This window comes from Actinophytocola sp. (assembly GCF_050699915.1).
Taxonomy (GTDB): domain Bacteria; phylum Actinomycetota; class Actinomycetes; order Mycobacteriales; family Pseudonocardiaceae; genus Actinophytocola.
On sequence record NZ_JBOHGA010000004.1, the window covers coordinates 1 to 56,774 of the forward strand.

General features: G+C 70.9%; 53 protein-coding genes (1 of these 53 running past the window's edge). 24 read left to right on the forward strand and 29 right to left on the reverse strand.

From position 1 onward, the window contains the following. Positions 1-103: 103 nt before the first annotated feature. Entirely contained in the window at positions 104-577 is a 474-nt protein-coding gene (locus ACRDSK_RS01350; RefSeq protein WP_431437990.1) for an SRPBCC family protein, read from the reverse strand. 33 nt (positions 578-610) lie between these two features. Here ACRDSK_RS01350 and ACRDSK_RS01355 point away from each other — a divergent pair, with 33 nt between their 5' ends. Beyond that, a complete protein-coding gene (locus tag ACRDSK_RS01355) occupies positions 611-1,489 on the forward strand; it encodes an oxidoreductase (RefSeq protein WP_431437991.1) in 879 nt (292 codons plus the stop codon). A gap of 133 nt (positions 1,490-1,622) precedes the next feature. Here ACRDSK_RS01355 and uvrA read toward each other — a convergent pair whose 3' ends face one another. Then, entirely contained in the window at positions 1,623-4,478 is a 2,856-nt protein-coding gene (gene uvrA, locus ACRDSK_RS01360; RefSeq protein ID WP_431437992.1) for an excinuclease ABC subunit UvrA, read from the reverse strand. Between the two features lie 214 nt (positions 4,479-4,692). On the opposite strand from uvrA, the gene ACRDSK_RS01365 reads away from it, so the two are divergent. Further along, positions 4,693-5,493: a maleylpyruvate isomerase family mycothiol-dependent enzyme gene (locus tag ACRDSK_RS01365; protein ID WP_431437994.1), complete on the forward strand. Its 801-nt coding sequence runs from the start codon at positions 4,693-4,695 to the stop codon at positions 5,491-5,493. Here the strand turns inward: ACRDSK_RS01365 and ACRDSK_RS01370 are convergent. Continuing rightward, positions 5,476-6,027, reverse strand: coding sequence for a DUF1349 domain-containing protein (locus ACRDSK_RS01370; RefSeq protein ID WP_431437995.1), 552 nt, complete (start codon positions 6,025-6,027; stop codon positions 5,476-5,478). The two genes, ACRDSK_RS01365 and ACRDSK_RS01370, sit on opposite strands and share 18 nt — an antisense overlap. A gap of 46 nt (positions 6,028-6,073) precedes the next feature. On the opposite strand from ACRDSK_RS01370, the gene ACRDSK_RS01375 reads away from it, so the two are divergent. Together ACRDSK_RS01375 and ACRDSK_RS01380 are read left to right on the forward strand one after the other, a co-directional pair. Further along, positions 6,074-6,751 carry an MBL fold metallo-hydrolase gene (locus tag ACRDSK_RS01375; protein ID WP_431437996.1) on the forward strand — a complete coding sequence of 226 codons (678 nt, stop codon included), beginning with the start codon at positions 6,074-6,076 and terminating at the stop codon, positions 6,749-6,751. Further along, on the forward strand, positions 6,730-7,530 hold the full coding sequence (locus ACRDSK_RS01380; RefSeq protein WP_431437997.1) for a class I SAM-dependent methyltransferase: 801 nt from the start codon (positions 6,730-6,732) through the stop codon (positions 7,528-7,530). Before ACRDSK_RS01375 ends, ACRDSK_RS01380 begins: the two co-directional genes overlap by 22 nt. Here the strand turns inward: ACRDSK_RS01380 and ACRDSK_RS01385 are convergent. Together ACRDSK_RS01385 and ACRDSK_RS01390 are read right to left on the reverse strand one after the other, a co-directional pair. Next, entirely contained in the window at positions 7,517-8,068 is a 552-nt protein-coding gene (locus tag ACRDSK_RS01385) for a DoxX family protein (protein ID WP_431437998.1), read from the reverse strand. The two genes, ACRDSK_RS01380 and ACRDSK_RS01385, sit on opposite strands and share 14 nt — an antisense overlap. A 70-nt stretch (positions 8,069-8,138) precedes the next feature. Next, positions 8,139-8,828, reverse strand: a complete 690-nt coding sequence (locus tag ACRDSK_RS01390) for a DUF429 domain-containing protein (protein WP_431437999.1) — start codon at positions 8,826-8,828, stop codon at positions 8,139-8,141. A gap of 169 nt (positions 8,829-8,997) precedes the next feature. On the opposite strand from ACRDSK_RS01390, the gene ACRDSK_RS01395 reads away from it, so the two are divergent. Beyond that, positions 8,998-9,372: an FKBP-type peptidyl-prolyl cis-trans isomerase gene (locus tag ACRDSK_RS01395; protein ID WP_431438000.1), complete on the forward strand. Its 375-nt coding sequence runs from the start codon at positions 8,998-9,000 to the stop codon at positions 9,370-9,372. Here the strand turns inward: ACRDSK_RS01395 and ACRDSK_RS01400 are convergent. Further along, positions 9,369-10,091: an alpha/beta fold hydrolase gene (locus ACRDSK_RS01400; protein WP_431438052.1), complete on the reverse strand. Its 723-nt coding sequence runs from the start codon at positions 10,089-10,091 to the stop codon at positions 9,369-9,371. The two genes, ACRDSK_RS01395 and ACRDSK_RS01400, sit on opposite strands and share 4 nt — an antisense overlap. 43 nt (positions 10,092-10,134) lie before the next feature. Here ACRDSK_RS01400 and ACRDSK_RS01405 point away from each other — a divergent pair, with 43 nt between their 5' ends. Beyond that, on the forward strand, positions 10,135-11,442 hold the full coding sequence (locus tag ACRDSK_RS01405) for a cytochrome P450 (RefSeq protein ID WP_431438001.1): 1,308 nt from the start codon (positions 10,135-10,137) through the stop codon (positions 11,440-11,442). Positions 11,443-11,496: 54 nt separating this feature from the next. Here the strand turns inward: ACRDSK_RS01405 and ACRDSK_RS01410 are convergent, their stop codons facing one another. Both ACRDSK_RS01410 and ACRDSK_RS01415 read right to left on the reverse strand, forming a co-directional pair. Beyond that, the gene (locus ACRDSK_RS01410; protein ID WP_431438002.1) at positions 11,497-12,039 is read right to left on the reverse strand and encodes a hypothetical protein; all 543 of its coding nucleotides are present in this window, start codon (positions 12,037-12,039) and stop codon (positions 11,497-11,499) included. Positions 12,040-12,212: 173 nt separating this feature from the next. After that, positions 12,213-13,670, reverse strand: a complete 1,458-nt coding sequence (locus ACRDSK_RS01415) for an MFS transporter (RefSeq protein ID WP_431438003.1) — start codon at positions 13,668-13,670, stop codon at positions 12,213-12,215. Between the two features lie 111 nt (positions 13,671-13,781). Between ACRDSK_RS01415 and ACRDSK_RS01420 the strand changes: the two genes are divergently transcribed. Next, positions 13,782-15,020, forward strand: coding sequence for a nitric oxide synthase oxygenase (locus ACRDSK_RS01420; protein ID WP_431438053.1), 1,239 nt, complete (start codon positions 13,782-13,784; stop codon positions 15,018-15,020). Here ACRDSK_RS01420 and ACRDSK_RS01425 read toward each other — a convergent pair. Beyond that, the gene (locus tag ACRDSK_RS01425; RefSeq protein ID WP_431438004.1) at positions 14,993-17,038 is read right to left on the reverse strand and encodes a beta-propeller domain-containing protein; all 2,046 of its coding nucleotides are present in this window, start codon (positions 17,036-17,038) and stop codon (positions 14,993-14,995) included. The two genes, ACRDSK_RS01420 and ACRDSK_RS01425, sit on opposite strands and share 28 nt — an antisense overlap. 59 nt (positions 17,039-17,097) lie before the next feature. Here ACRDSK_RS01425 and ACRDSK_RS01430 point away from each other — a divergent pair, with 59 nt between their 5' ends. Beyond that, the gene (locus ACRDSK_RS01430; protein ID WP_431438005.1) at positions 17,098-17,733 is read left to right on the forward strand and encodes a uridine kinase; all 636 of its coding nucleotides are present in this window, start codon (positions 17,098-17,100) and stop codon (positions 17,731-17,733) included. On the opposite strand, the gene ACRDSK_RS01435 is transcribed toward ACRDSK_RS01430, so the two are convergent. Genes ACRDSK_RS01435 through ACRDSK_RS01445 form a run of 3 tightly spaced genes read right to left on the reverse strand, consistent with a single transcriptional unit; the run spans position 17,730 to position 20,924 of the window. Beyond that, positions 17,730-18,002 carry a DUF4342 domain-containing protein gene (locus ACRDSK_RS01435; RefSeq protein WP_431438006.1) on the reverse strand — a complete coding sequence of 91 codons (273 nt, stop codon included), beginning with the start codon at positions 18,000-18,002 and terminating at the stop codon, positions 17,730-17,732. The two genes, ACRDSK_RS01430 and ACRDSK_RS01435, sit on opposite strands and share 4 nt — an antisense overlap. A gap of 20 nt (positions 18,003-18,022) precedes the next feature. Further along, a complete protein-coding gene (locus tag ACRDSK_RS01440; protein WP_431438007.1) occupies positions 18,023-19,519 on the reverse strand; it encodes an FGGY-family carbohydrate kinase in 1,497 nt (498 codons plus the stop codon). Beyond that, positions 19,512-20,924 (reverse strand): L-fucose/L-arabinose isomerase family protein, encoded by a 1,413-nt coding sequence (locus ACRDSK_RS01445; protein ID WP_431438008.1) that lies wholly within the window; start codon positions 20,922-20,924, stop codon positions 19,512-19,514. Before ACRDSK_RS01445 ends, ACRDSK_RS01440 begins: the two co-directional genes overlap by 8 nt. A gap of 128 nt (positions 20,925-21,052) precedes the next feature. Here ACRDSK_RS01445 and ACRDSK_RS01450 point away from each other — a divergent pair, with 128 nt between their 5' ends. Further along, the gene (locus tag ACRDSK_RS01450; RefSeq protein WP_431438009.1) at positions 21,053-22,048 is read left to right on the forward strand and encodes a LacI family DNA-binding transcriptional regulator; all 996 of its coding nucleotides are present in this window, start codon (positions 21,053-21,055) and stop codon (positions 22,046-22,048) included. Between the two features lie 72 nt (positions 22,049-22,120). Here the strand turns inward: ACRDSK_RS01450 and ACRDSK_RS01455 are convergent, their stop codons facing one another. The 3 genes from ACRDSK_RS01455 to ACRDSK_RS01465 form a co-directional block, all read right to left on the reverse strand. Beyond that, a complete protein-coding gene (locus tag ACRDSK_RS01455) occupies positions 22,121-23,128 on the reverse strand; it encodes a substrate-binding domain-containing protein (protein ID WP_431438010.1) in 1,008 nt (335 codons plus the stop codon). Positions 23,129-23,151: 23 nt separating this feature from the next. Further along, a complete protein-coding gene (locus ACRDSK_RS01460; RefSeq protein WP_431438054.1) occupies positions 23,152-24,123 on the reverse strand; it encodes an ABC transporter permease in 972 nt (323 codons plus the stop codon). A 136-nt stretch (positions 24,124-24,259) separates the two neighbouring features. Then, entirely contained in the window at positions 24,260-25,825 is a 1,566-nt protein-coding gene (locus ACRDSK_RS01465; protein WP_431438011.1) for a sugar ABC transporter ATP-binding protein, read from the reverse strand. A 131-nt stretch (positions 25,826-25,956) separates the two neighbouring features. Here ACRDSK_RS01465 and ACRDSK_RS01470 point away from each other — a divergent pair, with 131 nt between their 5' ends. The 3 genes from ACRDSK_RS01470 (at position 25,957) to ACRDSK_RS01480 (ending at position 27,632) form a co-directional block, all read left to right on the forward strand. After that, the gene (locus ACRDSK_RS01470) at positions 25,957-26,541 is read left to right on the forward strand and encodes a DNA-binding protein (protein WP_431438012.1); all 585 of its coding nucleotides are present in this window, start codon (positions 25,957-25,959) and stop codon (positions 26,539-26,541) included. Positions 26,542-26,637: 96 nt separating this feature from the next. After that, positions 26,638-27,288 (forward strand): RES family NAD+ phosphorylase, encoded by a 651-nt coding sequence (locus tag ACRDSK_RS01475; protein WP_431438013.1) that lies wholly within the window; start codon positions 26,638-26,640, stop codon positions 27,286-27,288. A gap of 140 nt (positions 27,289-27,428) precedes the next feature. Continuing rightward, complete coding sequence (locus tag ACRDSK_RS01480) at positions 27,429-27,632, forward strand: hypothetical protein (protein WP_431438014.1); 204 nt, start codon at positions 27,429-27,431, stop codon at positions 27,630-27,632. On the opposite strand, the gene ACRDSK_RS01485 is transcribed toward ACRDSK_RS01480, so the two are convergent. Continuing rightward, positions 27,608-28,657 carry a TerC family protein gene (locus ACRDSK_RS01485; protein WP_431438015.1) on the reverse strand — a complete coding sequence of 350 codons (1,050 nt, stop codon included), beginning with the start codon at positions 28,655-28,657 and terminating at the stop codon, positions 27,608-27,610. The genes ACRDSK_RS01480 and ACRDSK_RS01485 overlap by 25 nt on opposite strands. 287 nt (positions 28,658-28,944) lie before the next feature. Between ACRDSK_RS01485 and ACRDSK_RS01490 the strand changes: the two genes are divergently transcribed. The 4 genes from ACRDSK_RS01490 (at position 28,945) to ACRDSK_RS01505 (ending at position 34,865) form a co-directional block, all read left to right on the forward strand. After that, on the forward strand, positions 28,945-31,806 hold the full coding sequence (locus ACRDSK_RS01490; protein ID WP_431438016.1) for an alpha/beta fold hydrolase: 2,862 nt from the start codon (positions 28,945-28,947) through the stop codon (positions 31,804-31,806). Then, positions 31,803-32,765, forward strand: coding sequence for an ABC transporter permease (locus ACRDSK_RS01495; protein ID WP_431438017.1), 963 nt, complete (start codon positions 31,803-31,805; stop codon positions 32,763-32,765). Before ACRDSK_RS01490 ends, ACRDSK_RS01495 begins: the two co-directional genes overlap by 4 nt. A 171-nt stretch (positions 32,766-32,936) precedes the next feature. Next, entirely contained in the window at positions 32,937-33,803 is an 867-nt protein-coding gene (locus ACRDSK_RS01500; protein WP_431438018.1) for a helix-turn-helix domain-containing protein, read from the forward strand. A gap of 27 nt (positions 33,804-33,830) precedes the next feature. Then, positions 33,831-34,865 (forward strand): hypothetical protein, encoded by a 1,035-nt coding sequence (locus ACRDSK_RS01505; RefSeq protein ID WP_431438019.1) that lies wholly within the window; start codon positions 33,831-33,833, stop codon positions 34,863-34,865. Positions 34,866-34,868: 3 nt separating this feature from the next. Here the strand turns inward: ACRDSK_RS01505 and ACRDSK_RS01510 are convergent, their stop codons facing one another. Next, complete coding sequence (locus tag ACRDSK_RS01510; protein WP_431438020.1) at positions 34,869-35,096, reverse strand: DUF397 domain-containing protein; 228 nt, start codon at positions 35,094-35,096, stop codon at positions 34,869-34,871. 724 nt (positions 35,097-35,820) lie between these two features. Here ACRDSK_RS01510 and ACRDSK_RS01515 point away from each other — a divergent pair. Beyond that, on the forward strand, positions 35,821-36,207 hold the full coding sequence (locus ACRDSK_RS01515; RefSeq protein ID WP_431438021.1) for a VOC family protein: 387 nt from the start codon (positions 35,821-35,823) through the stop codon (positions 36,205-36,207). A 1-nt stretch (position 36,208) separates the two neighbouring features. On the opposite strand, the gene ACRDSK_RS01520 is transcribed toward ACRDSK_RS01515, so the two are convergent. The 3 genes from ACRDSK_RS01520 to ACRDSK_RS01530 form a co-directional block, all read right to left on the reverse strand. After that, a complete protein-coding gene (locus tag ACRDSK_RS01520) occupies positions 36,209-38,161 on the reverse strand; it encodes a VWA domain-containing protein (RefSeq protein WP_431438022.1) in 1,953 nt (650 codons plus the stop codon). Continuing rightward, positions 38,158-39,558, reverse strand: a complete 1,401-nt coding sequence (locus ACRDSK_RS01525; RefSeq protein WP_431438055.1) for a sigma 54-interacting transcriptional regulator — start codon at positions 39,556-39,558, stop codon at positions 38,158-38,160. Before ACRDSK_RS01525 ends, ACRDSK_RS01520 begins: the two co-directional genes overlap by 4 nt. 141 nt (positions 39,559-39,699) lie before the next feature. Continuing rightward, positions 39,700-40,926 carry a low temperature requirement protein A gene (locus tag ACRDSK_RS01530; RefSeq protein ID WP_431438023.1) on the reverse strand — a complete coding sequence of 409 codons (1,227 nt, stop codon included), beginning with the start codon at positions 40,924-40,926 and terminating at the stop codon, positions 39,700-39,702. 42 nt (positions 40,927-40,968) lie between these two features. On the opposite strand from ACRDSK_RS01530, the gene ACRDSK_RS01535 reads away from it, so the two are divergent. From ACRDSK_RS01535 to ACRDSK_RS01545, 3 genes are read left to right on the forward strand one after another with little or no spacing between them, the layout of a single operon-like run. Then, a complete protein-coding gene (locus ACRDSK_RS01535; protein ID WP_431438024.1) occupies positions 40,969-41,469 on the forward strand; it encodes a YcxB family protein in 501 nt (166 codons plus the stop codon). A gap of 49 nt (positions 41,470-41,518) precedes the next feature. After that, positions 41,519-42,319, forward strand: coding sequence for a hypothetical protein (locus tag ACRDSK_RS01540; RefSeq protein WP_431438025.1), 801 nt, complete (start codon positions 41,519-41,521; stop codon positions 42,317-42,319). 10 nt (positions 42,320-42,329) lie between these two features. After that, a complete protein-coding gene (locus ACRDSK_RS01545) occupies positions 42,330-42,908 on the forward strand; it encodes a hypothetical protein (protein WP_431438026.1) in 579 nt (192 codons plus the stop codon). Between the two features lie 40 nt (positions 42,909-42,948). Here ACRDSK_RS01545 and ACRDSK_RS01550 read toward each other — a convergent pair whose 3' ends face one another. The 7 genes from ACRDSK_RS01550 to ACRDSK_RS01580 all read right to left on the reverse strand — a co-directional run bounded on the left by ACRDSK_RS01550 (position 42,949) and on the right by ACRDSK_RS01580 (position 49,945). Further along, complete coding sequence (locus ACRDSK_RS01550; protein WP_431438027.1) at positions 42,949-43,974, reverse strand: ferrochelatase; 1,026 nt, start codon at positions 43,972-43,974, stop codon at positions 42,949-42,951. Positions 43,975-43,985: 11 nt separating this feature from the next. After that, positions 43,986-44,750, reverse strand: a complete 765-nt coding sequence (gene fabI / locus ACRDSK_RS01555; RefSeq protein ID WP_431438028.1) for an enoyl-ACP reductase FabI — start codon at positions 44,748-44,750, stop codon at positions 43,986-43,988. 39 nt (positions 44,751-44,789) lie between these two features. Beyond that, the gene (gene fabG, locus ACRDSK_RS01560) at positions 44,790-45,494 is read right to left on the reverse strand and encodes a 3-oxoacyl-ACP reductase FabG (RefSeq protein WP_431438029.1); all 705 of its coding nucleotides are present in this window, start codon (positions 45,492-45,494) and stop codon (positions 44,790-44,792) included. A 42-nt stretch (positions 45,495-45,536) separates the two neighbouring features. Beyond that, complete coding sequence (locus ACRDSK_RS01565) at positions 45,537-46,529, reverse strand: VWA domain-containing protein (RefSeq protein ID WP_431438030.1); 993 nt, start codon at positions 46,527-46,529, stop codon at positions 45,537-45,539. Then, positions 46,529-47,428 carry a DUF58 domain-containing protein gene (locus tag ACRDSK_RS01570; RefSeq protein WP_431438056.1) on the reverse strand — a complete coding sequence of 300 codons (900 nt, stop codon included), beginning with the start codon at positions 47,426-47,428 and terminating at the stop codon, positions 46,529-46,531. The genes ACRDSK_RS01565 and ACRDSK_RS01570 overlap by 1 nt, the downstream gene beginning before the upstream one ends. 47 nt (positions 47,429-47,475) lie before the next feature. After that, entirely contained in the window at positions 47,476-48,552 is a 1,077-nt protein-coding gene (locus tag ACRDSK_RS01575; RefSeq protein WP_431438031.1) for an AAA family ATPase, read from the reverse strand. 73 nt (positions 48,553-48,625) lie between these two features. Next, positions 48,626-49,945 (reverse strand): NlpC/P60 family protein, encoded by a 1,320-nt coding sequence (locus ACRDSK_RS01580; RefSeq protein ID WP_431438032.1) that lies wholly within the window; start codon positions 49,943-49,945, stop codon positions 48,626-48,628. 161 nt (positions 49,946-50,106) lie between these two features. On the opposite strand from ACRDSK_RS01580, the gene ACRDSK_RS01585 reads away from it, so the two are divergent. From ACRDSK_RS01585 to ACRDSK_RS01595, 3 genes are all read left to right on the forward strand, one after another. Beyond that, positions 50,107-50,595, forward strand: a complete 489-nt coding sequence (locus ACRDSK_RS01585) for a hypothetical protein (RefSeq protein ID WP_431438033.1) — start codon at positions 50,107-50,109, stop codon at positions 50,593-50,595. Continuing rightward, entirely contained in the window at positions 50,592-51,134 is a 543-nt protein-coding gene (locus ACRDSK_RS01590) for a hypothetical protein (protein ID WP_431438034.1), read from the forward strand. The genes ACRDSK_RS01585 and ACRDSK_RS01590 overlap by 4 nt, the downstream gene beginning before the upstream one ends. 131 nt (positions 51,135-51,265) lie before the next feature. Further along, positions 51,266-52,078: a hypothetical protein gene (locus ACRDSK_RS01595; RefSeq protein WP_431438035.1), complete on the forward strand. Its 813-nt coding sequence runs from the start codon at positions 51,266-51,268 to the stop codon at positions 52,076-52,078. Positions 52,079-52,159: 81 nt separating this feature from the next. Here ACRDSK_RS01595 and ACRDSK_RS01600 read toward each other — a convergent pair whose 3' ends face one another. After that, positions 52,160-52,525, reverse strand: a complete 366-nt coding sequence (locus ACRDSK_RS01600; protein WP_431438036.1) for a VOC family protein — start codon at positions 52,523-52,525, stop codon at positions 52,160-52,162. 97 nt (positions 52,526-52,622) lie between these two features. On the opposite strand from ACRDSK_RS01600, the gene ACRDSK_RS01605 reads away from it, so the two are divergent. Further along, the gene (locus ACRDSK_RS01605; protein ID WP_431438037.1) at positions 52,623-55,436 is read left to right on the forward strand and encodes an aconitate hydratase; all 2,814 of its coding nucleotides are present in this window, start codon (positions 52,623-52,625) and stop codon (positions 55,434-55,436) included. 606 nt (positions 55,437-56,042) lie between these two features. Here the strand turns inward: ACRDSK_RS01605 and ACRDSK_RS01610 are convergent. Continuing rightward, positions 56,043-56,774: the 3' portion of an alpha/beta fold hydrolase gene (locus ACRDSK_RS01610; protein WP_431438038.1), read on the reverse strand. It continues 48 nt past the right edge of the window; the window shows 732 of its 780 coding nt (coding positions 49-780); its start codon lies off the right edge, out of view; it ends in the stop codon at positions 56,043-56,045.

A 56,774-nucleotide genomic window follows, 5' to 3' on the forward strand; every position in this document is an offset into this window, starting at 1 on the left:
GGGCGCTCCCCGGCCGGCCCGCGCGGCGCGGATCGTGGCCGGGCTCGCGCACGGTGTCCAGCTGGACTGGGCGTTGGCGCCGTCCGGAAAGCTGCGGGACCGGCTACGCGCCGACCTGCGGGCGGTGCTGGAGGGGTGGCGATAGGTAGCCGCGAAGCCCGCGTTGGCCGCGCCACATCATGGCGGCGTGGTTGGCGCGAAAGATTGGCCGGGCGACCGGGGCGAGGGTGCGCAGCAGCGGCTTGTTGACCACGACGCGCTGGTCGATGGCGAGCCGGGCGCCGGTGGTGTGGGTGTCGACGACGCCTTCGCAGTAGCCCTCGAGGTCGCCGGTCATGTCGACGCGGAGGCGGCCGGCGGCGTGGTCCTGCTCGGCGCGGTGGAGGCGGAAGGTGAGGGCGTAGGGCAGGACCGCGCGGCAGGTGAGCTCGGCGGTGTCGGCGTCGAGCTGGTGAACCGTGCGGATGTCCGGCCACCACTGGGGCCAGTTGATCAGGTCGACGAGCACGTCGAACACACGGGCCGTGGGCGCGGAGACGGACCAGACGTCCCGGAACCGGTATTGGTTGAGCGACACATCATCGAGTATGCCCGCGACTAGAGTGCCGCCATGGCGAAGTGGACCGCGGCGGACATTCCTGACCACAGTGGACGCACCGCGATCGTGACCGGCGCGAACAGTGGCATCGGCCTGGTGACCGCGCGCGAGCTGGCCCGGTCGGGCGCAAGAGTGATCATGGCGTGCCGGGACGTGACGAAGGGTGTCGAGGCCGCGGCCGCACTGCCCGGCGACGTCGAGGTGAGAGAGCTGGACCTGGCCGACCTGACCTCGATCCGCACGTTCGCGAAGTCCGTGACCGACGACGTGCACCTGCTGATCAACAACGCCGGTGTGATGGCCACCCCGCAGCGCCGCACAGCGGACGGCTTCGAGCTGCAGTTCGGGACGAACCACCTGGGCCACTTCGCGCTGACGGGCCTGCTGCTGCCGCGCCTGCTGGATCGCGTGGTGACGGTGTCGAGCACGATGCACCGGATCGGCCGGATCGTGCTGGACGACCTCAACTGGGAGCGCCGGCGGTACAACCGCTGGCCGGCGTACGGTCAGTCGAAGCTGGCCAACCTGCTGTTCACCTACGAGCTGAGCCGCCGGCTCGACGAGGCCGACTCACCCCTGCGAGCGACGGCCGCGCACCCGGGGTACGCGTCGACGAACCTGCAGTCCCACACGGAGTCCTTCCAAGACTGGTTCATGGCGATCGGCAACCGGATCGTCGCGCAGAGCGCGACCATGGGCGCGTTGCCGACGCTGTACGCCGCCGTGGCCGACGTACCCAACGGAAGCTTCGCCGGCCCGGGCGGGCTCTTCGAGCAATACGGCCACCCGAAGGTGGTCGGCTCGTCGAAGGCGTCGCGAGACACTTCGGTGGCTCGGCAGCTTTGGGAGCGGTCGGCTTCGCTGACCGGGGTTGAGTATCGGTTCAGCTGAACGGGTCGACCATCCCAGCCGCGCCGGAACAACAACGGCCCGCAACCCGCAAGCTCAAGCCGCACCAATGGGAACCCGCCGCGCCCAGGCACACCCCGCCCCCGGACCCACCAACCTCACCCCGAGCGAGACCTCAAGCCAGAACGTGCTTGAGGAACTGCCCCGTGTAACTCTCCTCGACGTCGATGAGGTCCTCCGGCGTCCCCTCAGCGATCACCAAGCCGCCGCCGGACCCGCCTTCCGGACCCATATCCACGATCCAGTCGGACGTCTTGATCACGTCCAGGTTGTGTTCGATGACGATGACCGTGTTTCCCTTGTCCACCAGGCCGTTGATGACGTCGATCAGCTTGCGGATGTCCTCGAAGTGCAGGCCGGTGGTCGGCTCGTCCAGGACGTACACGGTCTTGCCCGTCGAGCGCTTCTGGAGCTCGGACGCCAACTTCACTCGCTGCGCCTCGCCGCCCGACAGGGTCGGGGCCGGCTGGCCCAGCCGGACGTACCCGAGCCCCACGTCGACCAGCGTGCGCAGGTGGCGGTGGATCGCCTTGATCGGCTCGAAGAACTTCTCCGCCTCCTCGATCGGCATGTCGAGGACCTCGGAGACCGTCTTCCCCTTGTAGTGCACCTCCAGCGTCTCCCGGTTGTACCGGGCGCCCTTGCACACCTCGCACGGCACATACACGTCCGGCAGGAAGTTCATCTCGATCTTGATGGTGCCGTCGCCCGCGCACGCCTCGCAGCGGCCGCCCTTGACGTTGAACGAGAACCGGCCCGGCTGGTAGCCGCGGACCTTCGCCTCCGTCGTGGCCGCGAACAGCTTGCGCACGTGGTCGAACACGCCCGTGTACGTCGCCGGGTTGGACCGCGGCGTGCGGCCGATCGGCGACTGGTCGACCCGCACCAGCTTGTCCACCTGGTCGAGCCCGCGCACCCGGGTGTGCCGACCCGGCACCTGCCGCGCGCCGTTCAGCTTGTTCGCCAGCACGGTCGCGAGGATGTCGTTGACCAGCGTCGACTTACCCGACCCGGACACTCCGGTGACCGACACCAGGCAGCCGAGCGGGAACGACACGTCGATGCCCCGCAGGTTGTGCTCGCGCGCGCCGACCACGGTCAGCTGCCGCTTGTGGTCGGCCGGGCGGCGCATCGACGGCACCGGGATCGCCATCCGTCCGGCGAGGTACGCGCCGGTGAGCGACTCCTTGTTCTTCAGCAGCTTCGCGAACGGTCCACTGTGGACGATCTTGCCGCCGTGCTCCCCCGCCCCCGGGCCGATGTCGACCACCCAGTCGGAACCGCGGATGGTGTCCTCGTCGTGCTCGACGACGATCAACGTGTTCCCGAGGTCGCGCAGTCGGAGGAGCGTCTCCATCAGCCGGTGGTTGTCCCGCTGGTGCAGGCCGATCGACGGCTCGTCGAGCACGTACAGCACGCCGACCAGCCCGGACCCGATCTGCGTCGCGAGCCTGATCCGCTGTGCCTCGCCACCCGACAGGGTGCCCGACGCGCGGTCGAGCGAGAGGTAGTCGAGGCCCACGTCGAGCAGGAACCGCAGCCGCGCCTGGATCTCCTTGAGCACCGCGCCCGCGATCATCGTCTCGCGGCGGCCGAGCGACATCCCGTCGAGGAACTCCGCGCACTCGGCGATCGACAGCGCCGAGACCTCCGCGATGGACCGCGCGCCGTGCTTCTTGTGCGCGAGGGTGACCGCGAGGATCTCCGGCTTGAGGCGCGTGCCCTGACACGACGGGCAGGGCACCTCCCGCATGTAGCCCTCGTACTTCTCCCGCATGTAGTCGGACTCGGTCTGCTCCTGGCGCCGCTCCAGGAACGGGATCACGCCCTCGTAGTTGGCGTAGTACGAGCGCTCGCGGCCGTACCGGTTGCGGTACCGGACGTGCACCTGCTCGTCGATGCCGTGCAGCACCGCCTTCTGCGCCTTGGCGGTCAGCCGCCGCCACGGCATGTCCATGCGGAACCCGACCGTCTCGGCCAGGGAGCCGAGCAGCCGGATGAAGTAGTCGGCCGTCTGCCCGCCGGCCCACGGCGCGATGGCCCCGTCCGCGAGGCTCAGCTCGTCGTCCGGCACCACCAGCTCGGGATCGACCTCCTGGCGGACGCCGATGCCGGTGCACGCCGGGCAGGCGCCGTAGGGCGAGTTGAAGGAGAACGAGCGCGGCTCGAGGTCCTCGATGGCGAGCGGGTGGCCGTTGGGGCACGCGAGGTTCTCGGAGAAGCCGCGGGTGCGCGCCGGGTCGTTGTCCGGCAGGTCGACGAACTCCAGCTCGATTAGCCCGTCGGCCAGGCGCAGCGCGGTCTCGACCGAGTCGGTCAGCCGGCGCTTGGCCGACGGCTTGACCGTGAGCCGGTCGATCACCACCGCGATGTCGTGCTTCTCCTGCTTCTTCAGTGTCGGCGGCTCGGTGAGCTGGTACACCGCGCCGTCGACCCGGGCGCGCGAGTAGCCCTGCGACTGCAGCGAGGAGAACAGGTCGACGTACTCCCCCTTGCGGCCGCGGATGACCGGCGCGAGCACCTGGAAGCGGACGCCGTCCTCCATCGCCAGCACCTGGTCGACGATCTGCTGCGGGGTCTGCTTGCTGATCGGCTCGCCACACTGCGGGCAGTGCGGCTTGCCGGCGCGGGCGAAGAGCAGGCGGAGGTAGTCGTAGACCTCGGTGATCGTGCCGACCGTCGACCGCGGGTTGCGGCTGGTGGACTTCTGGTCGATGGACACCGCCGGCGACAGGCCCTCGATGAAGTCGACGTCCGGCTTGTCCATCTGGCCGAGGAACTGCCGGGCGTAGGCCGACAGCGACTCGACGTACCGGCGCTGGCCCTCGGCGAAGATCGTGTCGAACGCCAGGCTCGACTTGCCGGAGCCCGACAGCCCGGTGAAGACGATCATGCTGTTCCGGGGCAGGTCGAGATCCACGCCGCGCAGGTTGTGCTCCCTGGCGCCGCGAACAACGAGGCGGTCAGCCACTGAAGTCCCTTCGGAGATGCCGCTTTGGATCGGTCACCCGCAGGTCAGACGGTTCCCGCGGTGGCCGAGGCCATGCTAGGACGGCGCACCGACAATTTCTGCGGCGGACGTCCGAGGCGATCGGCTATCCCAGGTGGGCGCTGCTCACCTAGGCTGGGGAGACCAGGTCTGGTGCAAAGCCCATTCTGAACTACCGACTCGCGGGGATGGCGGTATGACTGGCTCCAGCATCTCATCGAAAGCGTCCGTGCGGCACACCGTGCCCGAGCAGCGCCGCGCGCACGAACGGTCGGCCGCGGCCGAGGCCAGGCGATGTCTGGCCGACGTCCGGGCGGCCACCGAGAGACTGGACCAGGCCGTCGGGGAGCTGGACGACCGGCGGATGCACCAGCCCAGCCTGCTTCCCGGGTGGACCCGGGGACACGTGATCACCCACCTCGCCCGCAACGCGGACGCCTTCGTGAACCTGCTCACGTGGGCGCGGACCGGGGTCGAGCACCCGATGTACCAGAGCAACGCCGACCGCGACGCGGACATCGAGGAAGGCGCCCACCGCCTCGCCCAGGTCGTGCACGAGGACCTGCGCGCGGCGAGCGACCGGTTCGCGGACGCCGGCGAGCGGCTGACGGACTCGCAGTGGCTCGCGTCGGTCGCCGGCCGCGGCTCGACGGTCTTCCCGGCGGCGAACATCCCGTCGATGCGGCTGTTCGAGCTGTGGGTGCACCTCGTCGACCTCGACGTCGACTTCGGGTTCGCCGACATCCCGGACGAGCAGGTCGAGGCGATGCTCGGCAGCGCGGTCTCGCGGCTCGTCGGCCGGCCGGACGGGCCGTCGGTGCACCTGACGGTGACGCTGCCGGACGGCGAGGAGCGGGTCTGGGACCTCGTCGGCGGGCTCGAGGGCGAGCCGCATCCGGTGTCCGGCAAGGCGGCGCCGGTGCTGGCGTGGCTGACCGGGCGCGGGGACGGCCAGCAGCTCGACGGCGACGTGCCGGTGCTACCCGCGTGGGGCTAGCTCGACGTTCGTGAACGTGGTCGGGAAGCCGCGGCCGGTGGGCGAGGCCGCCATGACGCCGGCCAGGACTTTGCCGGCCGGCGGCAGGTAGGCGAGGCGCAGCAGCGTGGTCGGCTCCGCGCCGTCGAGTCCGTAGGTGATCGTCACGGTGTCACCGGAGCGGTCGGCCTTGATCGTGACGGTGTCCGGCTGGGCGACCGGGGCCACCGACCAGTCGGAGAAGCCTCTGGTCACGACCGCGGAGATCTGCTGCTGACCGTCGACGAGCTCGATGCCGCTCTTGATCCAGTTCTCCTCGTCGACGCGGATGGCGATGCCGGCCTGGTCGTACTGCTCGCGGTAGTCGCCCGCGAAGGTGGCGGTGAGGGTGAAGTCGACCTCGAGGGTCGCGCCCAGGATGTGACCGGAGTCGCGGACGAAGCCGTAGTGAGTGGTGCGCCAGAAGTCGGTTTCCGGGTCTGTCGTGACAGTGAGCGTGTCGCCTTCGGCGGTCCAGGTGGCCGGTTCGTTGAGCCAGGTCCAGCCCTTGGTCATGTCGCCATGCTGTCAGGCTGTCGGTGCGGCGCGCTATGGTCGCGATGTGGATGTTGTCGAGGACTACAGCGGTCACGTCGAGCCGGGTGGGTCTGCCGCGCGGCGGACCTTGGACGCGCTGACCATCACGAAGATCTCCGTCGGACCGATGGACAACAACGCCTATCTGCTGGTGTGCCGGGCCACGCAGGAGGCGCTGCTGATCGACGCCGCGAACGAGCCGGAACGCCTGTCGGACCTCATCGGGCACGACGACAACCGCCCCACGCTGCGCACGATCGTCACCACCCACCAGCACCAGGACCACTGGCAGGCGCTGGGCGCGGTGGCCGGGGCGTACGGCGCGAACACGATCGCGCACGAGCTGGACGCGGAGCCGCTGCCGGTGCCGCCGGACCGCCTGGTCGCGCACGGCGACACGGTGGCGGTCGGCGACTGCTCGCTGGAGGTCATCCACCTGCGCGGCCACACGCCGGGCTCGGTGGCGTTGGTGTATCGGGACCCGGCCGGCCACCCGCACCTGTTCACGGGTGACTCGCTCTTCCCGGGTGGCGTCGGGAAGACGATGTCGCCGGAGGACTTCGCGTCGCTGGTCGACGACGTGTCGGCGCGCCTGTTCGACTACCTGCCGGACGACACGTGGTTCTACCCGGGTCACGGTGACGACTCGACGCTCGGTGAGGAGCGCCCCAAGCTCGGCGAATGGCGCGAACGGGGCTGGTGAACGAGTTCCGCCGGTCACTGGTGACCGGCTGGGGAATCGGCGCCGGTGCCTCGGTGCTCGAGATCGGCTGCGGCCAAGGCGAGATGACTGCGGCGCTGGCCGAGGCGGTCGGGCCGCGGGGACGGGTCGTCGCGGTGGACTCCGCCGGGCCGGACTACGGGTCGCCGACGACCATCGGCGAGGCGACGGCCGATCTGTCGGCCGGTCCGCTCGGTACGCGCGTGGACGTGCGGCTGAGCTTCGACGTGCTCGCCAACGATTTCCCGGACGACGAGTTCGACCACGTCGTGCTCGCGCACAGCTCGTGGTACTTCGCGTCCCTCGATCAGCTGCGGGCCACCCTCGACGCGGTCCGGTCGTGGGCGCCCGTCCTGTGCTTCGCGGAGTGGGACCTCAGGCCCGGCGACGCGAGGCAGTTGCCGCACCTGCTGGCCGTGCTGATCCAGGGTCAGCTGGTGGCGAGCGGTCTGACCGACGGCTGGAACGTCCGCACGCCGTTCTCCCGAGAGGCCCTGCTGCGCCTCGCGGCGGCGACCGGTTGGGAGGTGGACGAGGTTCGCGCGGTGGACACGGCCGGTCTGCCGGACGCCGACTGGGAGATCAGGGCGTGCCTCGACCTGGCGTCGCGCTCGCTGGGCGAACGCACCGAGCCGGCCCACGACCTGCTCGTGAGCCAGCTCGACGTGCTTCGCTCGGTCGCCGCCGCGTCGGGCAACCGGCCGTTGCCCGCCTACCAACTCGTCGGGCGGCGGCGGAGTGTCGGGGTCAGCCCGGGGTGAGGGCCCGCACCTTGCCCTGAACGGTGCTCGCGGCACCCTGGACCTTGCCGGTCGCCGTCCCGGCCGCACCCTGAACCTTGCCGGTGGCGCGGTTCGCCGCGTGCTTCGTGCGCCACGCGACCGACGGCTTGCCGTGCGTGTCACCCGCAGCGATCATCAGGCCGCCCAGCAGGCCCAGGTTCTTGAAGAAGTGGATCTGCTGCGCGGAGCGCTCCTGCGGGTCCTCGTACTCCCAGAACCGGTGGGCGGCCGCGGTCGTCGGGACCAGCGTGCCGGCGAGCAGCAGTGCGGCGAGCCGCGGGAACTTGTTCAGCGCCAGCGCGATGCCGGCGCCGATCTTGATCGCGGCGTCGAGCTTGACGAGGGTCTCCGTGTCGGTCGGCACCTGGTCCGGGACCTTGTCCCCGACCTGCTCCCGCGCCTTGTCGAGCATCGGCTCGGCGGTCTGCATCGGCGGCTTGGGGTTGCGCAGCGAGTCGATGCCGCCGGACACGAATACGGCCGCCAGCAGCGGGCGGGCGATCCGGCGCATGATCATTGTCTTGCCTCTCTCTGGGCGTCCGTTGCCCCGGACGTACCCACTCCGCGCCGTTTCACTCCCGGCCGGGCTACCGCCAGATCGCGCTGTGCACGCCGTCGGTGAAGGTCTCCGGCGTCGCCGGCAGCGAGGTGGCCGTGCCCTGGTTGACCCGCCGCGCGGTCCAGGCGGCGACGGCCGCGTCGAGGACGTCGTCCACGTTCGCCCGCGCGCCGGCCTCGCCGATGTCGCCGATCGTGATGCCGATGTCGGTCAGCAGCCGGTGCCGCAGCCGCGCGCCGGTCCAGGTGTGCTTGCGGGCGTCGAGCGGCGCGCCGGCGAGGGTGGCGAAGCTGACCTCGGGGTGGACCTCGACGACGTCGCAGGGCGCGTTCGGCAGCCAGAGGTCGACCTCGCGCACCTTGGGCAGCAGGCCGAACGCCTGGATCGACATGCCCTCGCCGACCCGCTCGCGGTTGTGCGCGCTGGCGCTGCCGTGGTCGGCGAAGTCGAGGGTGCCGCGGACCGGCGTGTAGAAGACCGACGACGCCAGCTGGCCGACCGCCCGGCGGGCCTCGACGTCGGCCCGCCGCCGGGTGTTGTCGGGGAGGCCGATGGGGATGTCGATGGCGATCACCGCGAGCTCGCCGTCGGCCCAGGCGGCCGTGACCAGGTCGGTGATGGTGCGGGTCTGGTAGGCGTCGACGCGGTCACCGTCCAGCGCGATGCCGATCCAGCCTGCCCGGCAGGCGTCCACGCCGAGAACGCGTTCGGTGCTCATGCCGAGTTATCGCGCGAACGGCACGGAACGTGTTGCTCCTCAATGGATAGACACGGTCCGTGATCCACCGTTGACAGAGGTGGTCTGGCGGGCGGGGTTCTCGCTGCCGGTTGAGTGGGTGGCTGGTTGGATGAGCCGGGTAGCAACGAGAAACCAGAAGGAGAACCGCATGGCTCTCGAGAAGCCCGTAGTCGACCCGGTCGACGGGCCGCCGCCCGCTGACCTCGTCGTCGAGGACCTCACCGTGGGCGACGGGGACGAGGCACGGCCCGGTCAGCAGGTGAGCGTCCACTACGTGGGCGTCGCGCACTCGTCCGGTGAGGAGTTCGACGCCTCCTGGAACCGCGGCGCGCCGTTCAGCTTCCCGCTCGGGGGCGGCCGCGTGATCGCCGGCTGGGACCGCGGCGTGGCCGGCATGAAGGTCGGCGGCCGGCGCAAGCTCGTCATCCCGCCGCACCTCGGGTACGGCGACCGCGGCGCCGGCGGCGCCATCAAGCCCGGTGAGACCCTCGTCTTCGTCGTCGACCTGCTGGGCGTCAGCTAGGCGAGCCGGTCGAGCAGCGGCCACAACGCCGACGGGTTCTCGACGTGGGCGTTGTGGCCGACGCCGGCCAGCTCGACCGCGTCGGCACACAGCTCACGCAGGTGCGCCGGCGGCGACATCGGATCCGTCTCTCCCGACGCGAGCACCACCGTCGCCCGGCACGCCGCCAGCAGGCCCGCCATGTCCGGCGCGCCGACCCCGAACGCCGCCCCGTCCAGCGCGAGCCGCCAGCCGTCGGACGCCGACACCACGCCGGCCTCGAGAGTCGACACCTTCCCGTGCAGGCCCGCCACTCGAAGCGCGCGGTCCAGAGCCTCCTCGCGGGAACCGAACGTCTTCGCGGGCTTCGCGGCCAGCGACGCCGCCTTGGCCAGCTCGTCGGGCGACCACCGGACCTTGATCCCCAGCCCGCACACCCCCGACACCGGCACGCCGAACCAGCCGCTCCCGAGCGCCAGCCCCAGCACGCCGCCGAGCGAGTGGCCCAGCACGGCAACCGGTCGCCCCGGCTCGAGCGCCGCCGCGACCGCCGCGGTCAGTGAACCGAACGAGTACCGCAGCAACGGCTCCGACCGGCCGTGCCCCGGCAGGTCCGGCACCAGCACCGTCCCCGGCCACCGGCCGTCGAGCGACGACACGAGCCCGTCCCAGACCGCACCGGTCGCGCCGAGTCCGTGCAGCAGCAGGAGAACCGGGTCGCCGTCGCCGTGCCTCGCCATGTACACGCCCATGATCCTGCCGTACCGGTAGCAGAATGGCGGCATGTCCGCCGACACCGACGTGATCGTCGACCCCGACACCTACCTGACCGGCGTGCCGCACGAGAGGTTCGCCCGGCTGCGCGCGGAGTCGGCCGTGGTGTGGATGGACGAGCCGGCCGTCGACCAGTGGCCGGCCGGGCCCGGGTTCTGGGGTGTCGTCCGGCACGCCGAGGTCAAGGAGGTCATGCGCAACGCCGCGGTGTACTCCTCCCACCTGGGTGCCACGCAGATCTCCGACCCGCCGGACCAGGCCACGCTCGCCTTCGTCCGACAGATGATGCTCAACCAGGACCCGCCCGAGCACTCCCGCCTGCGCAAGCTGCTGACCCGGGCGTTCACCCCGCGCGCGATCGCGCGGCTCGAGGACCGGATCTCCGGCTGGGCCCGCGACCTCGTCACGAACGTCGCCGACCGCGGGCAGTGCGACTTCGCCACCGACATCGCCGCCGACCTGCCGCTGCTCACGCTCGCCGAGCTGTTCGGCGTGCCCGGCGAGGACCGGTGGCTGATGTTCGACTGGAGCAACCGGGTGATCGGCTACCAGGACCACGAGTACGCGGTCTCCGCGAAGGCCGGCGAGGGCTCGACGGAGATGGCGCGACGCGCGCTCGCGTTGCGGCCCGAGCCCGACGCGGCCGGCCGGCTGCCCGACCAGCGCACCCGCGCCGGCATGCCCGACCTCTACGCCTACGCCCACGACCTCGGCGAGTACAAGCGGCGCAACCCCGGCGACGACATCATGTCCAACCTCATGCGCGAGATCGACGACGCCGGCGGCAACGTGAGCATCGGCGAGTTCGAGAACCTCTTCTGGCTGTTCTCCGTGGCCGGCAACGAGACCCTGCGCAACTCGCTGCCCGGCGGCATGTTCGCCCTCATGTCCAATGTGGACCAGTATCGGAAGCTGCGCGCGGACCGCACGCTGCTGCCGAAGGCGGTCGACGAGATGATGCGCTGGTGGTCGCCCGTCATGCGGTTCCGTCGAACGGCCACAGTGGACACCGAGCTCGGCGGTACGCGGATCCGGGCCGGCGACAAGATCGTGGTCTGGTTCTCCTCGGCAAACCGCGACGAGCGCGCGTTCACCGAGCCGGACCGCTTCGACGTCACCCGGGAGGCGAACGACCACCTGGGCTTCGGCCACGGGCCGCACTACTGCATCGGCGCGCACCTCGCGAAGGTGCAGATGCGGGCGCTGTTCACGGCGCTGTTCGACATCCTCGGCGAGGTCGAGCCCGCGGGCGAGCCGGTGCGGCTGCGGTCGAACTTCCAGAACGGGATCAAACACCTGCCGATCCGTTGGGCCTGAACAGAACGGCGCCCCCGGGCCATGGGGGCCGGGGGCGCCGTGAGCGCGATCAGCTCAGCAGCCGCCGCAGTTGTAGTACGTCACGTCCCAGTGGTTGCCCTCTTTGTAGTAGATGTTGCCCGAGCCGGACTGCCACTTGCTTCCACCGATGTAGGTGAAGGTGCCCTGCACGTAGTTGTTGACGCACGTGCTGAGGCTGTAGTCCAGCTTGTAGCCGTTCCAGTGGCTGTAGGTGCCGCTGGCGTGACCGGTCTCGGTCCCGCCGGTGACGTTCAGCGCACAGCCGCTGGCCGACTTGAGCGTCTGGGCTCCCTGGATCGTGGCGAGGTTGACCTGCTCGAACGACGTGCAGGTCGGGTTGTTGCGGTCGCTGCAGTTGCCGCTGGACGACCACGTGATGCCCGACGAGCGCAGCCGCGAGGTCGCGTCGCCGTGGCTGAGCTTGGTGACCAGCACCTCCACCGAACCGGCGGGGGCGTCGAACACCGGGTCTTGCTCGCCCGGCTGGACCGACGCCTGCGCGGCGGCGGTCGAGACCAGCAGGGCGGTCGCGGCCGACGCGGCCACGACGAGCGCTCGGATTACCAGTTTTCGCATCGATCTCTCCGTCCCTTGGCCGACGGGCACGCGCGGGCGAACCGCCGACGCGAGAACGCCGGCCACATACATCAGGAATTGAGCGACGAAGCGGCCCTCGGACCGCGGCGACAGGGTGCGCAGGGGACTGCCATCGCGGCCGGCAAGAACGCCTCCGCACACGAGAATAGTTGTTATTGACCAGATGCCATAGAGTGTGTGGGGAAATTTTCCAACTCGTTGTTCCCACGATTCCCACGGAAATCGACGACGGCCAACACGAGCGCGACGAGCACCAGCAGCACGGCCGCGAACAGCGCCACCGCGAGCCCGGCGGGATAGCCGGAGCCGCCGACCATCGCGTGGAACAGCGCGGCGAGCACCGCGACGCCGATCGCCGTGCCGACGCGCTGCCCGGTCTGCAGCACGCCGCTCGCCACGCCGGCCATCCGGGTCGGCACGCAGGACAGCGTGATCGTGGTGTTCGGCGCGATCACCGCTCCCCCGCCGACCCCGGCGACGAGCAGCGGCGGGGTGATCCAGAGCAGCAGGTGCGCCGGTTCGACCAGCAGCGTCAGGAGCCCGACCGTGCCGAGCCCGACGGCGACCGCGGCGAGCCCGGCGATCGTCAGCCGCCGCCCCCACCGGTCGACCAGCCGCCCGGCGAGCCACGCGGACACCGCCGAGCCGAGCGCGAACGGCGTCACCGACAGGCCGGACTCCAGCGGCGAGTAGCCCAGCCCGTCCTGGAAGAAGACGGCGAACACGAGCCAGATGCCGGCGAAGCCGCAGAAGTACACGGCACCGATGGCCATGCCGGCCGCGTACCCCGGCGTGACCGTGAACAGCCGCAGGTCCACCAGCGGCGCGCGCCCGACGGCGACCCGGCGGCGCTCCCAGCGCAGGAACGCGTAGCCGAGCGGCGCGGCCGGGAGGAACAGCCACCAGAACCGTTGCAGCCCACCGGCGTCGGACTGGACGATCGGGAACAGCACGCACAGCACGGCCAGCCCGAGCAGCACGATGCCGGCGACGTCGATGTCGGTGGAGACGTCGCGGCGCGGGATCGCCGGCACGAACAACCACGTGAGCACGAGCGTGAGCAGTCCGAACGGGACGTTGACGAGGAACACCCAGCGCCAGCCGTCCGGCTCGCCGAACGCGGCGAGGATCACCCCGCCGATCACCGGGCCAGCCGCCGTGGACAGCCCGATCGTGGCGCCGAGCAGACCGAACGCCCGGCCGCGTTCGGGGCCGCGGAACAGGTCCTGGATCAGCCCGCCGTTCTGCGGGGTCACCAGCCCGGCGAACAGGCCCTGCAGCAGCCGGGCGAGGATCAGCAGGAGCAGCGAGGGCGCGAGACCGGCCAGCACGCTTGTGAGCACGAACCCGGTCAGCGCGCCCAGGTACATCCGGCGCCGGCCGAACGCGTCGCCGAGCCGACCGCCGGCGACCAGCGACAGCCCGAACGTCAGCGGGTAGCCGGACACGACCCACAGCACGCCGCTCGCCGAGGCGTCGAGGCCCTGTTGGATGGACGGCACCGCGACGGTCACGATGCTCACGTCGAGCAGGATCATGAACCCGCCGGCGAGCGTCACCGCCAGCGCTCGCCAGCGCCGCGGGTCTTCACCGGGTGGGTAGTCGGTCACCACTGATGTCTACCCGCAGTGGACCGTCGCCACCATTCCCGAGGCCGTTCACCCACTGGGGCACCACTGCTGGTCCCGCCGGGTTCAGGCTAGGCCGATCCGGTATGACCAATTCGATCACGATCAGATCACGGTAGGTTCTCGCGCGTGACCGAGGTCGACGAGGCGGTCGAGTTCATCAGGCTGTTCCACGCGGAGAACCCCGACGCCGGCTGCCCCGCACGGCGCGTCGAGTGGGTGCGCGCGGAGATCGAGCTCACCGGCAGCTACCAGCACACCAGCGCGGAGCTCGCGTTCGGCGCCCGGGTGGCGTGGCGCAACAGCGCGCGCTGCATCGGCCGGCTCTACTGGCGCAGCATGAAGGTCCGCGACCTGCGCGCGATCCGCGAGCCGGCGGAGGTCGCCGGGCAGTGCGTCGAGCACCTGCGCATCGCCCACAACCGCGGCAAGATCCGCCCGGTGATCACCGTTTTCGCGCCGGACCGTCCCAGCCGACCCGGCCCGCGGATCTGGAACGAACAGCTCATCCGCTACGCCGGCTACGGCCAGCCGGACGGCACGGTCCGCGGCGACCCGCGGTACGTGCGGTTCACCGAGGCGCTCATCCGCATCGGCTGGCGCCCGCCGGCGAACCCGGGACCCTTCGACGTCCTGCCGCTCGTGGTGTCCGACGGCGCCGAGACCCACCTGGCCACGCTCCCCCGCGACGCCCTCGCCGAGGTGCCGCTGCACCACCCCGACCTGCCGTGGTTCGCCGAGCTCGGGCTGCGCTGGCACGCGGTGCCGGCGATCAGCAACCTGCGGCTGTCGATCGGCGGGGTGAGCTATCCGGCCGCGCCGTTCAGCGGCTGGTACCTGGGCACCGAGATCGGCGCGCGCAACTTCGCCGACCACGACCGCTACGACGTGCTGCCCGAGGTGGCCGCGCGGATGGGGCTCGACACCAGTCGGGCGCAGACCCTGTGGCGCGACGCCGCGCTCGTCGAGGTCAACCGCGCGGTGCTGCACTCGTTCGCCGCGGCCGGCACGACGATCAGCGACCACCACACCGAGTCCGCCCGGTTCCTCAGGCACCTGGAGAAGGAGGAGGCCGCCGGGCGGACGTGCCCGGCGGACTGGAGCTGGATCGTGCCGCCGATGTCCGGCGCGCTCACCCCGGTGTTCCACCGCTACTACGACAACGAGCATCTCAAGCCGGAGTTCGTCGCGGACGACGAGGGCCGGCGGGCCGCGATCGAGGGCGTGGCGCCGCCGCTGGCCGGGCCCGCGCCGGAGCTGGTCAGTCCGATGTGGACCTATCTCCGACGCGGGCCCGTGGCCGCTCAGGTGAAGGGCAGCCAGGCCACCTGAGTCAGCCGGTCGAGGTCGCTGACGAGCATGCCGGCCTGCGACACCGTCCACAGCTCGTCGCCGATCACCAGCGCGCGGCGCGGGGCGAACCCGACCGCACCCTCGTGGCGCAGCGTGCCGACCTGGGTCAGCGTGTCACCGGACACCCTGAGCACGACCGCACCCGTGCCGGGCGCCGCCGGGTCCGACATGACCGCCATCGGGAGCACCACGAGGTTCTTTTCCGGCCAGTACAGGAAGGCGTGCGGGTCACCCTCCACTTCGGAGTGTCCGCCGTCGAAGTGGACCTGGCTGAGCCGCTTGGCGCCGCGCTGGTTCGACGTGTCGAACAGCGAGACCTGGGTGCCGGTGGTCGAGCCCTGGACGGTCGCCTCCTGACCGACGCCCAGCAGTCGGCCGTCCCCGACCGGGTGTAGGTACGCCGAGTAGCCGGTGATCTTCAGCTCCCCGGTGACCCGCGGCCGGGACGGCTCCGACAGGTCCACTGTGTACAGCGGGTCGGTCTGCCGGAACGTCACCACGTAGGCGGTGTCGCCGAGGTAGCGCACCGCGTAGATGCGCTCGCCCTTGCCGAGCCCGTCGATCCGACCCACCTGGGCGAGCTCGTTGCCGCGCCGGGTGAGCACGCTGACCATGCTGTGCGACTCCGCTTCCATACCGCCGACCGTGGTGGCCACCCGCAGGTGACCCTCGTGCTCGGACAGCGAGTACTGGTTGAGCAGTCCGCCGTCGACGCCGCCGGACGCGACGTGCCGCGGCCGGCCCGACCCGGAGATGTCGAACTGGTAGATCTCGGTGCGCTGGCCGCCGTCGGGCGCCGGGCGCTCGGTCGGGCCGCCGCCGTGGGCGAAGTGGTCGTCGGCGACGTAGAGGTTCGTGCCGGTGCCGTACACGGTGTTGCCGTCGGCCGCGATGCTGATCGGGGTGCCGGTGCCGAGCTGGCGGCGCAGGTCGAGGGTGAGCACCGTCAGCAGGCCGCTGCCGGTGTACTGCTCCGGGTGGCTCACCGCTGTGCAGTCGACCAGTTCGCCGGAGCTGAGGTGCCCACCGGCGGCGAGCTGGTAGCGCGGCAGCCAGTCCGAAATGGACGAAGACTCGACGATGCCGTGGTTCTCCTCCTCGGCGTCGTCGACCGAGCGGCCGGCGTCCGGGTAGGTGAACTTCAACCGCGGCGTGGAGCGCACGACGACCCGGGCGACCGTGCCGACCTGGCGGGCGTCGAGGTAGCTGCCCTCGACCGCGAGCGTGCCGAGCACCTGGCCCGCGCCGGTGAGGTCGACGAGCACGAGTTGTGAACCGAAGGCCGGGTCCACCGGCGGCGTGTCGATCGGCGGGCTGGCACCCGGTTCGGGGCTGGGCTTGGCGTCGGGCACCGGCTCGACCGGGGCCGGCTCGGGCACGATGCCGCCGTCGCGCGGCGTCGGCATGGCCACCCCCGACGAGGTGAGCACGAGCGCGCGGTCTCCGGAGATCAGCAGCTGCGTGGCGTACCCGCTGGGCAGCGCGAGCCTGGCGGTCTGCTTGTGCGAGGCCGCGTCCACGACCCGCAGCTGGCCGTCGACGATGCTGACCACCCGGCGGCCGTCGGTCTTGACGATGTCCGGCTCGTCCACATCGGACTCGTAGTTGTTGGTACCCGAATGCCCGGGCGCCGGCTCCGGTGCGGCCGCCTTGTCCTGGGCCGAGGCGGCCGCATCGCCCTCGCGTGGCGCCGCGCCGTCCGCCTGCATCTCGCCGTCCGGAAGGCTGCCGCCACCTCGGGCGACGTCGCCTTCGCCGTAGCCGCCGCCCCACCCGTACGGGCCGACGTTCGGCAACGCCGCCGCCTTCAGCTCGCTCAGCGCGGAGTCGCACGAGTCGTAGGCGACGAGCGAGATCGCCCCCGGCTCGACGTCCTGGCGCCGCTCGCCGTCGGCCATCCCGACGACCACGGCCGTGCCGGCAACCCCGACACCCAATCCCACCACCAGGGCGGCGGCGATCGCGAGCCGCGGCCAGCTGGGTAAGTCCTTCTCCATGCCGACAGGACGGAGCCCTTGGGGGAAAGCGTTGCACGCGAACTGGTTGACTCCACCCCGTGCGAGACGAACTCCTCTCCGCGATCGCGGGCGAGATCCTGACCCGCTCGGCGCGCCGGGTCGCGATCGACGGCGTGGACGGCGCCGGCAAGACCCGCTTCGCCGACGAGCTGGCCGGTGCGCTGACCGACCGCGGCGCGCCGGTGGTCCGCGCGTCGGTCGACGGCTTCCACCGGCCGCGGTCCGATCGGCACCGGCGCGGCCGGACCTCGCCGGAGGGCTTCTTCCGCGACTCCTTCGACTACCCGAGGCTGGTCGAGCTGCTGATCGAACCGCTCGGACCGGGCGGCTCCGGCCGGTTCGTCCGCGCCGTGCACGACGTGCGCGCCGAGTCGCCGCTGGAATTGGCGCAGGAGTCGGCCGAGCCCGGCGCGATCCTCGTGCTGGACGGCATCTTCACCCACCGCCCGGAGCTCGCCCGGTTCTGGGACTACTCCGTCTGGCTCGAGGTGCCGTTCGCCGTCTCGATCCCGCGCGTCGCGGCGCGCGACTACGCCGACCCCGACCCGCTCGCCGAGTCAAACCGCCGCTACGTCGAGGGCCAGCGGCTCTACCTCGCCGAGTGCGACCCGCGCTCGCGCGCCACGGTCGTCGTCGACAACGCCGACCTCGCCCGCCCGGTGATCGTGACCTAGCTGTCCTCTTCGGACTCTTCGTCGACGACCACCGGCTCGGTGCGCTCCACCTCGAGCCGCCAGCCGCCCGCCAGCGCGAGCGCCGACGCGGCCGCCGTGATCATCGGGGCGAGCAGCGCGACCACCACCCCCACCGCCACCGGGACGTCGAGCACCGTGCGTCCCTCGCCGTTGCGCACCACGATCCGCCGGACGTTGCCCTCGCGGATGATCTGGTCGATCTTCTCCGACAGCGCCCGCGCGCTGAACCCTTCCGCTTCGCTTGGCACGCGGTCGAGCGTAGTACGGCTCAGGCCCGGTCCGCCGCGTGTTGCTCGGCCGCGAGGAAGTGCGCGACGTCCACCGTCGCCGGGTAGAGGTCGCGGTAGCGGCGGTAGAACTCGTCGTACCGCCCCGGCGAGGCCGGCATCACCGTGTGGTCGGGCGGGTTCCACGCGGCCGGGTCGACGTCGACACCCGTGGCGCCGGCGGCGAGCAGCGCGTCGCCGAGGCAGGCCCCGACGGTCTCGGTCGGCACCTGCTGCTCCTCGCCGGTCACGTCCGACACGATCTGGGTCCACAGCCCGCCCTGCGTACCGCCGCCGACCGCCACCAGCCGCTGCGGCCGTCCGCCCGCCTCGCGCATCACCTCGAGGTTGTGCCGCACGCCGTAGGCGATGCCCTCCAGCGCCGCGCGGTAGAGCTCCGCCCGCCCGTGCTCCAGCGTCAGCCCGGCGATCACGCCGCGCGCGTCCGGGTCGAAGATCGGCGTGCGCTCGCCGGCGAAGTACGGCAGCAGCAACAGGCCCCGGCTGCCGGCCGGCACCGCCGCGGCCTCCTCGACCAGCGTGGCGAACTCGCCGCCGACCAGCCGGCGCAGCCAGTCGGTGACCGCGCCCGAGGTCGCCATCCCGGCGGCCAGCGACCGGGTGCCGGGGTACACGCCGCTCGTCGTCCACAGCCCGGGATGCGGGCTGGGCGAGGAAAGCACCTGGATGAGGAACATCGTGGTGCCGTACATGACCATGACGTCGCCCGGTTCGCGGACGCCGACGCTGGTCGCCTCGGCCCAGGCGTCGACCGTGCCGGCGGTGACCGGCAGACCCCGCGGCAGGCCGGTCTCCCGCGCGGCCTGCGCGGTGACCGAGCCGACGACCTCCGTGGGCCAGGCCAGCTCGGGCAGCGGCAGCCCGGGCGCGACCGCGGCGGCCCAGTCGGGAGCCCAGCCGAGCGCGTCCTGGTCGTACATGGGGTCGCACTGGCTCGCCGAGTGGTGGTCGAGCACGTAGCGGCCGGTCAGCCGGTGGACCAGGTACGAGCTCGCCATCAGCAGCATCTCGGTGCGTGCGTAGACGTCCGGCTCGTGCCGGGCGAGCCAGCGGATCTTCGGGCCGACCGCCTGGCTGGACAGCGGGGTCCCGCCGCGGCGCAGGATCTCCTCGGCGCCCAGCTCCTCGGTCAGCTCGGCGATCTCGGCGCCGGCCCGGGTGTCGACGCCGTACAGGATGGCGGGACGAAGCGGCCGCCCGGCGCCGTCCGCGGGCAGCAGGCACGGCCCGATCCCGCTGACCGCGAGCCCGGCGAGCGGGCCCTCGGCGGCCTTCTCGGCGGCCGCGACCAGCTCTCGCGTCAGCGCGCGGAAGTCCGCCCACCACACCTCGTCCGCGTCGTGCTCGACCCAGCCGGGATGCGGGGTGGCCGTCCGGTGCTCGCGGCTCGCCCTGGCCAGCACCCTCCCCTGGCCGGTGACGAGCACGCCCTTCGAGCTGGACGTGCCGATGTCGACGCCGAGGAACAGGTCAGCCACGGGTGAACTCGTCCAGCGTGATGTCCAGCAGCTCGCACACCGCGCGCAGCTCGGGCCGCCGGTCGCCGGGCACCGCGTGGATGTGGTTGGCGCCGAAGCGGGACAGGAACACCTCGGCGGGCGCGTCGAGCCGGGCGAACGCGTGCGGCCACTCCGGCGTCGACATGTTCATCAGGCTCGCGGTCGTGTCCTCGTCGTAGTTCTCGAACTCCCCGAGCATGAGCTGCAGGCGGTAGCGGCCGTCGTTGCGGGTCAGCCGGGCGAGGGTCATCTCACCGGGCGCGGCCACGTGCTGCACGGAGGCGCCGCCGGCCGGGAAGAAGAAGACCTCCGGGTAGAGGTGGACCTTGGCGAGGTTCTCGGCGGGGTCGTCGCTGCGCGCGGCGAACCAGGTGGCGTGCTGGCCGGAGTTGCACAGGTCCCAGATGTCGCGGTCGCCGTGGTAGTGCCGGACGTCGGCGAACAGCACCGGCGTGTGCGCGAGGTGCTTGAGGAGCTGCATGGTCAGCGCGCCGTCCATGTCGGCCTCGGTGGCGCAGACGTGCGGCTCCTTGGGCCCGTTCCAGTCGTACGGGTCGTTGAGGAACGCCTCGGCGACGTCCATGGTGGCGAAGTACTGGGTGAGCTCGGGTTGGCCCTTGATGCCGGTGAAGTCCAGGTGCCACTCGTCGATGAGCTCGCGCATCGCGAGGTAGGAGCCGACCTGGCGCTCGAGCAGCTCCTCGGTGAGCTTCTTGCCGTCGTAGTGCACGGTGGCGTGCTGCTCGAGCCACTGACGGGCCTTGGCCTTCTCCGTGGCGTCGGCGGCCTCGGCGCGGCGGACGATCTCCCACTGGTCGATCTCCTCGACGTCGACCCCGAACTGGCGCTGCCACTGGTCGGTGTTGGCGACCGCGGTGTTCATGCCCATCGGCCGGCCGCCGATCCGGCCGAAGGTCTGCCCGCGCAGCTTCGCGACCGCGCTCGCGGCGCGCGCCCGCACGCCGATGGCCCCGAGCAGGGCAGCGTCCTCGGGGTCGCCCCACAGCCGGGTGTGCGTGCGGCCGATCTGGTCGAGTGCGCCGCCCGCGGCGAGCATGCCGACCATGCCGGGCTGGACGGGGTCGATGTTGGCGAGCAGCACGAGCGGGCTCGTCAGCTGGCCGGCGGCGAGCATCGTGAAGTGCGGAAAGGCCCAGACGCAGTAGTGCAGGACGGTGAGGTCGACCTGCGCCGCCTCGACTTCGCGAGCCAGGCTCGTGGCGAGGGTGTTCGAGGAGACGGGCGCGCTCGCGCGGACCACCTCGTGGCCGGCCGCGGTCAGCCCGGCCACGAGCCGGTCCTCGTTGGCCACGATGAAGTCGGCGATGCCGCCGTGGACGTAGTCCCGCCCGTCCGAGATGTTGATCACGCCGATCCGGGCCACGGGTCCTCCTGAGCGCACTGCTTGCCTTGGCTGGAGTAATCGTTTTCTCATCGAAGCTATTCTGCCCTCCGGGGTGTGTCAATAGGGCCGGTAAGGTCGTGGTACGAGGGCGGAAAGCGAGGCGGTAGGTGTCGACCATCAGCGACGTTGCCTCCCGGGCGGGCGTCTCCACGGCGACCGTGTCCCGGGCGTTGAACGGCAAGTCCACAGTGGATCCCGAGCTCGCGGCTCGGGTACTGGCGGCCGCCGAGGAGCTCGGGTACCAGCCCAACGGGCCGGCGCGGAACCTGCGCCGGCAGGAGGCCGCGGTCCTGGCGCTGATCATCAGCGACGTGGAGAACCCGTTCTTCACGTCGATCGCGCGCGGGGTCGAGGACGTGGCGCACACGGTCGGGTACTCGGTGGTGCTCTGCAACGCGGACGAGAACACCGACAAGGAGCGCCGGTACGTCGACGTGGCGATCCAGGAGCGGGTGGCGGGCGTGATCATCTCCCCCACGTCGACCGCGACCAACGTCGACCGGCTGATCAACCGCGGGACGCCGCTTGTCGCGGTCGACCGCCCGCTGCCGGATCGCACCAGCGACACGGTGCTCGTGGACACCCGGGTGGCGGCCCGGCAGGCGACCGAGCATCTGCTGGCGCAGGGCTACGAGCGGATCGGCTGCATCACCGGGCCCGCGGGCGTCCGCACCGCCGAGGACCGGCTGGCGGGCTACCGGGAGGCGCTGCGTGGGGCGAAGGTCCGCTCGTCACCTCGGCTCGTGCGGCGGACGGAGTTCAAGGAGGCGGGCGCGGGTCGGGCGTGCGCGGAGCTGCTGGAGCAGTCCGAGCCCCCGGACGCCATCCTCGTGGCGAACAGCGCCATGGCGATCGGCGTGCTCGCGGCCCTGCGGACCCGCTCGCTGCGCCCGGGCGCGGACGTGGGCGTGGTCGCCTTCGACGACGTGCCGTGGGCCGGCCTGGTGGATCCCCCGCTGACCGTCGTGGCGCAGCCGGCGTACGAGATCGGCTCGGTGGCCGCACAGCTGCTGCTGGCCCGGATCACCGACAACGGCCGCGCACCTACGACGACCATGTTGGGGGCCAGGCTCATCGAGCGCGGCAGTTCTCGTCGAGACTGAAGGTGCGGCCGCGTCAGTAGTTGATGGTTGGGATTCGCCCGCGTCTTCGCGAACCCCAACCATCAACCGTGGTCAGCTGTTGGCTTCCGCGTAGGTCTCCTTCGCGTTCTCGACCGTGATCAGCTTCGTCTCCAGCGTTTGCGTCTTCGGCACCTCGTCGCAGTCGACCAGGATCTTCTTCGCCGTCTCCACCGCTTCCTTGCCCGCGGTCGGGTAGATCAGCGTCGCCGACAGGCGGCCCTCCTCCACGGCCTTGATGCCGCCCGACGGGATCGGCAGGCCGTCGATGCCGATGAACTTCATCGACTTCTCCTTGCCCGCCGCCTTCGCCGCCAGGTACGCACCCTCCGCCATCGGGTCGTTGTGCGCGTACAGCACCTGGATGTCGGAGTTCGCCTTGAACATCGCGTCCGCCTGGGCCTGGCCCTTCTCCCGCAGCCAGTCGCCGTCGGACGTCGCGACGATCTCGATGCCCGACCCCTCGATGCCCGCGCGGAAGCCGTCGCCGCGTTCCTTCGCCGGCGTGGCGCCCGCGAGGCCGCGGATCTCGCCGACCTTGCCGCCGTTGGGCAACAACTTCTCCGCCACGTACTCGCCGGCGGTCCGTCCGATCTCGACGTTGTCCGCGCCGATCCACGTGGTGTAGGCGTCCCCGTCCACCTTGCGGTCCAGCACGACGACCGGGATGCCCTTGTTGTAGGCCTTCGCCACGACCGCGGTCAGCGGGGTGGCCTCGTTCGGGCTGATGATCAGCAGGTCGATCTGTTTGGTGAGGAAGTTCTCCACATCGGACACCTGTTTTGCGTTGTCCTGCTGGGCATCGGCGAACTCCACGCTGAGCTGCGGCACCTCCTCGGCGGCAGCGCGGATGTCGTCGTCCATCCGCTGCCGGTAGGGCTCGGCAACGTTTGCCTGGCTCATCCCGATCGTGTACTCGCCGTCCGGTCCACCGCACTTCGCGCTGGCACCACCGGCGTCCTGCTGCTGGCCGCTGTTCTCACTGGTCGTTCCACATGCGACGGACAGAGTGAGCGCGGCGGCCGCGGTGAGCACGGTCGCCACGGCACGACGTCGGGCCATGTGTCTACCTTCTTTCTGTTCGATCATGCCGCGGGCCGCAGGCGTTGCAGGCCCGCCGCGACGACGATGACGAGTCCCTTCACGAGCAGCTGCACGTTCGGGTCCACCCCGTGCAGCCCGAGGAAGTTGTTGAGCACCCCCAACAGCAGCGCCCCCGCGACCGTGCCGACGACCGTGCCGCGGCCGCCCATCAGACTGGTGCCGCCGATGACGACCGCCGCGATCGCGTCGAGCTCGTAGCCGAAGCCGTCGTTCGGGCTGCCCTGGTTCAGCTGACCGGCATGCACGATCCCCGCCAGGGCGGCGAGGAAGCCGGCGATGCAGAAGACGATCACCTTGACGCGCGTCACCGGCACACCGGACAGCCGGGCCGCCTTCTCGTTCCCGCCGATCGCGTACACGTGCCGGGAGAACGCGCTGGTCCGCAGGAACACGATGGCCGCCACGGCGACCACCGCGAAGATCAGCGCCGGGATCGGCACCAGCCCGTTGAACGTGCGCTCGCCGAGCAGGGAGAACGCGACCGGCGCCTGGCCGGGGTCGTCCCCGTACGCGATCGCCACACCCTGGCCGCCGGACCAGATGCGGGCCAGGCCACGCGCGATCTGCATGCCCGCGAGCGTCACGATGAACGCCTGGATGCCGAACAACGCGGACGCGATCCCTTGCAGGAAGCCGAAGCCGAGCCCGATGGCCAGCACGATCACGACCGCCGCCACGACCCCGAAGTCGTCCTCGACCATCAGCACGGCCGACCCGACCGCGGCCAGCCCGAGGACCGCGCCGACCGACAGGTCGATGCCGCCGACCAGGATCACGAACGTCATCCCGACGGCCATGATGCCGATCTCGGACACCGCGCGGACGACGTTGAACAGGTTGTCGCTGTTCAGGAACAGCAGGTCGCCGTTGTGCTGCGGGGAGAACGCGACGGCTACGACGAACACCGCGACCAGGCCGAACAGGCTCTGGAACCGGAAGAGCGCGGCGACCACATCGGTGCGGCGGCCGTTGCCGTTGGCCGTGCTCTCCCGCTCGCGCGCCGTGTCCGTGTCGCTCACGACGACCCCTCGCAGGCTCGGTCTCGCCGCTCGCGGTCGCCCTGTATCGATGATTCGCTCGCAAGCTCGCTCATGCCTCTCCTCCCGCGTCTACCGCCAGCGCCGTACTTCCCTCGCCCATCGACGCGGCGAGCAGGTCGGCCTCGCCGGCGTGCCTGGTGTCCAGCTCGTGGACGGCGCGCCCGCCCGACAGCACCACGACCCGGTCGCACACCCCCACCAGCTCGGCCAGCTCCGAGGACGCCAGCAGCACGCCGATGCCCTGCTCGGCGGCCCGACCGAGCAGCGCGTAGATCTCCGCCTTGGCGCCCACGTCCACGCCCCTGGTCGGCTCGTCGAGCAGCAGCAGCACCGGCTCGGTCAGCAGCATCCGGCCGAACACGACCTTCTGCTGGTTGCCGCCGGACAGCGTGCCGACCGCGTCGGTGATCGAGCCGAGCTTCACCTTGAGCTCGTCGACTATGCGCCGGACCGCACCGGTCTCCCGGGCCCGCGGCACCACGCCGGCCGCGGCGATCCGGTCCACGATGGACAGCACGGTGTTGGCCAGCACCGAGTGGTCGATGGCCAGGCCGGCGACGCGCCGGTCCTCCGGCACGAACGCGATGCCGAGCCCGAGCGCGTGGCGCGGGCTGCGCGGGCGCACCGGCTTGCCGCGGAACTCGATCGTGCCGTGGACTCCGCCCCGGGTGCCGGCGCCGAAGAGGGTCTCGAGGAACTCGGTGCGTCCGGAGCCGAGCAGGCCGCCGACGCCGACGATCTCGCCGCGCCGCACGGTCACCGAGATCCCGTTCGGCTCGCGGCGGCCCGGTCGTTCCCGGCGCGGCCGCAACGCGAGGTCGGTGACCCGCAGGATCTCCTCCCCCGGCTCGACGGTCCTGGTGCGGAACATGGCCTGGACCGGGCGGCCGACCATGGCCTCGGCCGCCTTCTCGGCGGTCAGCTCGCGGGCGTCGAAGCCGGCCACGACCGCGCCGTTGCGCAGCACGGTCGCCCGGTCGGCGATGCGCCCGATCTCGTCCATGCGGTGGGAGATGTAGACGATTCCGACGCCCGCCCGGCGCAGCTCGGAGATCACCGTGAACATCTGCTCGACCTCGACCGAGGACAGCGCCGACGTGGGCTCGTCCATGATCAGCACGGTGGCGTCCAGCGACAGCGCCTTGGCGATCGTGACCAGCTGCTGCTCGCCGGTGCGCAGCTCCCCCACCGGGCGGCGCGGGTCGAGGTCGATGCCGCAGCGCTCGAGCAGGTCTCGGGTAATCGAATTCATCCGCCGGCCGTCGACGGCGCCGAGGCGGGTCCGCAGCTCGCGGCCGAGAAAGATGTTGTCCGCGACCGACAGGCCGGGCACGAGGTCGAGCTCCTGGTGGATCATCGCGATGCCGGCGCGCTGCGCGTCGACCGGCGCGGCGAACCGGACGGGAGCGCCGGCGATGCGGACTTCCCCGTCGTGGTCGGTGACATCGCCCGACAGCACTCGCATCAGCGTCGACTTGCCAGCCCCGTTCTCGCCGAGGAGGGCGTGCACCTCGCCCGCGCGCACGGTGAGGTCGATGTTCCGGCAGGCGCGCACGCCGCCGTACGACTTGCTGATGCCGATCATCTCGACCAGCGGGCTGACACCGTCGTCCATGCATCCCTCGCCGCCTGGAGCGGATCGATGAGAAATCGATTACTCAGACGCTAGAGCTGCCGATTCGCGGTGTCAAGAAGCTCTCTCCGTCGGTCGCGCACGAATGCGCACGATCGTGCTAACCTGGGCGCATGCCCCCCTCGTTACGCAGCTCGCTCGCGCGTGCGGGCCTGCGCGTCGACTCGGACGAGTTCCTCGCGCTGGTCGAGGACGCCGCGCGCCAGCTGTCCCCGGTCGACCCCGACCCCGCCGAGTACCTCACCGACTCGCAGCGCGCCGCGCTGACGGACGTCGGCCTGGACCTCGCGCCGCGCAAGGAGTCCGAGCGTGACCCGCGCGCCCGGACTGTGGCGCTGCAGGCGGTGCTGCGGGACACGGCGCTGAGCGTCGCCGGCGCGGCGGAGCGGATCAACGTCGACGCGAGCCGCGTCCGACACCGGCTCGCCGAGGGTCGACTGACGGGCTGGAAGGACCGCGGCGGCTGGCGGCTGCCCGTGTGGCAGTTCACCAACGACGGCGTGCTGCCCGGCCTGGAGCCGGTGCTCGAGGCGGCACCCGAGGATCAGCCGCCGCTGGTGGTGGCCGGGTTCATGACCACGCCCCAACAGGACCTGCGGACGGCCGGCGAGCCGACCAGCCCGAGGGACTGGCTGCTGGCCGGGGGCGAGCCGACCACCGTCGCCCGGCTGGTCGCCACGCTCGGCACCCCGGCCTGACACCGGGCACGCACCGAGCCGATTCGCTCACCCTGCGCACGCGCGCGGCGTAGGCTGGGCCGTCCGACCGCCGGCGACCAGGAGACACATCGACGAATGTCACGGCTCCCCCAGCCGCCGGCCCCTGCTGCGCTGAAGTCCTTGCTCCGCCCGCACGAGGATGTCGTGGCGGTGCACTCCGGCACCCGACTGGTCCGCGTGTTCGCCGCCGGCGGCAGACACCACCAGCGGTGGAACACCTTCCGCAGGAGCGGACCGCTCCCCCACGCCCGGTTCGACCCGCACCCGCCCGGACCCGGCGGCGGGGCGGTCGACTCGGAGCTGGGAGTGCTGTACTTCGGGCTGTCGGCTCGCACGAGCGTCGCCGAGGTCTACCAGCAGACGTCCATTGTGGACAGAACCACTCGCCGCCCGCACCTGGTCGTCTTCCAGCCGCGGCGCACGCTCCGGCTGCTCGACCTGACCGGGCTCTGGCCGACCCGCGCCGGCGCGTCGCAGGAGATCAGCAGCGGACAGAAGGACGTCACGCAGGCCTGGGCGCGGGCGATCCACACGGCGTTCCCCGACCTGGACGGACTCTGGTACCGCTCGTCGATGGACTCCGGCGACCCGGCGGTCTGCCTGTGGGACGAGCCCGCGGCCGACGCGCTGCCGGCGACCCCGGACGTGCTGCTCCCCCTCGACTACCCCGGCCTCGACCTGCCGTTGTCACGACTTTGTGAAGCCCTGAACTACACCTTGCTGTAGCTCGTGGATCGGGTAGGGGATTCCCCACCGGGAAACCGGGGGTCTCCCCGATGCCCCCACAGCCCAAACCTCCTTAGCGTCAGTGACGAAAGGTTGGTGAGCGGCATCACATCACCGAAGACGACAGCGAGAGGCCCACCATGAACACCCCCGAGCACGAGAAGAGACCCCGCGTCTGGCTGGTCGGCACCACGCCGGACCCCGCCGACCTGCCGACCGTCCGCGACAATCGGATGCGCACCTGGCAGCCCGGCGACGACGGCCGGTACCACTCCGCGGACGGCTGGCACCACGCCACGTGGACCGAGCTGCACTCGAGCTACGACCTGGTCGAGGTGGCCTGATCCGATGCGGAGCCGTTGCCCGACTCGTCCGACGCACTCGACGCCGCTTCGCGGCGGTCCACGTGACGGGTCCTGAGCAGGCTCGCCACCGCGGTGATCACCAGCACGCCCACGATCACCGTCAGGGACACCGCGATGTTCACCGTCGGCACGTTCAGCGGCTGGCCGCCGTTGATGAACGGCAGCGCGTTGGTGTGCAGCGCCTCGAGGACCATCTTGACCCCGATGAAGGCCAGGATGACCGCCAGTCCGATCGACAGGTACACCAGCCGCTTGAGTAGCCCGCCGAGCAGGAAGTACAGCTGCCGCAGGCCCATCAGCGCGAACGCGTTGGCGGCGAAGACCAGGAACGGCTCCTTCGTGAGGCCGAAGATCGCCGGGATCGAGTCGACCGCGAACATCAGGTCCGCCGAGCCGATCGCGATCATCACGATGAACAGTGGTGTGGCGAAGCGCTTGCCGTCGATCCGGGTGAAGACCTTGTTGCCGTGATAGTCGTCGGTCACCGGGAACAGCTTCCTGGCCCACTTGGTGATCCGGTTCTCCTCGTACTCCTCGTCCTCGCTCCCCAGGTTCGACCTGGACAGCTTCACGGCGGTGTAGACGAGGAACACGCCGAACACGTAGAACACCCAGCTGAACTGGGAGATCGCCGCGGCGCCGACCGCGATGAAGATGCCGCGCAGGATCAGCGCGAGCACGATGCCGACGAGCAGCACCTCGTGCTGGTGGATCGCCGGCACCGAGAACGCCGACATGATCACCAAGAAGATGAACAGGTTGTCGACCGACAGTGAGTACTCGGTGATGTAGCCCGCGAAGTACTCGCCGGCCGAGGTGCCGTCGGCGAACATCCAGATGCCGGCGCCGAACAGCACCGCCACCGCGACGTAGAAGACCACCCAGCGGGCGGCCTCACCGATGGTGACCTCGTGCGGTTTGCGATCGACGATCACCAGGTCGATGGCGAGCAGCACGATCAGGCCCCCGACGGTGGCGAGCCAGACCCACAGGGGAACGTTCATTCAGGGAACCTCCGGTCCGAACACACAGGTGTGACCGGAGGTCTCTTCCGCCGGTACGGGAACCGGCCGCCGGCGCCGGGATCCGCGCTGGGCGATCCGTGCTGACGACGTCGGCGCGAAGGAATACTCCCCTCCACTGCCTGCCATTCTCCCGTGCCGCTCCGGATCGCACCAGTCCAGGTGGTCCGAACGGGCGATGGCGTTGGTCACATCCGGATGAATCGGGCATTTCGGACTTCTCCGGAGGCTCTCAGCTACTCTCAGGAAACGTCGCATACGGTTTCCGTGTGGCCCGACTTTTCCGCTCTCACCTGCGCCGGATCCTGGTCGCGCTGGCCGTCGTCATCGTCGCCGCGGCCGGCGTGGTCTGGCTCAACAGCGCCGACGACCCACCCGCCGTGCGCACCCGGGAGGAGACCCTGGCCGGGGCCGGCGAGGGCACCCGGCTCGACTCGACGCTGTACCTGCCGGAGCGCACGCCCGCGCCGGCGATCATCGTCGCGCACGGGTTCGGCGGCAACAAGCAGAGCGTCGACGGGGACGCGCGAGAGCTCGCGCAGCGCGGGTTCGTGGTGCTCACCTACTCCGCGCGGGGGTTCGGCCGCAGCTCCGGGCAGATCGCGCTGAACTCCCGCGACGCCGAGGTGGCGGACGCGAGTGAGCTGGTCAGCTGGCTCGGCACGCGGTCCGAGGTGGTGCAGGACGGACCGGACGACCCGCGCGTCGGCGTCACCGGCGGCTCCTACGGCGGCGCGCTGTCGCTGCTGCTCGCGGGCACCGACAAGCGGGTCGACGCGCTCGCCCCGGCGATCACCTACAACGACCTGAGCCAGGCCCTGCTGCCGAACTCGGCCACGCCGGGCGCGACGCCGGCCACTCCCGCAGCCAACGCGTTCGCCGAGAACGGCGTGTTCAAGCGGTCCTGGGCAGGCATCTTCTTCGCGGCCGGCATGGGCGGCGCGGGCCTCGCCGACCCGTCGACCGACGCCATCGAGCCGGGCAACGAGGACGACGACGCGGAGGCCCCGGCCAACACCGGCGGCGCGCCCACCGAGGCACCGCCGTCGGGCGGCGGCCCGTCCGGTGGCGGTGCCCCGCTCGACACCGGCAACCCGTGCGGCAAGTTCCGCCAGGACTTCTGCCTCGCCTACGCCGAGGTCGCCACGACCGGGCGGGCCAGCCAACAGACCGTGGACCTGCTCCGCTCGGTGTCACCGGTGTCGGTGGCCGGCGAGATCACCCAGCCGACACTGCTCGTCCAGGGCGAGCAGGACACGCTGTTCGGGCTCGACCAGGCCGACGCCACGGCGCGGCAGATCAGCGAGGCGGGCGGCGAGGTCAAGGTCGTCTGGTACACCGGCGGCCACGACGGCGGGCGGCCCGGGCCGGAGCTGCGCGCCGAGATGGCCGACTGGTTCGACTTCCACCTGCGCGACCGCGGCGCCGACCCGGGCACCGGGCTCGAGTACGCCGTGCAGGGCGCGCTGCGGGTGCAGGGCGCGCCGTCGGTGCGCACGGTGTCGACGGACGTCTACCCGGGCCTCGACGGCACGAACACGAACCGACGGCCGGTGCGGATCTACGGGCCGGAGCAGACGATCGTCAACCCGCCGGGCGGCAACCCGGCCGCGGTCAGCAGCATGCCGGGGCTCGGCGCGATCATCGGCAGCTCGTCGCGGCTCGCGGGGCGGGTGTCGATCGACCTGCCGGGCCAGTCCGCGCGGTTCACCAGCCGACCGCTGACCTCGCAGCTGCTGATCGCCGGGTCGAGCACGGTCCGGCTGCGGGTGTCGACGGTGCCGGGCGCACCCGTGCCCGAGGGCGGCGCGGTGCTGTTCGCGAAGTTGTACGACGTCGGCTCGGACGGGGCGCGGCTGCTGCCCGGCTCGGCCGTCTCGCCGCTGCGGATCCCGGCACTGCCGGCCGACGGACGGCCGGCAGAGGTGACGGTCACGCTGCCGGGCATCGTCCGTCCAATCGAGACGGACCGGCGGATCGAGCTCGTCGTCAGCACCACCGACCAGGCGTACGCGACGCCGACGCAGGCCGCCGCGTACCGGGTGTCGGTGGCGTCGACCGCGACGGTCGACGCGCCGGTCGTGTCGGGCACCCGCTCGGGCACCGGCCCGCCGACGAGTCCGCTGCTGGGGATCGCGGTGGTGCTGGGCATCTGCGTGCTGGCCGGCATCTGGGGCGCGCTGCGGCGACGCCGGTCGGTCGACTCGGACCCCGCCCTCGTGGACGTGCCGCTGGTGATCGAGAACCTGTCGAAGCGCTACCCGGGCGGAGTGACGGCGGTCGACGACCTGTCCTTCCGGGTCGAGCGCGGACAGGTGCTCGGACTGCTCGGCCCCAACGGTGCCGGCAAGACGACGTCCCTGCGCATGCTGATGGGGTTGATCAAGGCGACAGGCGGCAGCATCCGGGTGTTCGGCCACCGGATCTACTCGGGCGCGCCGGTGCTGTCCCGGATCGGCTCGTTCGTCGAGGGCGCCGGGTTCCTGCCGCACCTGTCCGGGCGCGCGAACCTGGAGCTGTACTGGGCGGCGACCGGGCGGCCGACCGAGAAGGCGCACTTCTCGGAGGCGCTGGAGATCGCCGGGCTGGGCGACGCGGTGGACAGGCGGGTGCGCACCTACAGCCAGGGCATGCGGCAGCGGCTGGCGATCGCGCAGTCGATGCTCGGGCTGCCGGACCTGCTGGTGCTCGACGAGCCGACCAACGGGCTCGACCCGCCGCAGATCCACCAGATGCGCGAGGTGCTGCGCCGCTACGCCGCCGCGGGCCGGACGGTGCTGGTGTCCTCGCACCTGCTGGCGGAGGTCGAGCAGACCTGTGACCACGTGGTCGTCATGCACCACGGCCGCCTCGTCGCGGCCGGCCCGGTGGACGAGATCGTGGGCGGCGCCGGCGAGGCCACATTCCGGGTCGACCAGCCGACGGAGGCCGCGGAGGTGCTGCGGTCGGTGGACGGCGTGGACGATGTCGTGGTCGATGGTCCGCTGGTGCACGCGGACCTGGACGGCCTGCCGCGCGCGGAGGCCCTGGCGACCCTGGTCCGGGCCGGCGTCGCGGTCGAGCAGGCCGGTCCCCGCCGCCGCCTGGAAGACGCCTTCCTGCAACTGGTGGGAGAGGAGTCCTCCCGATGAGCCCCACGGTCGACGGCGGCGGTACCGCCTACGACGAGCACGAAGTCCACACCGACCCGGCGGCGCTGGAGGTCCTCGCCGAAGCCGCCGCGCACGAGACCGTCGAGGTGGCCCCGGACGGTTCGGTCGTCGGCTACAAGGCGCGCCGCACGTTGCGGCTGCGGGTCGAGCTGGTCCGCCAGCTGCGGCGCCGACGCGTCCAACTCATGCTCGGCTTCCTGGTGCTGCTGCCGTTCATCCTGTGGGCGGCGTTCGAGTTCGGCACCGACGACGGCGGCGGTCAGGGCGGTGGCGGGTTCGTCGACCTGGCGACCCGCAGCGCGCCGAACTTCGTGGTGTTCGCCCTGTTCGCCACGGGCAGCTTCCTGCTCCCGATGATCGTGGCACTGTTCTTCGGCGACACGATCGCGAGCGAGGCGTCGTGGTCGAGCCTGAAGTACCTGCTGGCGATGCCGGTCCCCCGGCATCGGTTGATGCGCCAGAAGGCGGTGGCCTCGGCGCTGCTGTCGCTGTTCGCGGTGACGCTGCTGCCGGCCGTCGCGCTGGCCGTCGGCGTCGTGTTCTACGGCGCGGGCGAGGCAGTGAGCCCGACGGGCGACGCGATCGACTTCGATCAGGCGATGATCGCCCTGGCGCTGACGATCTGCTATCTGGCGATCCACCTGCTCTGGGTAGCCGGCGTGGCCCTGTTCCTCACGGTGTCGACGGATGCCCCGCTGGGAGCCGTGGGCGGCACGGTGCTGGTGGCGATCCTGTCGCAGATCCTCGACCAGATCACCGCGCTGGAAGGCCTGCGCAACTACCTGCCGACGCACTACGCGTTCGCCTGGTCCGACCTGATCTCCACGGACATCGACTGGTCGAACATGGCAGCGGGGGCTTTCTCCGCGGTGGCCTACGGAGCGTTCTTCGGCCTCCTGGCCTGGCGCCGCTTCCGCACCAAGGACATCACCTCGTAATTCCCCCGCGTGGCAGCAAGTCTCGTGGCTCATCCAGATGGTGAGCCACATTCTTGCTGCCAGGTTGCAAGTTTGCTACTGGCAGTATGACCTAGGCCACTTGCGAGGTATCCTCGTGCCACGTGGCGTTTCGCCACAACTCATCAACACCTGGCCTGAGAGGACAAGTCGATGGCACAGGGTGGCACCCGGGTGATGCATCAGCGGCGGCTGCGAGCCGAGCTGCGCCGAATCCGTGAGGGCGCAGGGTGCACACAGAAATCGGTCGCCGAGGCCATGGGATGGTCGACTTCCAAGGTGATCCGAATGGAGACGGGCGTAGTCAACGTCTCGACCTCCGACGTCATGGCTTTGCTGCTCTACTACGGCATCACCGAGCCGGACCGAACGGAAGAACTGCTCGCGATCAGCCGCACCAAGGAAGAGATGTGGTGGGATCGGTACCGCGAGTTCTCCACCCCGGATTTCTTCAACTTCTTGGACTATGAGAACTCGGCGTCCGAGATTCGGCACTACGTGGGCTTCGTACTTCCCGGTCTGTTGCAGACAGAAGACTATGCCCGAGCCGTGATCAGCGGGCAGATATCCGATCCTGAAGGGATCGAGCGCGAGGTTCAGATACGCCTGCGCCGGCAGGAACTACTCGCAAACAAGGAAGGCCTGCGAGCCTGGTACATCATCGACGAGGCAGCGTTGCACCGGTGGATCGGTGGCCGCGAGGTGCTCATGCGACAACTCGTCGTCCTCAAGGAGATGACCGAATGGCCCAACCTCAGCATTCGTGTCGTGCCGCACACGGTAGGAATGCACCCGGGATTGATGCGCCGATCGTTCATGATCTTCGATTTCAGCGCCGACGACGAAGAATCGATAGTCAACATCGAGGATCCGCACAAGGACAAGCTGATTCAGGTCGACCAAGCGACGAACAGCGAGTTCGTGAAGAGATTCCAGGCGTTGGAGGATGTCGCGGCCGACGAGGCCGAGTCCGGCAAGCTCATTGATTCGGCGCTCGAAAGAGTACGCATGAGTACGTAAGCACCCGGCGAGGGGAGGCTGGTCGCGATGATCACGTCAGGGAACGGTCACGACGATGTTCATGCGTCTGACTTGGCGTTGAACGTTGCTCAACTCCCCAAGCCGAGAACGCCGGCAGACGATGACCAGACCGGCCCGACCATCGGCCTGATCACCGCCATCCCGGAGGAGTTCGCCGCGATGCGTGCGCTCCTTGAGTACCCCACCGAGCACTACGTGGAGCGAGACCCCGCGCTGTACATACTCGGCTACTTGCCTAGCAGGAAAGCGGCCCGAAGCCATCGGGTGGTGCTCACCCTGCTCGGCGCAACCGCGACCAACGCCGCCGCGAACGGCTGTACCAACCTCGTGCGGAGCTTCCCCACCGTGGTCGCAGTGATCATGGTGGGGATCGCGGCTGGCGTGCCGAACCCCTACCGTCCGCAACACCATGTCCGGTTGGGGGACGTCGTCGTGGCGACAGAGGGACTCATCGACTACGACCACGTCCACGCGTTGGCCGACGGCGTCCAGCCGCGCCGCCAGTTCCCGTTGCCGTCACCAAGATTCGCCCGCTGCGCCGACATGCTCAAGGCGGACGAGCTGAGCGGTCACCGGCCCTGGGAACACTGGCTTGGTGAGGGCCGCCCCGCCCTGGCGGGTTACGGCCGCCCCCCTCAACACACCGACGTACTCCATGACTCCGGCGGGAACAAGCTGGACCATCCGCCACGGAACCGCAGCGGCCACCGGAAGGGCGCACCGAAGATCCACTACGGCGCGATCGGCAGCGCCGACAGATCGCTACGCGACGCTGCCACGCGCGACCAGCTCGCCAACCGACACGGCTTCCTCGCGATCGAGATGGAAGGCGCCGGGATCGGGAGCAGCAGCTTCCTCAACAACCTCGAGTGGTTCGTGATCAGAGGAATATCGGACTATGGCGACAAGCAGCGCAACGAGGTGTGGCGCCGCCACGCCTCACTGGCGGCCGCCTGCTACCTCCGGGCACTGCTCGCCAAGTGCCTACCGCTGGAGCCTCAGTTCGGACCGGACCGAGCGGAGGCAACCTCGCTCCGCTGATCACTACGGACAGTCGGACTGCTGATCGGTTGACAGTCCGGTGATGAAGGTCGCCCAGTTGGCGCTTCGGAAGTCCAGGGTGCCGCCGACACGGTTTTTTGTGTCGCGCACGAAGACGGCACCGCCACCGGCAGCGGCCTCCACACAGGAGGTCTGCGGGCCTCCGGAGAAACGGCTCTTCCTCCAAGTCAGCCGAGCGGACGTATCAAGATCATTACTGGGCTCCAGCATGGGAGCGGAGATTATCCGATGCAAAACCCGTGATCAACTTCAACCCGCCTTACACCACCCGCTGGGGTGTAGCTGCCAGGAGATCGCTGACAAGATTTCCGCCATGTTAGGTAGCAGGGGACCCGCGGCGGTGGTCGCCAAGCAGTGAGGCGAGTCGCCGTGATCCGCGGGAACATGCGGCGAGAAAAGGATCAGCGGATCCTGCGAGAGCAGGTCCACGGCGATCGCGGCGAAGCCGGGGAATGACTGACTAGGTAACCCCGAGACCGTCGGCCACCGTGCCGTGCCGAGCCTTGAAGCGTCCGAACGCAGCGATGGACGCGGATCTTGTCCGACAGGTTCTCGTTGCGGGAGCGAGACAGGGGTCGCCGCTGCTTCGCAGCTCGGATCCAGTAGGACGGCCCGGTACGTGCCGCCACGGGCCAGGAAGTCGAGCACCGCATCCCGGTAGTGGGCCGGACGTTCGGGGTCGTCAGGTAACCCGACGACGTGCGCAGGGCGGTGCCCAGGTCGACCGCGTCCGAGAAGTCCCGCCTGGATCAGGCGGGACTTCTCGGACTGGCTGGGGCGTTGAGGCTGCGCGAAGACCGAGGTGCTGCCGGCAGGCCCACGTTCGCGAGCCAGGCGCGGCGGGCGTCTCGGGGTCGCTTTCGTACGTGTGCCCTGGTTGGAACACCTCGGCCAATCGATGCCCCCCAGCGATGTCGGATGCAACCAGGATGACATGGCCCGCCCCGTGCACTTCGAGATTCATGCCGTCGACCCGGAACGCGCGATCGCCTTCTACGAGGGCGCGTTCGGCTGGAAGTTCGAGCGGTGGGGCGACATCCCCTACTGGCTCATCACCACCGGCGACGACGGCGCGCCCGGTATCAACGGCGGGCTCGTGCCTCGGCGAGGGCCCGCGCCCGCCGACGACGCGCCCGTGAGCTCGTTCGTCAACACCATCGACGTCGTCGACATCGACGCCGTCATCGCCGCCGTCGAGAGGGCCGGCGGGGTCGTCGCCCTGGAGAAGCACGCCGTGCCGACCGTCGGGTGGCTCGCCTACTTCAAGGACCCGGACGGCAACCTGTTCGGCGTCATGCAGGCCGACGACACGGCGACGTAGCTCAGTGCCGTGGGCGGCGGGTGCGTAGGTAGTCGCCGACCACGGCGGCACCCAGACCGCCCAGGTCGGGGTTGACCACCCGCCCACCGCTGCGTCGCGCGATCAGGTCGACGAACCGGGCCAGCGACGGGTCGTCGCCCAGCATGAAGACCGTTACCGACGCGCCCAGCCGGGCCAGGGCGTCCACCTCGGCCACCGTCTTGCGCAGCGTGGCATCCAGCGGCGGGTAGTCGAACACCGCCTGGCCGTCGCGTTCCAGGTGCGCCGTCGGCTCGCCGTCGGTCACCACCAGCACCACCGGGTGCGCGTCCGAGTGCCGCCGCAGGTGACGGCCGGCCAGCAGCAGCGCGTGGTGCAGGTTCGTGCCCTGCTCCCACACGCCCTCGAGCCCGACCAGCGACGTCAGGTCCACCGAACGCGCATGCCGACCGAACGTGATCAGCTCCAGCGCGTCAGTCCGGAACCGCGTGGTGATCAGCTGGTGCAGCGCCAGCGCCGTCCGCTTCATCGGCACCCAGCGGCCGTCCTGGACCATCGACCACGACGTGTCCACGCACAGCGCCACCGCGGCCCGCACTCGCTGCTCGGTCTCCACCACCTCGACGTCGACCACATCGAGTGACACCGAGCCACCGGTGGACGCGGTCCGCAGCACCGCGTTGCGCACCGTCCGCGAGGTGTCCCACGTCTCGGTGTCGCCGAACTGCCACGGCCGCGTCGACCCGGTGGGTTCGCCCGCGGCACCGGCACTGTGCGAATCCCGCCGGCCCTGCCGCCGGGACGCCGCGACCACGTCCCGCAGCGCCGTCTGCCCCAGCCGGCGCAACGCCTTGGGCGACAACCGCAGCGACCCGTCCGGCGCGCGCTCCAACAACCCCTGCGCCCGCAGCTCGCGCTCCAGCTCGGACAGCCGCCGCGCGTCGACCCCGGCGTCCTCGTCCAGCTGGCGCTCCAGGGCCTCGACGTCGATGTCCTCCAGCCGCGCCCCGGGATAGGACTGCGCGAGCTGCTCTGCCAGCGCGTCGATCTCCGCGAGGTCGGCCATGGCCTGCGCGCCCTCGCCCAGGCCGAGTGGTTGGTTGCCGCGCATCCGCGCCGATCCGGTCCAGTCCTCCCCCGGCCGCAGCGCCCGCAGGTTCGCGTCCAGCGACGCGATCTGCTCGACCAGCCGCGGGTCGCCGAACGCGCCCGCCATCAGCTCCGCCAGCTCCCCGCGCTGCTCGGCGGACATCGAGTTCATCATCCGCTGCGCCGCCGCGGCACGAGCGGCCAGCGCGTCGATCAGCTCCTCGGTGTTGCGCGGGTTCTCGGGGAAGAACTCGCCGTGCTGACGCATGAACTCCTGGAACTGCCGCGTGGTGTCCTCGCCGCGCAGGTGCGAGAGCAGCAGGTCGTTCAGGTCCGCCATCATCCGGCGGATCCGCTCGGAGTCCTCCGGCCGCATGTCCTGCAGCGCCTGCTTCATGCCCTGGAACCGGGAGTCCATCAGCTCCTGGCCCAGCAGGTCCTGGATCTTGCGGTACGACTCACGCGCCTGCGCCGAACGCCAGTCGTACTCGGCCAGCTCGCGCACCGCGGCCGCGGTCCCGGACGGCAGCGCGTCCAGCTGCGCCTCGCGGAACCGCGCGTCGTCGGACGGGTCCGGGAACAGTTCCGCCTTCTCCGCCCGCAACGCCTCGTCCAGCAGCTCGCGCACCTGCTGCAACGTGCCGTCCAGGTTGTGCCGGCGCTGGATCTGCGAGCGCCGCTGCCACAGCCGGCGGGTCAGCTCGTCGAGCCCGGAGGTGTTCCGCGTGCCGCGCCGCAGCAGCTCCTCCAGCGCCGAACGCGGCGAGCGGCCGTCCATCACGTCCCGGCCGATCGCGTCCAACGCGTCCCGCAGGTCCACCGGCGGCGCCAGCGGGTCCGGCCCGTCGTGCCACGGCCCGTAGTTGAACCTGTCGGGGGACGTCACGGCCCGTACACCGTCATCCCGCCGCCGTCCTCGGAGTCCTTGGCCAGGCGGCGCGCGAGGTAGAGCGACTCCAGCGCGAGCTCGACGGCGGCGGCGATCCGGCCCGGCGGGTCCTGCGGCCCGACGTCGAGCCGCGCGGCGACCTCGTGCAGCACGGGCAGCTCCGGCAACGCCTCGAGCACCTCGGCGCCCGGCACCCGCTCGCCGGTGGCCACCAGGTGCCCGTCGACCACCACGTCCACCAGCGGCCGCAGGTCGAGCCCCGCGAAGTGGTCCTTCGCGGTCTCGGCCACCGCCCGGCGCAGCAGGTGGGTCAGGTGCTCGGTCTCCCGGCCCTCCTCGCCGGACTCGAACTCGAGCTTGCCGCGCAGCACGGCCGGGACGGACTCGAGGTCGATCGGCCGGGCGATCGGCGGGTCCTCGCCCACGAGCGCCGAGCGGCGCAGCGCCGCGGCCGACACGGTCTCCGCGGCGGCCACCGCGAACCGGGCGGACACCCCGGAGCGCTGGTCGATCGCCGGCGACTCGCGCAGGTTGCGTACGAACCGCGCGAGCACCTCCAGCAGCGGCTCGCCGACCTCCGCGACGAGGTCCGCCTCCTGCTTGATCACGTCGACCTCGGCGGCCACGGTCATCGGGTAGTGCGTGACGACCTCGGCGCCGAACCGGTCCTTGAGCGGCGTGATGATCCGCCCGCGGTTCGTGTAGTCCTCCGGGTTCGACGTGGCCACCAACAGCACGTCCAGCGGAAGCCGCAGCGTGTAGCCGCGCACCTGGATGTCCCGCTCCTCCATGACGTTCAGCAACGCCACCTGGATCCGCTCGGCGAGGTCGGGCAGCTCGTTGATGGCCACGATGCCGCGGTGCGCCCGCGGCACGAGTCCGAAGTGGATGGTCTCGGGGTCGCCCAGCGTGCGGCCGGCGGCCACCTTCACCGGGTCGACGTCACCGATCAGGTCGCCGACCGACGTGTCCGGCGTGGCGAGCTTTTCCGCGTACCGCTCCGAGCGGTGCCGCCAGGCCACCGGCAGGTCGTCGCCGAGCTCGCCGGCACGCCGGCGGGACTCCGGGGTGATCGGGTCGAGCGGGTGCTCGCCGAGCTCGGCGCCCGCGATGACCGGCGTCCACTCGTCGAGCAGGCCGGCGATCGTGCGCAGCAGCCTGGTCTTGCCCTGCCCCCGCTCGCCGAGCAGCACCACGTCGTGCCCGGCCAGCAGCGCCCGCTCCAGCTGCGGCAACACCGTCCGGTCGAAGCCGACGATGCCCGGCCACGGGTTGCCGCCCGCGCGCAGCGCGGCCAGCAGGTTCTCGCGTATCTCCGTCTTGATGCCGCGCGGGACGTACCCGGCCGCGCGCAGCTCCCCCGCGGTCCGCGGGAGACCCTCCGGCGGGGTCACAGCTCCTGTCACGGCGTTCATGGTTCGCTCCGCTCCTCCGCTACTCGTCGTCTTCCCTCCTCGCAGAACGCTCCGTCGCTCCCGCTCACGCTTCCGACGCTACGCAACAGGCGGCCGGCGGTCGACGTGGAGCAGCTCCAGCTACTCCGCGTGCACGTCACCGGCGTGCCCGTGCCGCAGCGCCTTCCGGTCCTCCGCGAAGATGACCATCTCGACGATGTTCAGCCCGATGAGCACGACCGCGAGCATGCCGAGGGTGGCCAGGGCGGGCAGCGTCGCCGCGAGCGGCACCAGCGCCAGGAGCACCGCGGCCGCGACGAGCCGGAAGACCTTCAGGTTCCGGTAGCAGCGGTACGAGAACGCGACCAAGGCCAGCAGGTAGACCGCCACCCCGCCGTACATGGCCCACAGCGCCACGCCCTTGAGTGGGTCGGCCAGCGTGTGGTGCTCGGTGTCGCCGACGTACTCGAGGACCTTCTTCAGCCCGAGTGCGAGCAGCACGATGCCACCCATCATCGGCAGGTGCAGGTAGGTGAACGCGCTCCGCGCCATCGCCACCCGGTGCTCACCCCGCGCGCTGGTTAGCGAGTGCTCGCCGAGCAGCGCCGAGGTGTCGAAGTAGACCCACCACAGGCTCGCCGACACGGACAGGCCGAGGGTCGCGGCGACGATGATCGGCCAGGAGATCGGCAGCTCGGTCACCCCGACGCCGATGGCCACGATCGACTCGCCGATCGCGATGATGATGATCAGCCCGTGCCGCTCGGCGAAGTGGCGCGCCGAGTTCACCCGCCAGCCGCGCGAGCCGATGACCAGCGTGCCGCCGTAGTCGGCGACGATCGCGGCCAGCCACAACAGCAGCTGGGCGTCACCGGAGGTGTCCGCGGCGAGCAGCAGCAGCGCGGTGCCGCCGACCATCGTCGGCGCGAACTTCGCCACCTGCCGGTGCAGCCCGGCGTCGTCGCCGCTGATGATCCAGAACAGCACCAGGTGGGCCAGGCGCAGCACGAGGTAGGCGATCGCGAACACGGTCGGGCCGGGCAGCCCGCCGGGCAGGTCCTCGAACGACTCCGGAATGGCCAGCGCCAGCAGGAACATCGAGGCCATGGCGACCAGCATGGTGACCCGCGCCCAGCCCTCGTCCGCCTTGACCACATTGGACAGCCAGGAGTAGCCGACCCAGCACCACCACACGACCGCGATGAGCAGCACGCCGCGCAGCAGGCCGCGCCCGCTCACGTCGTCGGCCATCAGCGCGGTCACCTGGGTCAGTGCGAACACGAACACCAGGTCGAAGAAAAGCTCTAGGGTCGTGGCGGTGCTCGCTTCCCGTACTCGCTCGACCCGGACCCGTGCGGGATGTGTCATGCGCATAGTTTTGCCCACGAACGGCCTGGTTGTGGAGGGTGGATGGCGGACGAGCAGCTCGAACTGCGATGGGAGCCACGACCGGGCGACTGGGGCGACGCGCTGCGGGCGGTGACCCCGATCTACCGCTGGTCACCGTGGTTCGCGACGGCGATGGCGACGTTCGGCGCGGTGCTCGTGGTGCTGGGCACGCCGCTACCGGGGTTCTTCGGGATCGGCTGCGGGCTGGTCATCGGGCTGCTGCCGATGCTCGACGTCTACCTGTCGTTCCGCCGCAACCCGGTGGCCGCGGCGACCGTGACCGCGACCGTCGACGAGTCGTCGATGCGGATGATGACGATCGACGGCACCGCCTACACCGATCTGCGCTGGTCGACGCTGGGTGGCTGGCTCGAGACCAACCGCAGCTTCGTGCTGCGCACCGACCAGGCGAACTCCCTGCTCCCGGTGCCCAACCGGGCGTTCGGCGCCCAGGAGGAGCGCCGCCGGTTTCGTGAGCTGCTGGAACGCCAGGTAGGTCCGGAAAAGCAGCTCGTTCGCTAGGTACCCACCCCGAACGGGTGGCGGCCGTGATCGCGTAATCTTTGTGACCGTGTCATCCCCCAGCGCGACAATGGTGGTGTGGTCCTCGGCCTGGCTGAGCGGCGCCGCCGCCGCCGACGATGTGCTCGATGCCCTGCAGGACTGGGCCGAGCAGCACGAGGTGGTCGCCGCGGACGAGAACCTGGCCGCCTCGTTGGAGATTCCGGTGCGCGGCGAGCCCGGTGGAGCGCCCGCCGCACTGCTCGCCGCACTGCGCCGGGCGGGCGTCGACGGCGGGCTGCTGGTCATGCCGGTGCCCGGCGACGTCCGCGGGCTCGGCGGCGCGGGCGCGTTCGCCACCGAGGCGTTGCGAGCCGGCGAGGCTGTCGTGCTGGGCGGCCTGGGCGTCGTGCCGGAGCGGGTCGGCAGCGCGGTCGGCAGCGGGATCCTGCGGTGGACCGTGTTCGAGGTCTCGCCGGGCACGCCGCAGCCGAACGTGCCGCTGAGCGAGGCGGAGCACGAGCTGACCGGTGCCATGCGGGTGGCCGCGGGCATGCTGATCGAGCTCGGGGTCGCCAAGCAGCGGGCGGGCGTGCGCGAGGAGCTGCAGGCCCGGATCGCCGAGCGGACGAAGGCGAGCTGGCCGGCCGGTATGCCCCAGCGCGCGTTGCGCGTGCTGCAACGTGCGGCCGAGGTGGCGGCGATCCTGGAGCTCGCGATGGAGGACGAGCCGGGCGGCGCGCTGTCCGCGTCTTCGGCGCTGAAGCGGGCCGAGGCGCTGCGTCCGCTGTTCTCCGCGGTCCGCACCGCACGCTGCGCGGCCGTGGCCGATGCGGTGCGCGCACTGTCGGATCACGCCGGACGCCTCTAGTCTCGGCGGCGTGCTGATCGAGCGACGACTGCACGCCGGGATCCGCGACGGTTCCATCACGGTGATGTTCCGCCGCTGGCGGCGCCGGCAGGTCACGCCCGGCAACGTCTACCGGACGGCGGCCGGGCGGGTCATCGTGGAGTCGGTCAACGAGGTGTCGCCGGAGCGGATCCGCCACGCGGATGCCGTGGCGGCCGGCTACCGCGCGGTCGAGGAGGCGCTCGCCGACCTGCAAGGCGACGAGTCCGACCCGGTGTACCTGGTGCGGCTGCGCCACGTCGACGAGCCGGACCCACGGGAAGTCCTCGCGAACGACACCGGCCTGTCCACTTCGGACGTCGAGGAGATCGCCGCCCGGCTCGCGAAGCTGGACCGAACCTCGACGCGCGGCCCGTGGACCGACGAGACGCTGGACATCATCCGCCGCCGCCCCGCCATCCGCGCCGGCGACCTGGCCGAGGACCTGGGCCGCGAGCTGCTGACGTTCAAGGTGGACGTTCGCAAGCTGAAGAACCTGGGCCTGACGATAAGCCTGGAGAAGGGCTACCGCCTCTCCCCGCGCGGCGAGACGTACCTACGCCTACGGTGAGAAGGCAGGGTGGGTCGCTGTCAAGTCCCCGCCAACGAAGTCAGCGCCGAGGCTCGCAGCACAGCTCGGCGCACGGCGCGCCGTTGACCGTGCATCCCGCGGCCGGCAGATCGGACAGCTTGCGCGCCGGAGCACCGTCGAGGTGCTCGCGAACCAGCTCCACCACCAGGTCGGCGAACCGCGGGTCACCGCTGGGCGCGGCGGCGCGGGCGAAGCCCATGCCGTGCGCGGCGGCTCGCTGCGCGGCCTCCGTGTCGAGGTCCCACACGACCTCCAGGTGGTCGCTCACGAACCCGACCGGGCAGACGACCACCGCCGGCGCGCCCTTGCCCGCCAGCACGTCCAGATGGTCGAGGATGTCCGGCTCCAGCCACGGCACCGCCGGCGGGCCGGAGCGGGACTGCCACACCACGTCGAAGTCGGCGACGCCCACGGAAGCGGCCACCAGCCGGGCGGCCTCCGCGACCTGCCGGGAGTACCGCCGGCCGCCCTCGGCCGGCGGGCCGGACGCGGTGTCGGCGGCCACCGGGACCGAGTGCGCGGTGAACACCAACCGGTACTCGGCGAGCCCGGCGGCCGCCGTCCGCACCGCGTCGGCGAACGCGGCCACGAACAGCGGGTGGTCGAAGAAGTGCCGCAGCTTCACCAGCTCCGGCGCGCCCTCCCCGACCGCCGCGCGGGCGCGCTCGATGTCCTCGTCGTACTGGCGGCAGGCCGAGTAGCCGCCGTAGGCGCTGGTGGGGAACACCAGCGCGCGGCGCACGCCGTCGGCGGTCATCCGCGCCACCGTGTCCTCGACCATGGGGTGCCAGTTGCGGTTGCCGAAGTACACCGGCAGCTCGATCCCACGATGCACGAGCGCGTCGGTGACCGCGGCGATCGCCGACCGGTTCAGCTCGTTGATCGGCGACACCCCGCCGAAGGACTGGTAGTGCTCCTCGACCTCGTCCAGCCGCGCCGCCGGCACCCCGCGACCGCGCGTCACGTTCTCCAGGAACGGCCGGACGTCCGCCGGCTGCTCCGGACCGCCGAAGGACAGCCAGAGCAGGCCGTCCACAGCGGACACAGGATCGGACACTACTGGCCCGTCGCGTGCACGCCGCCGTCCACCATGATCATCGATCCGGTGGTGGCCGGCAGCCAGTCCGAGAGCACGGCGCAGATCGTCTTCGCCACGGGCGTGGCGTCCTCGGCGTCCCAGCCCAGCGGCGCGCGGCCGTCCCAGCCGCCCTCCAGGTCGGCGAAGCCGGGGATCGACTTCGCGGCCATCGTCTTCACCGGACCGGCGGACACCAGGTTCACCCGGATCCCCTGCGGGCCGAGTTCGCGCGCCAGGTACCGGTTGACCGACTCCAGCGCCGCCTTCGCCACGCCCATCCAGTTGTACGCCGGCCACGCCACCCGGGCGTCGAAATCCATGCCGACGATCGAGGCGCCGGGGCCGAGCAGCGGCAGCGTGGCCACCGCGAGCGACTTGAACGAGTACGCCGACACCTCGAGCGCGACCGACACGTCCTCGCTCGGTGCGTCCAGGAACGGCGCACCGAGGCAGGTCTGCGGGGCGAAGCCGATGGCGTGCAGCACGCCGTCGAGCCCGTCCACATGCTCGCGGACGCGGTCGGCGAGCGAGTCGAGCTGCTCCTGGTTCTGCACGTCCAGCTCGATCACCGGCGCCGGCTGCGGCAGCCGCTTCGCGATGCGCTCAACGAGGCTCATCCGGCCGAAACCGGTCAGGACCACGGTCGCGCCCTGTTCCTGGGCGACCTTGGCCGCGTGGAAGGCGATCGACGCGTCGGTGATCACACCGGTGATGAGCAGGCGCTTGCCCTCGAGGAGTGTCACGTCCGTCCTTCCTGGTAGGTCAGTTGCGTGACCAGTCTGTCAGTGACCCATCCCGAGCCCGCCGTCGACCGGCAGGACCGCGCCGGTGACGTAGCCCGCGGCGTCCGAGGCGAGGAACGTCACCGCGGCGGCGACCTCGTCGGTGCCGCCGTACCGGCCGGCCGGCACCTGCGCGAGGATCGTCTTGCGCCGCTCGTCGGACACCGCGTCGGTCATCTCCGTGCTGATGAACCCGGGCGTGATCACGTTCGCGGTGATGTTGCGGTTGCCCATCTCCCGCACGATCGAGCGGGCGACGCCGACCAGCCCGGCCTTGCTCGCCGCGTAGTTGATCTGGCCCGGCCCACCGGTCAGCCCGACGACCGACGAGATGAAGATCATCCGGCCCCAGCGCGCCTTGAGCATCCCGCGGCAGGCGCGCTTGGCCACCCGGTAGGAGCCGGTCAGGTTGGCGTCCAGCACGCGGGTGAACTGCTCCTCGGTCATCCGCATGAGCAGCGTGTCGTCGGTGATGCCGGCGTTGGACACGAGCACCTCGACCGGCCCATGTGTCTGCTCGACCTCCGTGAACGCGGCGTCGACCTGCTCGCCGTCGGTGACGTCGCAGCGCACCCCGAACAGGCCCTCCGGCGGCGGCGTGCCCCGGTAGGTGACCGCCACCTGGTCTCCCTGCGCCGCGAAGGCCTTGGCGATGGCGAGCCCGATGCCCCGGTTTCCACCCGTCACCAGCACAGAACGTCCCACGCACATACTCCTCGAACAGCCGGAAACCTTGCGGACGACAAGCTACGGCAGCCGCTGGCCGATCACCAACGCACTCCCGGCGGCCAGCAGGGCGGCGAGCGTGCCCAGCATCAGCCACGGTCTGCTCGCGTCCGCATCCTTGGTCTCGTACCCGATCTGCTCACCGAGCGTGTCGTACACGCGGTGCAGCTGGTCGGCCGATGCGGCCTTGTAGAACTCGCCCTCCGACAGCCGGGCGATCTCCCGCATCGACTCGTCGTCCACCGGCACCGGTTGGGTCTTGCCGTCGATCGTGACCTGGCCGCTCTCCGTGCCGAAGGAGATGGTGGACACCGGGACCTTCTGGTCGGCGGCCGACCGCGCCGCGGTGAACGACCCGCGCGGGTCGTTGCCGTCGTCGGTCGGGATCGTCTGCTTCCCGTCGGTCATCAGCACGATCCGGGCCGGCGGCGCGCCCTCCACGCCGCTGACGACCTGCGCGAAGCCCTCGATCGCCTGCAGCGCGGCGAAGATCGCCTCACCGGTCGCGGTCGACTCGGCCAGTCTCAGGTTGTCGATCGCGTTGGAGACGCCCTGCCGGTCGGTGGTCGGCGACACCAGCACGGTGGCGGTGCCGGCGAACGCGATCAGGCCGAGGTTGACGCCCGGGGTCAGCCCGGTGACGAAGTCCTTGGCGGCGTCCTGGGCGGCCCGCAGCCGAGTCGGCCGCACGTCGGTCGCCTCCATCGACAGCGACACGTCGATCACCAGCATCACGGTCGCCCGGTTGCGCGGCACCCGCTGTTCGGCGGTCGGCCCGGCCATCGCGGTGGTCAGCAGCATCAGCGCGATCACCAGCACGATCGCCGGCACGTGCCGGACCCAGCCCTGGCGCTTGGGCACCACCCGCTCCAGCAGCGCGAGGTTGGTGAAGCGCATCGTGCGCTTGTGCCGCATCCGCTGCACCACGACGTAGCCCACCCCGATCGCCGCGACGACGACGAGCAGGAGGAACCACCAGGGCGCGGTGAAGTTGCGGAAGCTCAGGTTGAGCATCAGGCCACCCCTCCCCCGGACCACCGTCGCTTGCGGGCGACGACGAACCGGACGGTGTCGGCGATCCAGTCCGAGTCCGTGCGCAGCACCAGGTGACCGCCACCGGACCGGCGCACGGCGGCCGCCACCATCGCCCGGTGCTCGGCCGCCGCGGCGCCGAACTCCTTGCGCAGCAACGCGGACGCGTGTACCTCGCGCTGCCGGCCGGACTCCGGGTCGGCGAGCACGACGGTGCCGACCTCGGGGAGGTCGATGTCGCGCGGGTCGAGCACCTCGATGGCGAGCAGGTCGTGCCGGGTGGACAGCGCGCGCAGCGGCCGCTGCCACTCGATCTCGCCGAGGAAGTCGGAGATCACCACGGCGAGCCCGCGCCGGCGCGGCGGGCGGCGCAGCTGCTCGATGGCGTCGGCGAGGTCGCCGCGTACTCCTTCGGGCGCGCGGGGCGTCTCGGCGATCTTGCGGATGAGCCCGCGGGCGTGCGCGAGGCCGCCGCGCGCGGGTATCCGGGTCGTCTTCTCGCCGGTGGCGATGATGGCACCGAGCCGGTTCCCGCCGCCGCCCGTGAGGTGCGCGACCGCGGCGGTGGCGGCCACCACGAGGTCACGCTTCTCGCAGGCCGCCGTGCCGAAGAACAGGCTGCCGGACAGGTCGACGACGAGCCAGGTCTCCAGCTCGCGGTCGGCCACCGTCTCGCGGATGTGCGGCACCGTGGTGCGCGCGGTGACCGCCCAGTCCATCCGGCGCACGTCGTCGCCGGGCTGGTAGGTGCGGGCCTCGCCGGGCTCGCTGCCGGGGCCGGGCACGAGGCCGAGGTGGTTGCCCTGCAGCAGCCCGTCGAGCCGCCGTCGCACGTCGAGCTCGAGCAGGCGCAGCCCGTGCTCCATCCGCTCGCCCTGCATGATCGGCGGCGCCCAGGGCGGGCGGTCGCCGGTCTCGCGCTTGTCCTTCACGACCTGCCGGCCACTCCGACCGGCGGAGGCTGGACACCACCCGACTGCGGCCGGGCGGAGACCTGCGGCAGGGGCACGGTCTGCAGCACCCGGGAGATGATGTGGTCGAGGGGGACGCCGTCGGCGAGCGCGTCGTAGGACAGCACCAGCCGGTGGCGCAGCACGTCCGGCATCACGTCCACCACGTCCTGCGGGAGCACGTAGTCGCGGCCGCGGATGAGCGCGAGCGCCCGCGCGGCGGCGACGATGCCGAGGCTCGCGCGCGGCGAGGCGCCGTAGGCGACCCAGCCGGCGACGTCGGTGAGACCGTGCTCCAGCGGCGTGCGGGTGGCCAGCACGACCCGGACGGTGTAGTCGACGAGCGCGTGGTGGACGAAGACCTGCGAGGCGACGCCCTGGAGGCGGACCAGCTCGGCCGGGCTCAGCACCTGCTGCGGCTCCGGCGCCGTCACGCCCATCCGGTAGACGATCTCCCGCTCCTCCTCGGCGGTCGGGTAGTCCACGATGATCTTGAACAGGAACCGGTCGCGCTGCGCCTCGGGCAGCGGGTAGACGCCCTCGTTCTCGATCGGGTTCTGGGTGGCGAGGACGAGGAACGGGTCGGGCATCGGGAAGGTCTTCCCACCGATGGACACGTGCCGCTCGGCCATCACCTCGAGCATGGCGGACTGCACCTTCGCCGGCGCGCGGTTGATCTCGTCGGCGAGCACGAAGTTGGCCACCACCGGACCGAGCTCGACGTCGAACCGCTCGCTGCCCTGGCGGTAGATGCGGGTACCGAGGATGTCGGCGGGCACGAGGTCCGGGGTGAACTGCACGCGGGTGAACGACCCGCCGACGACCTTGGCGAACGTCTCGACGGCGAGGGTCTTGGCCACGCCGGGGACGCCCTCGAGGAGCAGGTGGCCCCTGGACAGCAGGCCGACGAGCATCCGCTCCACCAGGCGGTCCTGTCCGACGATGACCCGTTTGACCTCGAACACGGTGCGCTCGAGCAGCTGTGCGTCACGGGCGGGCGTACTTGGCTCGGACCCGGATCCGTTCACCGACTCAGCCGGCTCGGTCACTACCAACCTCCTTGGTACAGCGTCAGGTTCCCCAACGAACAGCGAACCCGAATGCTGGTGTGACCGCTGTGAAGACCCCCTAGAGGAGGCGCGTGGCATAGGAGACGATGCCGCCGTAGCGGACCGGCGCGATGCGCACGTACGAGCCCGAGTACGGCGCCTCCACCATCTGCTCGTTGCCGATGTAGAGCGCCACGTGGTGGATCCGCCCGCCGCTCGCCCAGAACAGCATGTCCCCGGGGCGCTTCTGGCTCAGCGGCACCCGCGGGCCGGAGTGCGCCTGGTAGCCGCTGTAGTGCGGCAGCTGGTACCCCGCCGCGGCGAAGGCGTAGATCATCAGGCCGGAGCAGTCGAAGCCGACCTTGTTGTAGTCGCCGTGCATGTCCGCGACGCCGCCGTCCCGGATGCCGTGGGTCGGGCCGTAGGCGTTGCCGCCTCCCCACGCGTAGGGCATGCCGAGCTGGGACAGCGCCCGGTTGATCACCGAGCGCACCGAACCGCCGGAGGGCAGCGAGACCGACCCGCCACCACCGCCGCCCCCACCACCGCCGCCGGAGGCCTGCTGGGCGTTCGCCGCGTCCTCGCGCCGCTTCGCCGCGAGCCAGTCGTTGTAGCGCTCCCGCTGGTTCTCCAGTCCGGAGACCGACGCCTGCGCGGCCGTCAGCTGAGACTCCGCCGCCGACTTGCGCGCCTGCACCTGCTGGGTCGCCGCGAGACCGTCCTGCTGGGCCTGTTGCGCCGCCGCGGTGGCCGCGTCAGCCGCCACCTTCGCCGACTGGGCCCGGTCCTCCTTGCGGTTCGCCAGCGCGAGCGCGGCGCGGGCCGCGGAGTCCTTGTTGGCCTTGTCGGTCCGCGCGACCTCCATGCTGTCGAGCGCGTCGAGCTGACTGTCGCCGACCGCGTTGAGCAGCTGCGCGCGGGCCAGCAGGTCCTCGGGGGACTTCGCGCCGATGTAGGCCGACATCGAGCCGATCGTGCTGCCCTGCTTGTAGCTGCCGGCGGCGAACTCGTCGAGGTCCTTGCGGGCGTCGGTGATCGACCGCGCCGCGCTGTTGGCGGCCGCGCGCGCCGCGTTCGCGTCCGCCTTGGCCTGCGCCGCCTCGTCCCGGGCGGTCTGCAGGTCGACCAGTGCCTTGTTGGCGTCCTCCATCTTCAGCTCGACGTCGGACTGCAGCTGGATGAGCTGTGCCTCGGCCTGCGCCACCTGGTTGGTCAGCCGACCGACTCGCGTGGCCTCCGCGTCCGCCTTCGCCCGGCTGCCGGCGATCTCGTCGTCGCCGGGGTTGGGCGGGGGCGGCGGCACGGCGACCGCGGTGCCCGCCCCCAGGGTCACGACCAGCACGACGCTGGCGACGGCCACCCGCGACGCGGCGCCCAACCATCTCGGCACTGCTACCACCGGGCCACTGTGCCACTTTCGACTCGTTATGCACCAGCCGCAACACCAGAAGCGTGCTACTCGTAGACAACATTCATCCCTTCGAACACGACAGCAACACGCAGCGTGGCCGGCGAAGGGCCCCGAGCTGCGGTGAATCACGATCTGTAACGATGTGCCGCGTGCCGACCAGGAGCCCGACCCGCGTCCGCACCCGGCTGGGCACGGCCGCCGCGGGTGTCGCGGCCGTCGGCGCGCTGCTCGTCGCGGTCGGCACGTTCCTGCCGTGGGTCGTCTCCGGCTCGGTGCTGCGGGACAGCTACGAGTCGATCAGCGTGGTCCGCACGGTACGGGCGCTCGACGGAAACCCACTCGAGCTGGTCCTCGACGGCTGGACGATGATCATCCCGGCGCTCACGCTCTGTGTCGTCGGCCATGCACTCGGATTTCGCCGCACCGCCGCAACGATTTCGACCATTCTGGCGATAATCTGCGGAACCATCGCTGCTACCGCGACCGTCCTAAGCGGTGGCGAGGACGTAGGCCTCGGCATCGCCGGGGCCGGTCCAATCACCATGCTGATCGGGTCCGTACTGACCGTGATCGGTGGCGTAGGCATCTTCGCCGGCCAGCGCAGCGGCGCGACCGGAGACGTAGGAGGGGAACCGTGACCTATCCAGGATCAGGCGGCCAGTGGCAGCCGAACGACCCGAACCAGCCGGGGAGCGGCCCGCTCCCCGCTCAGGGCGGGTACCCGCAGCAGGGCGGCTATCCGCAGGGCTACCCGCAGCAGGGCGGCTACGCGCAGCCGGCCTACCCGCAGCAGGGTTACCCGCAGCAGGGCGGCTACCAGCAGCCCACGCAGCAGCAGGGCTTCCCGCCCGGTCAGCAGCCTCCGATGGGCTACGGTCAGCCGAACTACGGCGGGCTCGGCGCGCCGCAGCCGCCGCGCAAGAGCCGCCGCGGCCCGATCATCGGTGCGATCGCCGCCGTCCTCGTCGTCGCGGTCGGCGTGGCCGCGACGTTCTTCGTGCTCAACCGCAGCAGCCAGGACGACGCCGGCAAGGCCAACCCGGACGAGGCGGCGACGAACCTGGTCAACAGCCTCAGCCAGGGTGACGTGCTCGGCGTGTTGGAGAGCCTGTCGCCCGCCGAGTCCCAGATCCTGATCGACTTCAACACCCAGCCACCGAGCGGCTCAAGGAGCTGAAGGTCTTCAAGGACTCCGCGCAGCCGGAGGACCTGCAGGCCGGGAAGGTCGAGGCCAAGAACCTCAAGTACGACAAGAAGCCGGAGAAGGTCAACGACCACCTGACCATCACCAAGCTCATCGGCGGCACGGTGTCCGTGCAGTCCGACGTGAACAAGCTGCCGTTCACCAAGGAGTTCCTCGACGCGGCGTTCCCGGAGATCGCGAACGCCGAGCCGACCGACGAGACGATCGACATCGCCGACGCCGTGCGGGACAACGGCGGCGAGCCGATCCGCATCGCCACGGTCAACATCGACGGCAAGTGGTACCCGAGCCTCTTCTATACGATCGCCGACTACGCGCTGGCGGAAGCCGGCAAGGAGTGGCCGAAGGAGTCGATCGCGAACAACGGCGCCGACGACGCCGAGGGCGCGGTCAAGGAGATGGTGCAGGCCGCGATCAACAGCGACGCCGAGCGCGCGATCGAACTGCTGCCGCCGGACGAGATGGGCGCGATGCACGACGCCGGCCCGGCCCTGCTCGAGGAGATGGGCCCCGCGCCGCGGACACAGGTCGAGGTCACCAAGCTCGAGACCGACGTGACCGACGCGTCGACCGGCGGCATGAAGGTGATGCTGTCCGAGGTCGAGGTCGTCGCCGAGGGCGAGACGTACAACGTCAAGAAGGACGGCGACTGCTACACCGCCGATGGCGAGGGCCAGAGCGAGCGGCTGTGCGCCGACGACTTCGCGGCCGAGATGGGCAACAGCAGCATGAGCCCTGAGATGCAGCAGGCGCTGACCAACCTGGCGTCCGGCCTGATGAAGAACACCGGCGTGGTCGCCACCGAGTTCGACGGCAAGTGGTACGTCAGCCCACTGCGGACCTACACGGAGCTGGGCCTGTCCGCGATGAGCGACCTCACCCCCGAGGACGTCATCGCGCTGATCACGCAGTCGTAGCCGCTTGGTTCTCCTCCGGTGGCCCGGCACCCTCGCGGTGCCGGGCCACCGTCATGTCAGCCCGTCCTCAACCCGTTTGTCTCAGCCCTCGAGGAACTCCAGGCGGTTGCCGACCGGGTCGTCGGTGTGGAAGCGGCGGCGGCCCGGGATCTCGGCCGGGTCGGCCCAGCGGACGGGGTGGCCGGCCGCCTCGACCGCGGCCGCGGTGGCGTCGACATCGACCACGAACGCGGGGTGTGCTTTGCGGGCGGGGCGGTAATCCTCCTCGATGCCGATATGCAGCTCCGCGTCCGGGCCGCCGCGGCCGGGGACCCGGAACCAGCAGCCGCCGCGCTCGGCGAGCAGCGGTGGCTTGTCCAGCTCGACCCAGCCGAGCACGCCCGCGTAGAACTTTCGTAGGCGATCTTCACTGCCTGTGGGTGCGGCTACCTGGACGTGGTGCAGCATGTTGGCGACCCTCCTTGGCGATGAATACAGGACAAGCGTACTGTTTGAGTCGAGGAGCCGTTCCCGAACAGACGCACCAGGCCGGATGGAGTTGGATGTGACCGCACCAGCAAGCAAGGACAGCTTCGGCGCCCGCCACACGCTTTCCGTTGGGGACGCCTCGCACGAGGTGTTCCGGCTTGACGCCGTCACCGGATCCGAACGCCTGCCCTACAGCCTGAAGATCCTGCTCGAGAACCTGCTGCGCACCGAGGACGGCACCAACATCACCGCCGACCACGTCCGCGCGCTCGCCGGGTGGGATCCGAACGCGGAGCCCTCGACGGAGATCCAGTTCACGCCGGGGCGCGTGGTGATGCAGGACTTCACCGGCGTGCCGTGCGTGGTCGACCTCGCCACGATGCGCGAGGCGGTGACCGAGCTCGGCGGCGACGTGTCGAAGGTCAACCCGCTGGCGCCGGCCGAGCTGGTGATCGACCACTCGGTGATCGCGGACATCTTCGGCCGGCCGGACGCGTTCGAGCGCAACGTCGACCTCGAGTACGAGCGCAACAAGGAGCGCTACCAGTTCCTGCGCTGGGGGCAGAGCGCCTTCGACGAGTTCAAGGTCGTGCCGCCGGGCACCGGCATCGTGCACCAGGTGAACATCGAGCACCTCGCGCGCGTGGTGATGACGCGGGGCGGCCAGGCCTACCCGGACACGCTGGTCGGCACCGACAGCCACACCACGATGGTCAACGGGCTGGGCGTGCTCGGCTGGGGCGTCGGCGGGATCGAGGCCGAGGCCGCGATGCTCGGCCAATCGGTGTCGATGCTGATCCCGCGGGTGGTCGGGTTCGAGCTGAACGGCGAGCTGCCGGCCGGGGCGACCGCGACCGACCTGGTGCTGACGATCACCGAGATGCTGCGAAACCACGGCGTGGTCGGCAAGTTCGTCGAGTTCTACGGCTCGGGCGTGTCCGCGGTGCCCCTCGCCAACCGGGCCACGATCGGCAACATGAGCCCGGAGTTCGGCTCCACGTGCGCGATCTTCCCGATCGACGGCGAGACCATCGACTACCTCCGGTTCACCGGGCGGTCCGACGAGCAGGTCGCGCTGGTCGAGGCGTATGCCAAGGAGCAGGGCCTGTGGCACGAGCCGTCGCAGGAGGCGGCCTACTCGGAGACGCTCGAGCTCGATCTGTCCACTGTGGTCCCGTCGATCGCCGGGCCGAAGCGGCCGCAGGACCGGATCGCCCTGTCGGACGGGAAGTCCGCGTTCCGCGGGGCACTGAGTTCCTACACGAGCGACGCGCCCGCGGTCCCCGGGTCCACTGTGGACGAGGCGAGTGACGAGTCGTTCCCGGCCTCGGACGCACCCGCGTACGGCTCGGGCGACAACGGCGGCGGTCAGTCCTTCGACTACCAGTCGGCCGCGGCGGGCGCCGAAGGCCGGCAGAGCAAGCCGACCTCGGTGACCTTGGACGGCGCCACCTTCGAGATCGACCATGGCGCGGTCGCGATCGCCGCGATCACCTCGTGCACCAACACGTCCAACCCATCGGTGATGATCGGCGCGGCGCTGCTGGCGAAGAAGGCCGTCGACCGTGGACTGCAGCGCAGGCCGTGGGTGAAGACGACGCTGGCGCCGGGGTCCAAGGTGGTCATGGACTACTACGAGCGTGCGGGGCTGCTGCCGTACCTGGAGAAGCTGGGCTTCCACCTGGTGGGCTACGGCTGCACCACGTGCATCGGCAACTCCGGCCCGCTGCAGGACGAGATCTCCGCTGCCGTCAACGACGCCGACCTCGCGGTCGTTTCCGTGCTGTCCGGCAACCGCAACTTCGAGGGCCGGATCAACCCGGACATCAAGATGAACTACCTCGCCTCACCGCCGCTGGTGGTCGCGTACGCACTCGCGGGGTCCATGGACAAGGACATCACGACCGAGCCGCTGGGCACCGGGTCGGACGGCGAGCCGGTGTACCTGTCCGACATCTGGCCCTCGCCGCAGGAGATCCAGGACGTGGTGGCCTCGGCGATCTCGTCGGAGATGTTCTCGACCGACTACGCGGACGTCTTCGCCGGCGACGAGCGCTGGCAGTCGCTGCCGACGCCCACCGGCAACACGTTCGAGTGGGACGCGGACTCGACGTACGTGCGCAAGCCGCCGTACTTCGAGGGTATGGGCGTCGAGCCGTCGCCGGTGTCCGATGTGGCGGGCGCGCGTGTACTCGCCCTGCTGGGCGACTCGGTGACGACCGACCACATCTCGCCGGCCGGCGCGATCAAGCAGGACTCCCCCGCCGGGAAGTATCTGACGTCGCACGGCGTGGAGCGGCGGGACTTCAACTCCTACGGTTCCCGGCGTGGCAACCACGAGGTCATGATCCGCGGCACGTTCGCCAACATCCGCCTGCGCAACCTCCTGCTGGACGATGTCCAGGGCGGCTTCACCCGCAACTTCCTCGACGACGGTTCGCAGACGACGATCTACGACGCCGCGCAGGCCTACGCCGCCGAGGGCATCCCGCTCGTCGTGCTGGCCGGCAAGGAGTACGGCTCGGGCTCGTCACGCGACTGGGCAGCGAAGGGCACCTCCCTCCTTGGGGTGCGGGCGGTGATCGCCGAGTCGTTCGAGCGGATCCACCGGTCGAACCTGATCGGCATGGGCGTGCTGCCGCTGCAGTTCCCGACGGGCGAGACGGCATCGTCGCTGGGCCTCGACGGCACGGAGACATACGACATCAAGGGCGTCACCGCACTGAACGAGGGCGACACCCCCCGCACGGTCCCGGTGACCGCCACCCGCGCGGATGGGTCCACTGTGGACTTCGAGGCCGTGGTCCGCATCGACACCCCGGGCGAGGCGGACTACTACCGCAACGGCGGCATCATGCAGTACGTGCTGCGCAAGATGCTCCAGAACTGACCCTCCTTCCTGAGTGGACCCGTGGTGGGTCGCCGAGTACCGCCTCGACGACCCACCATGTTCTTGTCTGCAGGCAGACCGAAGCCACGGCGACCCGGCGCGAACGCGGGCGTCCGGCCACGGCGGCCGACACCAGGCGGCGCGCGGGCAGGTTTGGCGCACGCCGCCAGCGGCCAAGGTGCCTGCCGGCGGCCCTGCCCTGGCGAACAACGCTCGCGGCAGCAGCCAGTGGCCCTGCTGCCCGGCCACCACTTCGGACCACTCGGCATCCCGCCTACAGCCACCGCTGGCCAGCACCGCGACGGCCGCCCGAGCCGGCAGCATCCGCAGAGACCGCACCGTCGTGTCGACGACCAGCGCCCGCCATGACAGCCCGCCCGCTCAGGCGACCGACACACCGCGCCCCAGCCACCGCCCCCGCCGGTCAGGCACACGGCATCCGCCCGGGGACAGCTGTCCCCGGCATCGCGGCGCAGGTGTCGCCGGTCGGGAAGCAGAGCACCTCGCCGCGACAGCAACCACGGCAGTCGCCGCCGGTCATGCCTTCGACCCGCCGTGGTGGCTGCCGGTTCGGGTAGCGGTCACCTGCGGCGTCAGCCTCGGTGGTCAGCTCGCGTGGTAGAAGCGGGACAATGTCGGGGCCAGTCTCGTTGGGTCGGCTACGTGGCCCTGGCCTGCCAGGGTCTCGCGTTGTGCGTTTGGGACGGTCTTGGCGATCGCGGTTGCGGCGTCGTGGAAGAACGGGTTGTCGCCCGTCAGGATCAGGGTCGGCCGGGTGATCTCGGCTAATCGGGGCGGTGGGTGGCCGTCGCCCAGGCAGGCGGCGTCGTGGGCCAGTGTTGGGGCCAACGTGCGCAGTGACGGCCAAACCGGGGCGCTTCTCGCCCTTGCGATGTCCTCTTCGGACGAACCGGCCAGGCGCATGAACAGCTCCAGCGCCTCGTCGCGGCGGCCCTCGGCCAGCAGCGCCTGGAGGTTCACCACGTACTCCCGCCACTGCAGTAGCTGGTCGTCCGCCACGAAGTACGGGACCTCGTACACCGCGACCCGGTCGACCGGCAGGCCCGCGGCCGCGGCCTCCAGCGCCAAGCCGCCACCCGACGACGCGCCGAACAGGTGCGCCCGACCGCCCACCATGGCGATCAGTGCGGCCAGGTCCTCGAACTCGCGTGCCAGCGCGTACGGCGGGGTGTCGCCGCTGCCGGCCCGCCCGCGGCGGGCGTAGTTGACCACCGTGAACTCGCCGGCCAGCTCCGGCGCGATCGGGGCGTTCTCGGCGCCGTCGTCGAGGCCGCCGCCCACCAGGACGACCGGCGGGCCACTGCCCGTGCGCTCGTA

Bases quoted from the DNA above. Each gene is read 5' to 3' on its own strand.
- ACRDSK_RS01370 (WP_431437995.1), bottom strand. From the start codon at position 6,027: ATGACCAAGGGCTGGACCTGGCTCAACGAACCGGCCACCTGGACCGCC.
- ACRDSK_RS01535 (WP_431438024.1), top strand. From the start codon at position 40,969: ATGGCGGACGAGCAGCTCGAACTGCGATGGGAGCCACGACCGGGCGAC.
- ACRDSK_RS01410 (WP_431438002.1), bottom strand. From the start codon at position 12,039: ATGCGAAAACTGGTAATCCGAGCGCTCGTCGTGGCCGCGTCGGCCGCG.
- ACRDSK_RS01355 (WP_431437991.1), top strand. From the start codon at position 611: ATGGCGAAGTGGACCGCGGCGGACATTCCTGACCACAGTGGACGCACC.
- ACRDSK_RS01565 (WP_431438030.1), bottom strand. From the start codon at position 46,529: ATGCTCAACCTGAGCTTCCGCAACTTCACCGCGCCCTGGTGGTTCCTC.
- ACRDSK_RS01500 (WP_431438018.1), top strand. From the start codon at position 32,937: ATGGCACAGGGTGGCACCCGGGTGATGCATCAGCGGCGGCTGCGAGCC.
- ACRDSK_RS01425 (WP_431438004.1), bottom strand. From the start codon at position 17,038: ATGGAGAAGGACTTACCCAGCTGGCCGCGGCTCGCGATCGCCGCCGCC.
- ACRDSK_RS01385 (WP_431437998.1), bottom strand. From the start codon at position 8,068: ATGATCATGCGCCGGATCGCCCGCCCGCTGCTGGCGGCCGTATTCGTG.
- ACRDSK_RS01405 (WP_431438001.1), top strand. From the start codon at position 10,135: ATGTCCGCCGACACCGACGTGATCGTCGACCCCGACACCTACCTGACC.
- ACRDSK_RS01390 (WP_431437999.1), bottom strand. From the start codon at position 8,828: ATGAGCACCGAACGCGTTCTCGGCGTGGACGCCTGCCGGGCAGGCTGG.
- ACRDSK_RS01485 (WP_431438015.1), bottom strand. From the start codon at position 28,657: ATGAACGTTCCCCTGTGGGTCTGGCTCGCCACCGTCGGGGGCCTGATC.
- ACRDSK_RS01475 (WP_431438013.1), top strand. From the start codon at position 26,638: ATGTCACGGCTCCCCCAGCCGCCGGCCCCTGCTGCGCTGAAGTCCTTG.
- ACRDSK_RS01505 (WP_431438019.1), top strand. From the start codon at position 33,831: ATGATCACGTCAGGGAACGGTCACGACGATGTTCATGCGTCTGACTTG.
- ACRDSK_RS01400 (WP_431438052.1), bottom strand. From the start codon at position 10,091: ATGGCGAGGCACGGCGACGGCGACCCGGTTCTCCTGCTGCTGCACGGA.
- ACRDSK_RS01510 (WP_431438020.1), bottom strand. From the start codon at position 35,096: ATGCTGGAGCCCAGTAATGATCTTGATACGTCCGCTCGGCTGACTTGG.
- ACRDSK_RS01465 (WP_431438011.1), bottom strand. From the start codon at position 25,825: ATGGACGACGGTGTCAGCCCGCTGGTCGAGATGATCGGCATCAGCAAG.
- ACRDSK_RS01455 (WP_431438010.1), bottom strand. From the start codon at position 23,128: ATGGCCCGACGTCGTGCCGTGGCGACCGTGCTCACCGCGGCCGCCGCG.
- ACRDSK_RS01365 (WP_431437994.1), top strand. From the start codon at position 4,693: ATGACTGGCTCCAGCATCTCATCGAAAGCGTCCGTGCGGCACACCGTG.
- ACRDSK_RS01480 (WP_431438014.1), top strand. From the start codon at position 27,429: ATGAACACCCCCGAGCACGAGAAGAGACCCCGCGTCTGGCTGGTCGGC.
- ACRDSK_RS01380 (WP_431437997.1), top strand. From the start codon at position 6,730: ATGGCGCGAACGGGGCTGGTGAACGAGTTCCGCCGGTCACTGGTGACC.
- ACRDSK_RS01530 (WP_431438023.1), bottom strand. From the start codon at position 40,926: ATGACACATCCCGCACGGGTCCGGGTCGAGCGAGTACGGGAAGCGAGC.
- ACRDSK_RS01515 (WP_431438021.1), top strand. From the start codon at position 35,821: ATGGCCCGCCCCGTGCACTTCGAGATTCATGCCGTCGACCCGGAACGC.
- ACRDSK_RS01470 (WP_431438012.1), top strand. From the start codon at position 25,957: ATGCCCCCCTCGTTACGCAGCTCGCTCGCGCGTGCGGGCCTGCGCGTC.
- ACRDSK_RS01600 (WP_431438036.1), bottom strand. From the start codon at position 52,525: ATGCTGCACCACGTCCAGGTAGCCGCACCCACAGGCAGTGAAGATCGC.
- ACRDSK_RS01495 (WP_431438017.1), top strand. From the start codon at position 31,803: ATGAGCCCCACGGTCGACGGCGGCGGTACCGCCTACGACGAGCACGAA.
- ACRDSK_RS01570 (WP_431438056.1), bottom strand. From the start codon at position 47,428: ATGCAGGGCGAGCGGATGGAGCACGGGCTGCGCCTGCTCGAGCTCGAC.
- ACRDSK_RS01395 (WP_431438000.1), top strand. From the start codon at position 8,998: ATGGCTCTCGAGAAGCCCGTAGTCGACCCGGTCGACGGGCCGCCGCCC.